We start from the raw sequence: 57553 nt of genomic DNA, 5'->3' as shown, positions 1-57553 counted from the left end.
GCAGGGGGCTACCCACTGACGACGCGATCGATGACCCTCCCCCGAACAGCGAACGCCCTGCCCTGCGCAGGGCGTTTTTTATTGTCTCCCTCTGTCAGAATAAATCTTAGTCACATCAGCACCTTGCACGACCATTAAGCGAGCATTAAGAGCTTGCTAACAAAATCTTGATCGACATCAAGCCTGGTCGCCTCCGCCGAGGGTAGCCTTCCGGTATCAGCCTTGTCCTTTCCATGCGCGGAAGATCCCGCCCCACCTAGCCACCGGAGGCGCCATGGACCCCATTCGCCGCACCCTTCTCGGCCAGCTGGCCCGCTTGAGTGCGGGGGCCGCCCTGATCCCGCTCGCAAGCGTCGCCAGCGCCGGCATCAACGACCAGCCACCGCGTCGCGAAGGCGACCCCACCAAGCGCTACGGCATGCTGATCGATCTGCGCCAGTGCATCGGCTGCCAGGCCTGTACCGTGTCGTGCCATATCGAGAATGCCGCCCCGCTGGGCAACTTCCGCACCGTGGTGTCACAGTTCGAAGTGGAAGAACAGAGCAGCGGAGAGGTGGCGACCTTCATGCTGCCCCGCCTCTGCAACCACTGCGAGAACCCGCCCTGCGTGCCGGTCTGCCCGGTGCAGGCCACCTACCAGCGCCAGGACGGCATCGTGGTGGTCGACAGCGACCGCTGCGTCGGTTGCGCCTACTGCGTCAACGCCTGCCCCTACGACGCCCGTTTCATCAACGAGAAGACCCAGACCGCCGACAAGTGCACCTTCTGCGCCCACCGCCTGGAAGCCGGCCTGCTGCCGGCCTGCGTGGAGTCCTGCGTGGGCGGCGCGCGGATCATCGGCGACATGCGAGACCCCGACAGCGAAATCAGCCGCCTGATCGACAAGCACCGCGAGGAGCTGATGGTGCTGCAACCGGAAAAGAACACCCTGCCGCAGGTCTTCTACCTGGGCATGGACGAGCGCTTCACCACTCGCCCCCAGGCCGAGGCGGGCATCTGGGATGTGCTGGGAATGGATGGCAAGGAGGTGGGCTATGAGTTTGGTCACTGAAGTCGTCGTGCCACGCTACGGCATCGCCTGGTACCCCTGGGCGGTGCAGTATTTCTTCCTGATCGCCCTCTCCTACTCGACGCTATGGCTGGCCGCCCCGGGGCTGATCCTGGGCAAGAAGGCGTGGATGACCACCGCACGCATCGCGCTGCTGGCCTGTGTCTCCACCACCCTGGTGGCCCCCGTTGCCCTGCTGGCCGATCTGCACCAGCCGCTGCGCTTCTGGCACTTCTACGGCTACCCGACACCCTGGTCGTGGATGTCGCTGGGCAGCTTTCTGCTGCCGATGTACCTGGGGGCCGTGGTGCTGCTGGCCTGGCTGGCCTGGCGCCCCGCCCTCAAGGCACGCAGTCGCCAGGACGATGGCTGGTTCTCCACCGTGGCCGGCTGGATCGCCTGGGGCGATTGGCAGGCGCCGCGTGCGGTGCTCGCACTCGTCGGCGCAGGGGCGCTGGTCGCCTCGCTGGGTATCATGCTCTACACCGGATTCGAGGTAGCCATCGTCAAGGGGCGTCCGCTGTGGAACACCAACTGGCTGCCGCCGATGTTCGTCGCCACCGGCATGATCGGTGGCTGTGGCCTGGTTCTGGTGCTCAATCGCATCTCATCCATTCGTCACCCTGACACCAACCGACAGATGCTTGCCATCCTGGTCGGCGCCTGCGTGGTCACCGGCTTCATCGCCCTGACCTGGTTCCTCGACGGCGTCAACGCCGTCTCGGGTTCGGTGGCCGCCGCGCTGGATTCGGTCAGCCACAGCGCCGCCTGGCGCAGCACCGCCATCGAAGGCGGCATCGCCGGCGTGCTGCTGGCCGTGCTGGCCTTCGTCATGCGCCGTTCACCGGCGCGCCGCAAGGCCATGGGCTGGATTCTCGGCCTGCTGGCCCTGCACGTCGCCTGGATGTTCCGCTGGGTGGTACTGATGAACGTCCAGACCGTGGCCCGCAACAGCGCCGGCTTCCACGATTATCACGTCGCCTTCGGCTCCTACGGCCTGCTCGGCATCATTGGCATCTTCGGCCTGTGGCTGACTGCCGTACTGCTGATCGACCTGTTCGTGCCCTGGCGCGAGGCCTCCAGCGACCCGCAGGCAGAGCCTGTCGCCACCGCGCCCGAGGCCACTTCCATCTCCGCATCATCCGAAGGAGCCCCCAGCCATGGATAAGTCACGTCGTCGTCTGCTCAAGGGTGCTGTCGCCGCCGGCGGCGCGGCCACCTTCGCCGCCGGCTACTCCGGCCCGCTGGTCAAGATGGCCAAGGGGGTGACCGGCAGCGCCGGCGAGAAGCCGGATCATCACATCTACGGCAACGCCCTGGCGCCGGAATACCGGGTGGACCTGGAAAGCGGTGAACTGACGCTGAACCCCGATCAGCGCACCGCCTTCACCGTCTGCTACGGCTGCACTACCAAGTGCGGCGTGCGGGTGCGTATCGACAACGAGAGCGACGAGGTGCTGCGTACCATCGGCAACCCCTATCACCCGCTCTCCTCCGACCCGCACCTGCCGATGCGCACCCCGGTGGTTGATGCGCTGAAGAGCGTCAGCGCCTATCAGGAGCAGGGCCTGGCCGGACGCTCGACCGCCTGCGCCCGGGGCAACGCCATGATTGCCCAGATGACCAGCCCCCACCGAGTCACCGACTGCCTCAAGCGGGTCGGCGGCCGTGGCGAGCGGCGTTGGGAACGTATCTCCTTCGAGCGCCTGATCGAGGAGGTCTGCGAGGGGGGTGACCTGTTCGGTGAGGGCCACGTTGACGGCCTGCGCGCCATCCACAACCATGACGAGCTGATCGACCCGGACAACCCCGAATACGGCCCCAAGGCCAATCAGCTGCTGATGATGGAGGCCACCGACTACGGCCGCTCGGCGCTGCTCAAGCGCTTCGCCTTCAACGCCTTCGGCACCCGCAACTACGGCCACCACGGCTCCTACTGCGGCCTGGCGTTTCGCATGGGCTCCGGCGCACTGATGGGCGACCTGGCCAAGAACGCGCACGTCAAGCCGGACTACACCAACGCCAGGTTTGCCCTGTTCATCGGCACCGCACCCAGCCAGGCGGGCAACCCCTTCAAGCGCCAGGGTCGGCTGCTGGCCGAAGCGCGCTCCACCGGCAGCCTGGACTATATCGTCATCGACCCGGGCCTCAACGCGGCGGCATCGCATGCCGCCGGCGAGCGCAGCCGCTGGGTGCCGATTCGCCCGGCCAGTGACACTGCCTTCGCCATGGCCATGATCCAGTGGCTGATCGAGCATGAGGCCTACGCCGCCGACTATCTGGCCATCCCCAGCCCTCAGGCCGCCGAGGCTGCCAACGAGAACGGCCATACCAACGCCACTCATCTGGTGATCGAGACCGACGGACATCCGCGCCGGGGCCACTTCCTGCGCCTTTCCGACCTGGGCCGAGCCGAGGCCGACAGCGACGCCGACGACCTGGTGGTGGTGGACGCCGACGGCGAGCTCAAGCCCAGCGCCGAGGTGCGCAGGGCGACGCTGTTCGTCGAACGTGACATCGAGGGTCCGGATGGCACTCTCCGGGTCAAGAGCAGCCTGACCAAGCTGCGCGACGCCGCCAACGAATACAGCCTGGAGGAGTACGCCGACCATTGCGGCATTGATGCCCGCCTCATTCAGCGTATCGCCGAGCGCTTCGCCGCCTACGGCCGTGACGCCGTGGTCGACACTCACGGCGGCATGATGAATGCCACCGGCTTCTACGGCGCCTACGGCATCATGATGCTCAATCTGCTGGCGGGCAGCTTCAACCGTCAGGGCGGCGCCGCCCTGGGCGGCGGCAAGTTCAACGGCACCGGCAGCGGCCCGCGCTATGACCTGTCGGATTTCCCCGGCAAGCGCGGCCCCAAGGGCGTGTTCGTGTCGCGCAGCCGCTTTGCCTACGAGAACACCTCGGAGTACAAACGCAAGGTGGCCGCCGGCGAGAACCCCTACCCGGCCAAGGCGCCGTGGCGCTCCCTGGCACCACCCATCCTCACCGAGCAGCTCTCCTCGGCGCTGGATGGCTACCCCTACAGGATCAAGGCGGTAATCGGCTGCATGGCCAACCCCCTCTACGGCCAGGCCGGTCTCGAGAGCACCATCGGCGAAAAGCTCAAGGACCCGCGCAACCTGGGGCTTTACGTGGCCATCGACGGTTTCATCAACGAGACCAGCCGCTATGCCGACTACATCGTGCCGGACTCGGTGATGTACGAGGTGTGGGGCTTTACCGGCGCCTGGAGCGGCACCCTGACCAGGATGACCACCGCCTGCTGGCCCATCGTCGAGCCGCGTCAGCAGAAGACCGCGGAGGGCGAGCCGGTCAGCATGGAGAGTTTCTTTATCGCCGCGGCAAAACGGCTGGAACTGCCCGGCTTCGGCGACGAGGCGATCCCCGACGCCGAGGGCAGGCTACATCCGCTCAACCGCGCCGAGGACTTCTTCCTGCGCGCGGCGGCCAACATCGCCTACCAGGGCGAACCGCTTCCCGCGGCGAGCGACAGCGATATCCGGCATGGCGGCATCGAGCCACTGCTCGGCAAGCTCGAGCGCACCCTGCCGGAGAACGAGCGCGGCCCGGTGGCCTATCTCTATGCCCGGGGCGGGCGTTTCGAAGAATACAGCGCCGCCTACAAGGGCGACAAGAAGCTTGGCCACGCCTGGTCGCGGCCCCTGTGTGTCTACAACCCCAAGGTGGGTACCGCCTTCAACAGCCAGACCGGCGAGCGCCTGGCCGGCACCCCCCGCTTCCAGAAGGCCGAGATGTCCGACGGGCGTCTGATGCGCGAGGTCTACCCGGAGGAGGAGTGGCCGCTGCTGGCGTTCTCCTACAAGTCCAACATCATGAACTCCTACGCCATCGGCCTGGAGCGGTTGCGCATGATCAAGCCCTACAACCCGGTGCTGCTGCATAGCGAGGACGCGGCTCGTCACGGTATCCAGCATGGCGATACGGTGCGCATCGAAAGCCCCGGCGGCGCGCTGACCGCCCTCGCGCTGGTCAGCGATGGCGTGATGAAAGGGGCCCTGGGCATCGAGCACAGCTACGGTCACACCGAGCTGGGCGCCAGCCAGCACCTCATCGACGGCGAGGCCTTCTCCGGCAATGAATGGGTCGGCGCCGGCGTCAACATCAACGACCTGGGCTTCGCCGACCCGACTCGCGAGGTCACCGGCACCTGGCTCGAGGGCGTCAGCGGCGCCTCCGTGCGTCAGGGCCTGCCGATCCGGGTCTCCCGTATCGAGGCCTGAGGAACGGCGCTTCATCCTTCTCGAGTGCGAAGCGCCGCCCCATGCACTCGACCCGATAGCCGGGCGCACCGACATCGGACGCCCGGCGTTTTTTCGGTATCATGGCGACGGACCATTTCCGACCAGGACACCCCCATGCTCCGACGCCTCGCCCGCGTGCTGCCCGTGGCTCTGCCGCTGCTGTTTGCCGCTCCTCTTGCCGCTGCCGCTCCCTTCGTGTTCACCGCCATTCCCGACGAGGACGAGACTCGCCTGCAGCAGCGCTTCCAGAAGGTCGCCGACTATCTCGCCGACGAGCTCGAGGTCGAGGTACGCTTCGTGCCGGTGAAGTCCTACGCCGCGGCGGTCACCGCCTTTCGCAACGACCAGGTGCAGCTGGCCTGGTTCGGCGGGCTCTCGGGCGTCCAGGCCCGCGAGCGCGTGCCCGGCTCCCGGGCCCTGGCCCAGGGGGTCGAGGATGCCGAGTTCCGGACCTACTTCATCGCCCACGAGAGCACCGGCCTGGAAGATGACGCGGGGCTGGTCGAGGCCATGCGCGACATGACCTTCACCTTCGGCGCCAAGGGCTCCACCTCCGGACGCCTGATGCCCGAACACTACCTGCGCGAGGCCTTCGGCGAGGCCCCGGAGGAGCTCTTCTCCCGCGTCGGCTTCAGCGGCAACCACAGCCGCACCGCCTCGTTGGTCGCCTCCGGCGCCTACCAGCTGGGGGCCCTCAACTACACCGTGTGGGAGAACGAGCTCGACGCCGGCAACATCGATACCGACAGCGTCAGGGTGGTATGGAAGACCCCGGTCTATCCCGATTACCAGTGGACGATTCGCGGTGATGTCGACGAGCGCTTCGGCGAGGGCTTCGCCGACCGTGTCCAGCAGGCGCTGCTCGGCATGGAGGATCCCGCCCTGCTGGAGAGCTTCCCGCGCTCCGGCTTTATCCCGGTGGACAATGACGACTACGAGATCATCCGGCAGGTCGGCCAGCAGCTCGACATCCTCGATTGATGACCTCGCTGGCTCTCACGGATGTAGTGGCCGATTACGGCGGGGAACGCGTGATCGGCCCGCTCGACCTGACGCTTGCCCGCGGCGAACGCGTCGCCCTGGTGGGCAGGAGCGGCGCCGGCAAGTCGACGCTGCTGGGTGTCATGCAGCAGCGCTGGCGTCATCACGGTGCCGCCCTGATGCCCCAGCAGCTGGGCCTGGTGCCCTCGCTGAGCGTGTTCCACAACGTCTATATGGGCGGACTCGCCCGGCACCCCACCTGGTACAACCTGATTACCCTGGCGCGCCCCTTCCGCCGTGATATCGACGCCATCATGCCACTGCTCGAACGCTTGGATATCGCCGACAAGTGCTGGGCCGCGGTCGGCGAGCTCTCCGGTGGCCAGGGCCAGCGCGTCGCGGCCGCCCGCGCGCTCCATCAGCGGGGCGACCTGCTGCTGGCCGACGAACCGATATCGGCGCTCGACGGCCCGCTGGCCGAGCGGGTGCTGGCCGCGCTGGGCGAGGCCTACCCCACCTCGGTGGTGGCCCTGCACGACGTGGAGCTGGCCCTGCGCTTCACCGACCGGGTCGTGGGCATCGCCGATGGCAGGATCGCCCTGGACGAGGCCAGCCACCGATTGAGCGCCCGGGATCTGCTGGTGCTCTACTGACCATGTGGCAATCGAAAAGCGTACGCACCAGCCTGGGCTTCGTTGCGCTGGCCCTCGTCTGCCTTCTTATCGCCGACCTCCAGATCAGCGCCCATGCCCCCTGGGCGGAGCTGGGCCGCCTGCTGCAGGGGCTGGCGCGACCGGATTTCACGGCGGTGGACTATCTCGGCACGGCGGTCGTGCGCACCCTCGCCTTCGCCTTCGTCGGAGTGGGGGCAGGCGCCGCGGCGGGCCTGCTGCTGGCGCTGCTGTTTCAGCATCGCGCGGTGCGCACCAGCTGCGCCTTTATCCGCGCCATTCACGAGCTGTTCTGGGCGCTGATCTTCCTGCAGTTCTTCGGTCTGCACCCGCTGACCGGGGTGCTCGCCATCGCCATTCCCTATGCCGGCATCTTCGCCAAGGTGTATGCCGAGATTCTCGACGAGAGCGACCCCCAGCCGTCGAAGGTGATCCCCCACGGCAGCGGCAGGGTCTCGGCCCTCCTCTACAGCCGTTTCAGCCAGGCCTGGCCCCACCTGGCGACCTACACCGCCTACCGGCTGGAATGCGGCCTTCGCTCCAGCGCCGTGCTCGGCTTCGTGGGCATGCCCACCCTGGGTTTCTACCTCGAGTCCTCGTTCGCCCAGGGGCACTACACCACGGTGGGTGCGCTGCTGCTGCTGTTCTATGGGCTGATCGGCACTCTCAGGCTCTGGGCCCGCCCGTGTCTGCTGCCGCTCTACCTGCTGGCCGCGCCCTTCCTGCTCGGCGACGGCCTGCCGATTCGCTGGCAGAGCGTCTCGCGGTTCTTTACCGAGGATATCGTTCCCGAGCCTCTGCGCCAGGGCGAGGGGGTCGCGGGGCTCCTCCCCTGGCTGGGCGAGCTGCTGGTCGACGAGGCATTACCAGGCATCTGGAATACCCTGCTGCTGACCCAGATCGCCCTGGTGGCGACCGGGCTGCTGGCGCTCATGCTCTATCCGCTGGTCTCGCAGCACTTCACGGGACGCCACGCCAGCGGCCGGATACGCGGTGCGCTGGGTCACGGCGTGCTGGTGGTCCTGCGCTCGACCCCGGAATACCTGCTGGCCTTTATCCTGCTGCAGCTGTGGGGCCCGTCGATGCTGCCGGCGGTGGTGGCGCTGGCGATCCACAACGGCGGCATCATCGGCCACCTGGTGGGCCAGCGCAGCAACGCGATCACGCTGCGCGCCGACGCTCCCCGCGGCATCGAGCGCTACGCCTTCGAGCTGACGCCGCGGCTCTATGGGCCCTTCCTGGCCCTGCTGTTCTACCGCTGGGAGATCATCATGCGCGAGACCGCCATCCTCGGCATCCTCGGCATCGCCACCCTGGGCTTCCATGTCGACAGCGCCATCCAGGAGATCCGCTTCGACCGGGCAATGATCCTGATCCTGATCACCGCCCTGCTCAATATCGGCGTGGACATCCTGGCGCGCCGCCTGCGCAACCGGCTACGCCTGCGGCACACCGCCAGCTGCGAACCCTGACGGCCCCCGGCGCTACTCCGGGAGGTCGGTCAGCGCCCCGGTGTTCGCCGAGCTGACCAGCCGGGCGTACTTGGCCAGCACCCCACGGGTGTAACGCGGCTCAGGCGGCTGCCAGGCAGACTTGCGGCTCTCCAGCTCCTCGACGGTGAGGGCGACGTCGATGGTGTCGGCCTCGGCATCGATGGTGATCCGGTCGCCATCTTCCACCAGGGCCAGGGGACCACCGTCGAACGCCTCGGGGGTCACGTGGCCCACCACGAAGCCGTGGCTGCCGCCGGAGAAGCGCCCGTCGGTGATCAGCGCCACCTCGCTGCCGAGCCCCCGGCCCATGATCGCCGAGGTGGGGGTGAGCATCTCGCGCATGCCGGGGCCGCCCCGGGGGCCCTCGTAGCGGATCACCACCACGTCTCCCGCCACCACGCTGCCATCGTTGATGCCTGCCTGGGCCTCCTCCTCGGAGTTGAACACACGCGCCGTGCCGGCGAAGCGCGTGCCCTCCTTGCCGGTGATCTTGGCCACCGCCCCTTCCGGCGCCAGATTGCCATGCAGGATACGCAGATGGCTCTCCGCCTTGATGGGGTTGTTCAGCGCCGCGATGATCCGCTGGTCATCAGGATAGGGGGCCACATCGGCCAGGTTCTCGGCCAGGGTCCTGCCGGTCACCGTCAGACAGTCGCCGTGCAGGAGGCCGGCATCGAGCAGCATCTTCATCAGCGGCTGGATGCCGCCGATCGCCACCAGCTCGCTCATCATGTAGTGGCCGCTGGGGCGCAGGTCGGCCACCACCGGCACGCGCTTGCCGATCTCGGTGAAGTCGGCGAGCGACAGCTCGACGCCGATGGTGCGCGCCATGGCGATCAGGTGCAGCACCGCATTGGTGGAGCCGCCCAGGGCGATCACCACGCTGATGGCGTTCTCGAAGGCCTGGCGGGTCATGATGTCCGAGGGCTTGAGGTCGCGCTCGAGCAGCTCGAGCACCGCGGCACCGGCCGCCTCGCAGTCCTCGCGCTTGTCGTTGGAGACGGCGTTCTGGGCCGAGCTGCCCGGCAGGCTCATGCCCAGTGCCTCGATGGCCGAAGCCATGGTGTTGGCGGTATACATGCCGCCGCAGGAGCCGGGGCCGGGAATCGCGGTCTCCTCGATCTGCTTGAGCTCGATCAGGTCGATATCACCACGACCATGAGCGCCCATGGCCTCGAACACCGAGACGATATCGGTGTGGTTCTTGCCGGGCTGGATGGTGCCGCCGTAGACGAACACGCTGGGACGATCGAGGCGCGCCAGGCCCATCAGACAGCCGGGCATGTTCTTGTCACAGCCCCCGATGGCCACCAGGCCATCGAAGCCCTCGCAGCCGGCCACCGTCTCGATGGAGTCGGCGATCACCTCCCGCGACACCATCGAGTACTTCATGCCCTCGGTACCGTTGGCGATGCCGTCGGAGATGGTGATGGTGTTGAAGATCACCCCCTTGCCGCCGGCACTGTCCGCCCCGTCGCTGGCGTGACGCGCCAGCTCGTCGATATGGCTGTTGCAGGGGGTGAGGTTGCTCCAGGTCGAGGCGATGCCCACCTGGGGCTTCGCGAAGTCCTCGTCCTGAAAACCCACCGCACGCAGCATGGCACGGCTGGCCGCCTTGCCGGGGCCATCCACCACCCGGGCGGAGTGGCGGCGGATAACTTTCGGGGAATCGGACATGACAGGCCTCCTGAGCATACAAGCAATGACGACCTATTAGAGTGGACTGCGAAGCCAACGGCTGTCCATGGCCACGGCTGTCCATGGTGATGCGTCTGCAGTAGCGCAACTTGACCTGCCGCCCCCTTTTGTCTGAAATAAAATTTCTAAAATATGGGGAAATAAGAAAATATCATGCCAATCGACAGCTTTGACTCCAAAATCCTTGATCAACTTCAGCGCGATGCTAGCTTATCCATTGCAAAGATCGCTGACCGCGTCGGCCTGTCGCCGACCCCCTGCTGGCGGCGAATTCAGCGCCTAGAGAAGGAAGGCTTCATCGAACGGCGTGTCGCGGTGCTCAACCCCATGAAGCTGGGCCTGGGGTTGACCGTGTTCGTGATGATCAAGACCGACAAGCACAACCAGGCCTGGCTGGACCGCTTTCAGGCGGTCACCCAGGCGCTCGATGAGATCATCGAGGTCAATCGCCTGGCCGGCGAGTACGACTATCTGCTCAAGGTGATCACCCGTGACAACCAGTCCTTCGACGCCTTCTACAAGCGACTCATTTCCAGAATCGAGCTGAGCAATGTCACATCCTGTTTCTCCATGGAGCACGTCAAGTGCACCCACGCCCTCCCCCTCTCCACGGGCCAGTGAGTGGGTCGCGCGCATCCGTCACGACATCATCGGCGAAGGCCGGGCCATTCCCGGCCCCTTCGGACCGCGCCCCCTGGTCTACACCGACTACACCGCCTCGGGCCGCGCCCTGCACATGATCGAGCGTGCCATTCAGGAGAAGGTGCTGCCCAACTACGGCAACACCCATACCGAGACCTCCTACACCGGAATGCGCACCACCCGGCTGCGCGAGGCGGCCCGTCAGGCCGTGCGCGAGGGAGTGGGGGCCGGCCCCGAGCACGCGGTCATCTTCGCCGGCGCCGGCGCCACCGCGGCCATCGACCGCTTCTCGCGCATTCTCGACCTGCCCGGCCTGCACCGGCCGGCCGAAGCGGCACGCCCGGTGATCTTCATCGGCCCCTTCGAGCACCACTCCAACGACCTGGCCTGGCGCGAGGCAGATGCCGACCTGGTACGCATCCCGCTTGACGCCGACGGCCTGCCCGACCTGGTCGAGCTGGAGCGCGCGCTGCAGGCCCATGCCGAGCGGCCCCTGAAGGTGGCGGCCTTCTCCGCGGCCTCCAACGTCACCGGCGTGCTGACCGACGTGCGCCAGCTGGCCGCGCTGGTCCACCGCCACGGCGGCATCCTGGCCTGTGACTATGCCGCCGCCGGCCCCTATGTGCCGATCGACATGGCGGAAAGCGCCCCCGGCGCCAACGATCATCTCGACGCCATCTTCCTGTCGCCGCACAAGTTCATCGGCGGGCCCGGCACCTCCGGCGTCCTGGTCATCGACCGCGCCCTGTGCCGCAACGCCGTGCCCGGTGTGGCCGGCGGCGGCACCGTCTCCTATGTGACCGAAGGCGAACACCACTACGTCACCGACCCCGAACGGCGCGAGGAGGGTGGCACCCCCGGCATCGTCGAGAACATTCGCACCGGGCTGGTCTTCACCCTCAAGCAGCAGGTAGGCGCACACCACATCGCCGAACTCGAGACGGCACTGACCCGACAAGCCATGGAGCGCTGGTCGCGGCTCGACAACCTGCACATCCTGGGGCCGCGGCACACCCCGCGCCTGGGCATCGTTTCGTTCAATATCTCCGCCGGGTCGCGCCTGCTACACCATAACCTGGTGGTGGCACTGCTCAATGACCTGTTCGGTATCCAGGCCCGGGGCGGCTGCTCCTGCGCCGGACCCTATGCTCACTCCCTGCTGGACATCAGTGAGACCCAGGCCCAACAACATGCCGAACTAGTCCATAAGGGAAAAAGCTTATTCCGTCCAGGCTGGGTAAGACTCGGTTTTAATTACTTCTTTAACAGTGAGACGGCTTGCTATATTATCGATGCCGTCGAATTTATCGCCCGTCATGCCGCCGTGCTGATGCGGCTCTATCGTGTCGACGTGCAGAGTGGTACCTGGCGTGCTCGCCAGGCTCAGGCGCCCTGCGAAACGCCCTCGCTGAGCGCTCTGCTGAGCCCCGACGCACCCCACCCCGAACCGACTCCGCCAGACTTCGAGCAGTGCTTCGCCCAGGCGCAGGCGCTGGTCGATAGCGCGCGCACGTCTGCCATCGAGCCGCCCTCGAGCAGCTGTGCAGATGAAGAGGCGCTGCGCTGGTTCTGGTGGCCACACGAATCCAGCGAGGCCGCCTCCGCCCTGGACGAGATGACGCCATGACCCAAACGCCATCCTTCGCCACCGCTTCATGAAAGCGTTTGATCATGCGAGCGCAGACGGCATCGCCGGTCGGGATATGTGGTGCCAGGCTCGGGCTGCTGTCCGGATGCGGTAACAGTATTGCGCCGGCTATTCAGGCTCCGCAGCGATCTCCTGCAGCGCGCTCACCAGTGTGTCAGGCTCCTGAGCCCCGGAAATCAGGTACTTGTCGTTGATAATGTAGGCCGGCACGGACGAGATGCCCGCTTGTTGATAGCGGGCCTCATCCTCGCGCACGGCATCGGCATACTGTGCCGACTCGAGCACTTCCCGGGCGCCTTCCGGGGACAGCCCCGCGGCCTGAACGCAGCGGACAAGCACATCGGGGTCCGAGACATCTTCCGCCCTGCCGAAATAGGCCTCGAACAGCGCCTGCTTCATGGCGGTGGCCTCGCCCTGCTCACCGGCCCACTTCACCAACCGGTGGGCATCGAAGGTGTTGCAGGTGCGCCGCTCCTGGAGCTTCGCGAAGTTGATGCCGAGCTCCTCCGCGATGGTCATCATCTGACCCTGAGACGCGCGCATCTCCTCCTCGCTGCGCCCATACTTGCGCGCCAGCGCCGGCAGGATCGGCTCCCCCTCTCCGCTCTGCTCAGGATTCAGCTCGAAGGCGTGCCAGCGAACCGTGAACGAGAACTCTGACGCCAGCCGCTGCATGGCCAGCTCCAGCCGAGCATAGCCGATGGCACACCAGGGGCAGGCAATATCCGAAACAATATCGATGGCTATCTTTTTCATAATCTAATCCTTAAAATTTATAAAAAACAGAATTAAAATATATCTAATGTTATATTACTACCAGCATGGCGCTAAATGAAGTAAAAACCATTTTCATCGCTTAGCATGAGAGTAAACTATAAGCACGAGCTGAGAGACAACCTTGCCAAACATTGACACCCGAATTCGGCATGCGGCCTTTAAAAGACTTCAAGACATTTCTCAAGAATACTCGAATGACGCCCCCTGGGAAGCCATTTCACAACCAGTCCCTCTTGACAGAGAGTCATTTCTTATCGCAAGCCGTGCGATCGGAATCTTCAAGCCAAAACAAATGCCAGATGGAATTTTGAGCATCAAAACTGTGGTGCCCAAACAAGGCCGGATCAACATTTACTCTGATGGGACAAGCGATGAGGGGGGCTTCTGGTACTCTCTTGAAGCTGGAGGATCAGAAAAGCCAGCGAACCGCCAGCTCTTAATAAGCTACGAAAGGAGGGATCCGATCATCTACCTGGTAGGCGTAGCTCCCGGACGCTACCTCCCACTATGGCCTTGCTATATAGACAACATCGATTTAACCAAAGAGTTATGCCATGTCAGTATGCACCAAAGTGCTAGCCAGATTAGCCATGTCTCAGAAAGCAGTAGTACCTACACGGCTGACGAGCTCGAGAAGCGCTATGTTATCCGAGAGGCCAAAACCCGAGTTCACCAGGCAGAGTTCCGAGCACGAGTCATGAGGGCTTATTCAAATCGCTGTGCCATGACAGGACTCCCTGTACCACAGCTTTTGGATGCAGCTCATATCATTCCCGACTCTGATCAGGCCAGTACCGCCGAGGTGAGCAACGGCATATCTCTTAGCCGTCTTCACCACAGAGCTTATGATGCCGACCTGATTGGCATAGACCCCAACTTTCGGATTCACCTAAATTCCGATCTCCTCTCAACACAAGACGGGCCCCTTCTCGAAAGTATGAAACAGCTCAATGGCCAAATGATTTCTATGCCAAAGCACTGCAAGGATCGGCCAAGCCAAGAGGCCCTTGAGCTGCGTTTTCAGCGCTTCCTATCTCGATAGAGGCTACTTCTTCTCCCGCGGTACCCGCCCCATCAGATAGAACTCCTCGTTGGGTGGCGTGCCGGTCATGGTGACCAGGCGGTTGGAGAGGCCGAAGAAGGCGGCGACGGCGCCGATATCCCAGATATCGTCGCGAGTGAAGCCCGCCGACTCCAGGCGAGTCTCCCACTCCTCGGTAAGCTCGCCCACCTCCAGGCTGCAGTACATCGCGAAGTCGAGCATGGTGCGATGCCGCTCGCTGATCGGCGCGGTGCGATGGTTGATCGCCACCTGGTCGGCCAGCAACGGATCCTTGCTGTAGATCCGCACCAGGGCACCGTGGGCCACCACACAGTAGAGGCAGCGATTGTGAGCGCTGGTGGCCACCACGATCATCTCCTTCTCCGCCTTGGTCAGCGTATCGGACTCACGCTCCATCAGGGCGTCATGGTAGGCGAAGAAGGCGCGGAACTCGGCCGGGCGATGCGCCAGCATCAGGAAGACATTGGGCACGAAGCCGGCCTTCTCCTGCACCGCCAGGATGGCGTCGCGGATGTCGTCGGGCAGGTCGTGGATCGATTCCGGTACGGGGAAGCGGCTGATTGAATTGGTCATGAATACTCTCGAGTTGTGCTTGTTGTGAGACCTTACAGTTAACGTCAACGTTACCATGTTGTCCATACGCTTTCCGTCAGAGCCTGGAGTGCTCCATGCACAGCAACCCTGTCCCCTGTGGAAGGCTACTAGCCTCCGCCCAAAAGGCAGAGCATGTTTTCTGCTGGTAGCGTGACGCCTTTCCCGAAACGGCCATACGCAAGCGGCCCCGCCTCTTTCGAGACGGGGCCGCCGTTCACTGGGCCGAAAGGTTTAACCCAGAGAGATGGTGCTGTTGATGCCGCTGGAGACGTTCTCGGGCTCGAACCAGCGAGCGGTGACGGTCTTGGTCTGGGTCCAGAAGGCGATGGCCTGCTTGCCGTTGGGGCCCAAGTCGCCGAGCTTGGAGGCACGCGAACCGGTGAAGCTGAAGTAGGCGACCGGCACCGGGATCGGCACGTTGATACCGATTTGGCCGACATCGATATCGGTCTCGAAGCGACGCGCCACCCAGCCGGAGTTGGTGAAGATCGAGGTGCCGTTGCCGTTGGGGTTGGCGTTGATGAACTCGATCGCCTCGTCCAGGGTCTCGACACTTACCACGCAGAGCACGGGGCCAAAGACCTCTTCACGGTAGATGGTCATCTCCGGAGTCACGTCGGCGAACAGGGTCGGGCCGACGAAGTTGCCGTTCGGGTAGCCTTCCACCTCGTAGCCGCGGCCGTCGACCAGCAGCTTGGCCCCCTCCTTCTCGCCGGCGGTGATCAGGCGCTCTACGCGCTCCTTGGCCTGGGGCGAGACCAGCGGACCGAGGTCGGCGTCGGTCTGGGTGCCGGGGCCTACCTTCATGTTGCGGGCGCCCTCGACGATATCGTCCAGCCACTCGCGCGCCTCGCCCACCAGCACCACCACGGAGTTGGCCATGCAGCGCTGGCCGGCGGCACCGAAGGCGGAGCCCAGCAGGTTGTTGATCGCCTGGCTGCGGTTGGCATCCGGCATCACGACACAGTGGTTCTTGGCGCCCATCATCGACTGCATGCGCTTGCCGGCGGCCGCGGCGCGGTTGTAGAGCAGCGAGCCAACGTGAGTGGAACCGATGAAGGAGAGCGCCTTGATGTCCTGGTGGTCGGCGATCTGGTTGGCCACGTCCGGGCCACCGTGAACCACGTTGAGCACGCCGGCCGGAACGCCCGCTTCGTGGGCCAGCTCGACGAGACGCATGGAGGAGCTGGGATCCTGCTCGGAGGGCTTGAGCACGAAGGTGTTGCCGGTGGCGATGGCCAGCGGGAACATGAAGCAGGGCAGCATGATCGGGAAGTTGAAGGCGGTGATGCCGGCGCCCACGCCCAGCGGCTGGTGCATGGTGTAGACATCCACCTCGTTGGCGGCATTCTCGGCCAGCTCGCCCAGCTGCAGGGAGGTGATCGAGCAGGCGTGCTCCACCACTTCCAGGCCGCGACCCACTTCACCGGCAGCATCGGGCAGGGTCTTGCCGTGCTCCTCGGTGATCAGCGCGGCCAGCTCATCGGTATGCTCGCGGATCAGCGCCTGCAGCTTGAGCATGATGCGCATGCGCTTGCCGAGCGGCACCTTGCGCCAGGTCTTGAAGGCCTCCTTGGCGCTGGCCACGGCACGCTCCACCTCCTCGGCGGTACAGAACGGCACCCGAGCCACCACTTCCTGGGTCGCGGGATTGACCACGTCGCGCCACTCCTGGCTGGCGGACTGGATGGGCTGGCCGTCGATGTACATGGGGATTTCGCGGACTGACATGGGCGTGCTCCTCTGGATTGTCGCTACCGGCATCGAGTCGTGCCGGTGTCATGCTGTGGCTGGCGGAGGACTGGCTTGTCGTTGTGGGCCGTATCAGCGGCCGTTGCCATCATCCGTCATTAGACTTTGTGTGTAGAAATACACGCAAGAGAGTGAAGATGAGTCTATCCAGAGGTCGCATGGCATGACAACGGGTACTCGGGCACATTGCTTGTGCATTTATGCACAAGAAAACCACCCAGTGGAGAGCCATCATGCTGGACTGGCACGATATCCAGATCTTCCTCGAGGTCGCCCGCAGTCAGCGGCTTACCGATGCCGCCCGACGCCTGGGGCTGGACCACTCCACCCTGTCGCGGCGCACCCGGCGCTTCGAGCAGAGGCTCAACACCCAGCTCTTCGAGCGCAGCACCCATGGCTATCATCTCACCGAGGCCGGCCAGCAGCTGCTCGCCCACGCCGAGGAGATGGCCCGTCACGCCTTCGAGGCCGGCGAGAGCCTGACCGACAAGAACCACCAGATCAGTGGCCAGATCCGCCTCGGCGTGACCGAGGGCTTCAGCACCTGGGTGATCGCCCCCCTGCTCTCGGCCTTCTGCGAGCGCCATCCGGGGATCACCCTGGATCTGCTCGCCCTGCCCCGGGTGGTCAACCTGAGCCGCCACGAGGCGGACCTGGCGATCACCGTGGAGCGCCCGGTCAGCCCGGGCCTGGTGATCTCGCGACTGTGTGACTATCGCCTGCGGCTCTATGGCAGCGAAGGCTATCTGGCCCGCCACGGCACGCCGCAGCATCTCTCCGAGCTTGGCGACCATCGCCTGGTGGGCTATGTCGACGACCTGATCTTCAGCGAACAGCTCAGCTATCTGGAGCCGCTGCTCGAGCCGTCGACCATCGGCAAGCCGCCCCACTTCACCATGCGTAGCACCAGCGTGACCACGCAGCACGCCGCCTGCGTCCACGGCGCGGGGCTCGCCATTCTCCCCTGCTTCATGGCCAGCACCTCGCCGATCCTGCGCAACGTGCTGGAGCAGGAGATCGCGGTGGACCGCCAGTTCTGGATCACCGCCCGGCAGGAACAGCGCCGGCTGGCCAGGGTGCGCCTGCTGTGGGACTACCTGCGCGAGGCGCTGGAGGCCAACCGCGCCTTTCTGATGGGGGCGACGAAGGAGATGGTGATCCCGGCGACCGGCGCCGGCTGATGCCTGAAACGGAAGCAGAAACGAAATGGCCTGGCCCCGAGAGATACGGGACCCAGACCATGACCGCCGATTGAAACTTGAGATCGCCGGGCCGGCCGTTCAATCATTGAGGGTCAGTTGGCGATCCGTGCACCCAGCTTCGGCTTGAGACAGCAGCCGGTCAGGTCCCGCAGAAGGTACGAAAGACCCGCTCGGTGGATGGGGCAGGCTGCGCATACTCCTCCCGGCCGGGCTGCTCGGCAAAGGGTTCTGCCAGCACCTCACCGAGGGCCTCGAAGGGACCGAAGTCGTCGTGTTCGACGGCGGCGGCAATCACTCTTTCCACCTGGTGGTTACGCGGGATATAGAGCGGGTTGACGCCGTTCATGCGGGCGGCGATCGCACCGGCATCGGCCGTCTCCCGAGCCAGACGCTCGCGCCAGCGCGGCAGCCAGGCGGCCAGGCCGTCGCCGGTCTCGAGCAGTTCGAACAGCGCGGGGGCGTCCTGCTCCAGCGCCTCGCTCAGGCGGCGAAAGGTCAGGGTGAAGTCGGCGCGTCCGGCCTGCATCGCCTCGAGCAGGGCCTCGACCAGCTCACGGTCGCCCTCCTCCTCCCGCTCCAGCCCCAGCTTGGCACGCATCACCGCCAGCCACTCGGCCTCGTACCGCGGCTCATAGCGCTTGATCACCTCGGTGGCCTTCGCGACCGCCGTCTCCTGGTCATCGTCGATCAGCGGAATCAGGGTCTCGGCGAAACGCGCCAGATTCCACTGGGCGATCCAGGGCTGATTGCGATAGGCGTAGCGCCCCTGCTCATCGATGGAGCTGAACACCATGGTCGGCGAGTAGGCCTCCATGAAGGCACAGGGGCCATAATCGATGGTCTCGCCCGAGATGGTGCAGTTGTCGGTATTCATCACCCCGTGGACAAAGCCTAACCCCATCCACTTCGCCACCAGTGACGCCTGACGGTCGGCCACTGCCTCGAGCAGGCCCAGGTAGCGCTCGCCCTCACCCTGCTCGGCGGTCAGCAGGCCTGGATAGTGCCGCTCGATGGCCATATCGGCCAGCATGCGCACCGCCTCACCATCATCACGCGCGGCGAAGTACTGGAAGGTGCCTACCCGCAGATGGCTCGCCGCCACCCGGGTCAGCACGGCCCCCGGCTCCGGCACCCGCCGGAATATCCGCTCGCCGCTGGTCACCGCGGCAAGCGCTCGGGTGGTGGGCACGCCGAGCCGGTGCATCGCCTCGCTGATCAGGTACTCGCGCAGCACCGGGCCCAGCGGCGCACGCCCGTCGGCCCCCCGGGAGAAGGGGGTCATGCCGGCGCCCTTGAGCTGAATATCCCGCAGGTGACCCTGGCGATCGGTCACCTCGCCGAGCAGCACCGCCCGGCCGTCGCCGAGACGCGGATTGAAGTGCCCGAACTGGTGGCCCGCATAGGCCTGGGCGAGGGGCTCGGCGCCCTGTGGTACACGATTGCCGGAGAACCACCGGGCGGCGCCTTGCGCTTCGAAGGCGTCGAGATCGAAGCCCAGCGCCTCCGCCAGCGGCCGATTGAAGGCGACCAGTCGAGGCTCGGGCACCGGCACGGGATCGAAGCGCAGATAGAAACGTTCGGGCAGGCGCGCGAAGCGCAGTGTGAACTCGGGAAACATGGCGGCTCCAGTCGCGGGCCAGCGTGGCCGGGGGAAAGAGAGGAGTAAATACCCGAGTATAACGCTCGGACATCTCCCTATCGACCCAACTCCTGTCGACCCCTGGACCATTGCAGATGGCAGCATCGCTCAAGACTGTTCCGGCGACAGGTCTACAAGGGGGCGCTACAAGTACTTCCTTGTAGGCTACCTCGGCCATCCCTGGTCCTCGGCCCCCCCCCTCTTCGACCTGTCCCCGGCGTCTTTCACTATCACCCTGTCGGAAACCGCGACAACCCTGCTATCGACCTAACTCGTCCCGGCTGACCCAGCTCATTCTGGCCGGCGCCAGCTCTTCACGGATCAGCTCGGCCAGGCGCCGGGCGGGCTCGGTCGGGCGGCGGGCGGCACGGTGCAGGGCCAGCTCCACGGCCGGCAGCGGCGGCATACCACTGGATTCGTCCAGGGCACGCAGCTGGGGCCCGAGCATGCTGCGGGTGACCACCACGATGGCCAGACCCGCCTGCACCACCGGTGCAAGCCCGGCCATGGATTGGCTGGTATAGGCCACCCGCCAGTCGCGACCCGCGGCGGCCAGGGCATCCTCCGCCGACTCACGAAAGAGGTCCGCGCCGGGCGAATAGAGTGCCAGCGGCAGGGGGTCGGAGAGGGGTGGCTGACGCTCCAGCCCCACCGCCCAGGTCAGCGGTTCGCGGCGGATCATCTCGCCGCCCGGCGAACGGCGTTGACGAGTGACCAGCGCCAGGTCGAGTTCATCGGCACGCACGCGCTCCACCAGCTCGGCACTGACGCCGCAGGTGACCTGCAGACCGACATCCGGATAGAGCTGATGAAACCAGGAGAACACCGCCGTCAGCAGCGGGGCATAGTCCTCGGGAATCCCCAGGTTGAGCTCTCCGGTGACACGCCGTGTACGCATGTCGGCCAGCACCTCGTCGTTGAGCGCCAGCAGCCGTCGGGCATGCTCCAGCAGGCGCTCCCCCTCGGCGGTGAAGCGGATGCGCCGCCCCTGCCGCTCATGGAGCGACACCTCGAGCACCGCCTCCAGGCGCGAGAGCTGCATGCTCACGGTCGATTGGGTAAAGGCCAGGCGCCGTGCGGCGGCGGTGACGCTTCCGGTATCGGCCACCGCCACCAGGGTGCGCAGCAGGGCTAGGTCGAGGGTCGGGGCACGCATTATTCATCAATCCTCTTGATGAGAATGATCAATTAAGATCGATATTGTGATGAGTATGGCACGGCTAGCATGGGGACAACATCCAGCCTGACTCCATCCACGCTTCACGGGAGGCCTCGACCATGCAACTTCAGCGTCCACACCTCACACACTCTCCCTGGCTCGGCGGCGGCGCCGCGGCGCTGGCGGTATTGCTGTGGGCGCTGGTACCGCTGCTGGCCAATCAGGCGGGCGACCTGCCGCCGTTGCGCCTCTCGGCGCTGGCACTGCTGGCCGGTGCGCTGGGCACCCTGCCCATGGCACGTCGTCGCCGTCACCGGGATGTCCCGCTGCGTCCGGTGGAAGGGGTGGTCGTCTACCTGGGCGTGCCACTGTTGACCGCCGGTGCGGTAGGCGCCTGCTTCGCCGCATTCAACCGGGCGCCGGCCGAGCAGGTCGCGCTGATTCTCTACACCTGGCCGGTGCTGTTTCTGCTGGCCAGCCAGTGGCGAGCCCTGGGCCGCCTGCCGGGGAACTGCCTGCTCGGTACCAGCCTGGCCTTCTCTGGCGCCGCGCTGCTGGTGGGGCCCCAAGCGCTGAGCGGCGGTGCCTCCGGCTCCTGGGTGGGCTATCTGCTGGCTGCGCTGGGCGCGCTGTGCTGGGCGCTCTACTCCCTGGCGGGACAGGTCGCGGCCTGGCGCCTGGGAGACCGCATGCCACACCTGCTGCTGATCGCCAGCCTGCTGACCGGCGGCGCCAGCCTGGCCCTGGAGGGCACCATCGCCCTTCCAGCCAGGGACACCCTGGTGATCGTCGTCGCCCTGGGGCTGGGCCCCTACGGACTGGCCATGCTGGCCTGGGACCGCGCCATGCGCGATCCCCTGGCCCACCGCGTCGGCAACCTGGCCCACGGCGTGCCGGTGGTGGCCACCCTCTTCCTGGTGCTGGCGGGCGTCAGCGTGCCGGACTGGCGACTGCCGCTGGCGGCCGTGCTGGTGGTCGCGGGAAGCGTGGTCGCCGCCGCGGAGCCGAAGCGCGTGGCCCCCTCCTTCTCGAGGCGAGCTTTTCGGCGTAGCTGAGCACAATTGCCTTCTGATTCGAGACCGATTGGACATATCCCCCCTGTGTGGGTAGGGTAAGTGGGCCCTGGATCAGGCCACTGTGCCTCCAGCGGCTCTCTGACGGGCGATGGCCCCTGCGCCCCGCCCACCTGGTCTTGCCTCATCGCAGACTGGATCGCCGTTACCTCGGCCGATCGTCGATGACGTTATCGAAAGAGAAGGAATCCATGTCGCTACACTTTGCCAACAAGGGCAGGCGTATGCCGTCACGCCCTCCACCTGCTCCCCCCGCGCTGGGGTAATACCGTATTGTCGCGGCACTCGCCTGCCGCCATAGAGCCGACCACCCGCTACAGCGCCGCTGCCGCCGCCCAGGACCTCCTGTGCGCGCTAGCCCCTGTCTATCGTTCGGATTTTGCCCGGCTCGGCCCATTGCGTCCTGCTTACAGCACCGACAAGAAGTGCCCAGGACGTGTTCTATCCACCTACCGAGGGACTGCCCTTGAACAGCGAATCTCTATACCAATTCTCCACCCTGACCGTGATCCTGCTGCTGCTGGCCTTCTACGGCGGCACCTACCTGCTCACGCTCGGCATCCGCAAGAAGAAGGAGTGTGCCGACGAGTTCATGGTCTCCAACCACCGCATCGGGTTCGGCATCGGCGCCGCCAGCATGACCGCCACCTGGATCTGGGCCGCCTCCTTCTACGCCGCCGCCACCTCGGGCTACACCTATGGCGTCTCGGGCCCCATCCACTATGGCCTGTGGGGTGCGCTGATGATCCTGTTCATCTACCCGTTCGGCCGGCGCTTCAGGAAGCTCGCCCCCAACGCCGCCACCCTTGGCGAGCTGATTCACGCCCGTCACGGCAGCTCCAGCCAGCTGATCCTGGCATTTTCCAACGTGCTGGGCAGCATCATCAGCCTGATGGTCAACTTCACCGCCGCCGGTGCGCTGGTTTCGGTGCTTTCGCCGCTCTCCTTCCAGGCCGGCGTCATCATCTCCGGTGTCGGCGTGCTGATGTATACCCTGTGGTCGGGCTTTCGTGCCTCGGTACTCACCGACTTCGCCCAGCTGGTGGCGCTCATGGCCATTGCCATCGTGATCATTCCCGCGGTGTTCTTCGCCATGGGCGGCCCCTCCGAGCTGGTCGCCGGTCTCGACAATCTGACCGTGGAGCAGACCAACTTCTTCTCCAGCGATGCCATCCTCAACCAGGGCGCTCCCTTCTTCGTCGCCGTGCTGGCCTATGCCATCGGTAACCAGACCATCTCTCAGCGCCTGTTCGCGGTGAACGAGAATCACATCAAGCCGACCTTCCTGACCGCCACCGTGGGCTACGGCGCCATCGTCATCGGCCTGGGCATGATCGGCCTGATGGCGCTGACGCTGGGCATGGAGCCGCTGAACGGCAACATGAACAACCTGATTCCGCAGATGGTTTCCGGCTACCTGCCGCCGATCTTCATCGCACTGTTCTTTATCCTGGTGATCGGCTCGCTCTCCTCCACCGCCGATTCCGACCTCTCGGCACTGTCGGCGATCATGATGGCCGACGTCTACGGCAAGAATATCGCCCGCGACAATGTCGACCCCAAGCGCATGCTGCTGGTGGGCCGCCTGACCATGATCACCGCCACGGTCGTCGGCATCGTCTTCGCCAGCTTCTCGCTGGATATCCTGGTGATGCTGGTCTTCGTGGGTGCCCTGTGGGGAGCCATCGTCTTCCCGGTGATCGCCAGCTGCTTCTGGAACCGCATTACCAACCAGGCCTTTACCGTCTCGGTACTGGTCGCCATGGTGCTGTTCTGTGTGGCGCGCTTCGAGCTGGTCGACCTGGCCGGCCCCGGCGGCCTGTTCTTCGAACTGCTGGCCAGCATCGGCGGCGGCGTGATCATCGGCCTGATGGCATTCGGCTTCTTCGGCCGTACCGTCGGCTTTATCGCCGGGGCTCTGGCAATGATCGCCATGCTGATCTTCGCCACCGGCTTCCTGCGCGACTACACCGTGCTGCTGGCCTCGCTGACCGCCTACGGCACCAGCACCCTGGTCTGCGTGGTGATGAGCCTGAACAGCCGCGAGCGCTTCGACTTCGACACCATCGCCGAACGCGTGGGCAACTACAGCGACTCGGCGCAGGACGCCAAGCCGACCACGCGGCCGGAAGAGGCTCCGGTGACCGCAGGCCTCGCCACCCAGCGCTGATATTCGCCCATCAACCATATGGGTAGCGCCGGCCACCCCGGCGCCACCCGGAGGAGATCGACCATGACCACGCTGTTTACCTTTTACGTACTGATCTGGCCCGCCCTGACCCTGGGCGTGCTGACACTGATCTGCCGCGCCGTGATCCGCGATCGTCGCAAGGCGCAGGAAGAGAATCGCGAACTGGTGTGACGCTCTGGAGTGATGTTCAGGCGTCACCCGCAACGGCCCCGCGCGCACGAGCTGCCCGCGGGGCCGTTTCACTCTGTGGCACCACCCATCAAAGCGGGTAGACTCCGGGAAGGCCTTCGCACAGCCAGGAGCACGCCATGAGCATGAGCCGCGACACCATCGACTACTACCGGCCACCGGCGGCCGACGCCCTCGGCCTGATTCGCCTTCGCGCCAATGCGACCGGCATCACCGAGATCGACTTCGTCGATACCGAGACCGACCCACCCCACCCCGGCCCGCTGACCGACCAGGCCCGCGAGCAGCTGGCCGAGTACTTTGCCGGCACCCGCCGCGACTTCGACCTGCCGTTATCTCCCTCCGGCACCGACTTCCAGCGCCGGGTGTGGTCCGCACTCGAGAGGATCCCCTATGGCGAGACCCGCAACTACGGCGAACTCGCCGAGCAGCTGGGCAGCAAGGGCGGCCAGCGCGCGGTAGGCGCCGCCAACGGCAGAAATCCCATCTCCATCGTGGTGCCCTGCCACCGGGTGATCGGCAGTGACGGTCGCATGACCGGCTACGCCGGCGGCATAGGCCGCAAGCGCTGGCTGCTCGCCTTCGAGGCGGGCGAGGTGCCGATGCTGCTGGAATAACCCTGTGGGAGACTAGCGAGAGGCCTCACCACCGTCCATTGCCTCCCGACCGAGGCCGAAGCGTCGCACGCTGGAAACGAAGTCGCTGAACCGCTCCCCCTGGATCAACACATGCTCGCGCAGGGCTTGTTCGGCACCTGCGGCATCACCGGACTCGATCGCCGCGACAATGTCGCGATGCTCCTCCAACGATGACATGAGCCGCTGGCGTACCTGCAGCTGCAGCCGTCGGTAGGGCTTCAGGCGTTGTTTCAGCTGCCTCGCCTCACCGGCCAGAAAGCCGTTGTGGCTGGCAAGGTATATGCAGTCATGAAAGGCCTCGTTCTCATAGTAGTAGTCGTCCGAGTCCCCAGCCCTGGCGGCGACCTCGCAACGTTCATGGGCCTGGCGCAGCGCTTCCAGCTCAGCCTGATCGATGCGACGAGCAGCCAGGCGGCCACACATACCCTCCAGCTCGGCCATTACCTCAAACATCTCGATAAGCTCATCGATGCCAATTCTGGCCACGAAGGTGCCTTTCTTGGGCGAGACCGTTACCAGACCACTGGCCACCAGCTGCTGCACTGCCTCCCGCACCGGTGTACGCGACACACCGAACTCATGACACAACGCATCGGCATCCAGACGCTCCCCCGGGGCTCGTCGACCATTGATGATGTCATCCTCGAGAGCGTCCCTGAGGCGCTGTGCATTGGAGCGTTTCATGGCACGATTTCCTCCATTCCCGTAGAAGACCCACCTTGGTCTAACACCGCAAAATTGACACTGGCATACCAATAGGTCTATTGAAGTATACATCAGCCTTGCTGATAAACACTTCATACAAGAACAACCTTAGCTGGAGATGCCATGAAACGCTCAATCAGCCCACTATTGGCGGGCCTGGCCCTCGCCACCCTGGCCGTCAGCACCACCGCCTCCGCCCAGACTGTCCTGCGGGCCTCCCACCAGTTCCCCGGCGGCCAGGGAGATGTGCGTGACGAGATGGTCCAGATGATCGCCGACAAGGTCGCCGAAGCCGACGTCGGCCTGGAAATTGAAGTGTATCCGGGTCAGTCGCTGTTCAAGGCGCGCGAGCAGTGGGCCGCCATTTCGCGTGGCCGCCTGGACATCACTGCCTTGCCCCTCGACTACGCCAGTGGCCGTCATCCCGAGTTCTCCGCGACCTTGATGCCCGGCCTGGTACGTAATCACGAGCACGCCCAGCGTCTGAATGACTCCGAGTTCATGGATATGATCAAGGAGGTCATCAACGAAGGTGGAGCCCGCGTGCTGGCCGACGCCTGGCTGGCCGGAGGCTTCGCTTCAAGCCAGAACTGCATCACGTCCCCCGAGACAGTCGACGGCCAGACCTTCCGCGCAGCCGGCCCCGCCTTCGAGCAGATGCTGGAAGGCGCCGGAGCCTCGATCGCCTCCATGCCCTCTTCTGAGATCTATACCGCACTGCAGACCGGAGTCCTGGACGCTGCCAACACCTCCTCGATGTCCTTCGTCTCCTACCGTATCTACGAGCAGGTAGATTGCCTCACCGAGCCCGGCGAGCATGCACTGTGGTTCATGTACGAGCCGGTCCTGATCTCAAACCAGAGCTGGGAGAAGCTCAACGACGAGCAGCAACAGGCATTGACCACTGCTGCCGAGGAAGCCGAGGCCTTCTTCGCCGCCGAGGCTGCTGGCCTGGACCAGAAGATGGTCGAAGCCTACGAGGAGAATGGCGTAGAGGTGGTCAGCATGAGCGAGGAGGACTACAACGCCTGGCTGAAGATTGCCAAGGAGACCTCCTACAAAAACTTCGCCGACAACGTCCCCAACGGCCAGGCTCTGATCGACGCCGCTCTGGCCGTCGAGTAAGGCGGTTCGTTTTTCAGCCATCGGCGCCGGCCCAGGTGGCCGGCGCCCCTGACTCATGAGGGACGACATGACCATGGCCATTTCCTCGCCACATTCCCGACGCCTGCCGCTTGTTCACGTCTATATCCGCCTGATGGATACCATTTCCCGCGCCTCGGCCTATCTCGCCGCCGCGATGTTCATTGCCGGTGTGCTGGCCATCTGCCACATGGTCTTCGTGCGCTACGTGCTGGGCCAGAGCACCAGCTGGCAGACCGAGTTCACCATCTTCTCGGTCACCGGCGCCATGCTGATGGGTAGCGCCTATGTGCTGATGACCGGTGGCCACGTGGCCATCACCCTGCTGCCCGACGCCCTGGGCGGAATCGCCAAGAAGGTCATGTGGTGGATCGCCTCGCTCTTCGGCCTGGCCTTCTGTGCCGCCCTGGCCTACGGCAGCTGGGTCTACGTCGTCGAGGCCTTCCACGGCCAGTGGACCACCGGCACCGTGTGGAACCCTCCACTGTGGCCGGCTCTGCTGCCAGTCTCTGTTGGCGCCACCCTGCTGACGCTGCAGTACGTCGCCGAAATGCTGCGAGGGGAGGACTGACATGGACCCTATTACCCTTGGCATCATCGTCGCCGTCGCACTCATGGTACTGATGGCCATTGGCACCCCCATCGCCTTCGCGCTGGGCGGTGTCTCGCTGATGGCGCTGCTCTATGACCGCGGCTTGCCCGAGCTCACCTACTTCGGCGAGACCTTCTTCGAACGTCTCGCCGAGTTCGGCTTCGTGGCCATCCCCATGTTTATCCTGATGGGCGCAGCGGTAGCGTCTTCCCCTACCGGCCGTGACCTTTATCGCTCGCTGGACCTGTGGATGGGCCGACTGCCCGCCGGCCTGGCCGTCTCCAATATCGGCGCCTGCTCGATCTTCGCCGCCCTCTCCGGTTCCTCCCCCGCCACCTGCGCGGCCATCGGCAAGATGGGCATTCCCGAGATGCGCAGCCGCGGCTACCCGGATGGCGTCGCCGCCGGCTGCATCGCCGCCGGCGGCACCCTGGGCATCCTGATCCCGCCTTCGGTGACCATGATCATCTACGGTATCGCCAGCGAGACCTCCATCGGTCGCCTGTTCATCGCCGGGGTGGTGCCGGGCTTCATGCTGGCCGGTCTGTTCATGATCTGGACGGTGATCGCCTGCAAGATGGCCGGCGGCTACAACAATCCCCTGGGACAGGCCGCCGGGCAGATGAAGGAGACCATCAAGGCCAACGTCGACACCAATCTCAAGGCGCTGGTTCGTGTGCTGCCCTTCCTGGCGGTGGTGGTAGGCATCCTCTTCGCACTCTACGGTGGCGTGGCAACCCCCTCCGAGGCGGCCGGCGTCGGTGCCTTCCTGTGCCTGGCCCTGGCGATCATCATCTATCGCATGTGGCAGCTCGGACCGATCAAGCTGATCATGCGCGACTCGCTGCGCGAGAGTGTGATGATCATGCTGGTGATTGCCTGTGCGGAGGTGTTTGCCTATGCGCTCTCGTCACTGTTCATCACCCAGACCGTGGCCGGCGCCATCGCCGACCTGGAGGTCAATCGCTGGGTATTGATGGCGGTGATCAACCTCTTCCTGCTGGTCGCCGGCTTCTTCCTGCCACCGGTAGCGGTGATTGTGATGACAGCCCCCATCCTGCTGCCGATCATTCTCGCCGCCGACTTCGATCCCTACTGGTTTGCGGTTGTGCTGACCATCAACCTGGAGATCGGACTGATCACTCCGCCGGTCGGACTCAACCTGTTTATCATCAAGGGCATCGCGCCGGATATATCGCTGCGCAACATTCTGATGGGCAGCCTGCCCTACGCCCTGTGCATGGTGCTGGCGATCATTCTGCTTTGCTTCTTCCCGGGTATCGCCCTGTGGCTGCCCAACCTGCTGATGGGCTGATGGAGTCGACACCATGAACATGACTTTCCTGCAGGAGCTGTTCAACAACATTACCCAGCGCGACGCCCTGCTGAGGCGAAGGCGAGGGTCTGGCGAGTCGCCGAATCACGGTGACCTGGTGGCGGCTTGCCATGCACTACTCGAGAGCGACGGCGAAGCCTCCAGCATCGCCCTGGCCAGCCGCGCTCTGGAAATGTACGAGTGCCTAACCGCAGATGAGCGTCTGGCCTTCTTCACCCGACTGAGTGAAGAGTTTGCCGCCGAGCCGTCGACCATCGATGCCGCCTACGCGGCATACCGCGAGAGCCGCGACAACGCCACCCTGGAGGCCCTGTTCGAGGCCTGCGAACCACGTCGTCAGGAGCTGTTCCGGCGTCTCAACCTGGCTCGCGACGGCACCTACTCGCTGGTTCGTATACGCGAGGACCTTCTCGGCATGCTCCGCAAGCACCCAAACCTCGCGGCCATAGATGCCGATTTTGCACACTTGTTCGGCTCCTGGTTCAACCGTGGTTTCCTGATGCTCAAACGCATGGACTGGAACACTCCGGCCTCGATCCTGGAGAAGATCATCCGCTACGAGGCGGTCCATGAGATCCGTGACTGGGACGACCTGCGTCGACGCCTCGATGCCCGGGACCGACGCTGCTTCGCCTTCTTCCACCCGGCGATCGGCGACGAGCCATTGATCTTCGTGGAGGTAGCGCTGTGCAAGGGCTTACCGGCGCGTATCCAACCAATCCTGGCCGGCGAGGACGGTGGCGTAGAAGAGCCCGAGGAAGCAGACTCGGCCGCCTTCTTCGGCATCAGCAACTGCCAGACTGGCCTGCGTGGCATTTCCTTCGGCAACTTCTTGATCAAGCAGGTGGTGCAGGAACTCAAGCAGGAACTGCCACAGCTCAAGAACTTCGTCACCCTCTCGCCAGTTCCGGGCTTTGCCCAGTGGCTGGCCGAACGTGGCCACGACGAGAACCTACCTACCGAACTCCGCGACGCTATCGGCGACATGCAGAATGCCGGCTGGCACCGGAACGATGAACTCACCAAGACGTTTGGCTCCCGGCTCCGGCCACTAGCCGCACGCTATCTTGCCGAAGAGAAGAACACCCGTGGCCTGCCGCTCAATCCGGTGGCCCGCTTTCACCTGGGAAACGGCGCCGAGCTGCACCGCATCAACTGGCTAGGTGACATTTCGACCAAGGGGATCGAGCAAGGCGCCGGCCTGATGGTCAACTACCTCTACGTGCTCAACGATATCGAGCGAAACCACGAGAACTACACGGCCCATGGAACCGTGGCCTGCTCGAGCGAGGTCAAGGACCTCGTTCGCAAGGCCAGGAAGCAGGCCAAGGGAGAAGCGACAAAATGAGCCACAACCTGTTCGAGACCTTTGCCCGCCGCATGCACGAGCGTGGCGACGCCGACTTCATCACCACCCGCGAGGGGCGCGACTATTCATATGCCGATGCGCTGGCCATGAGTGCACGCCTGGCCGGCGCCCTGATCGAGCTGGGCGTGGCGCCCGGCGACCGGGTAGCGGTGCAGGTCGACAAGAGTCCCGAGGCAATCCTGCTTTACCTGGCCACCCTGCGCATCGGTGCCGTCTATCTGCCACTCAACACCGGCTACACCGGCGACGAGATCCGCTACTTCCTCGGTGACGCCGAGCCGGCGCTGTTCGTCTGTCGCCCCGCCGCCGTGGAGGAGGCGCGCGCACTCGCCGCCGAGACCGGCTGCCCTGCGGTACAGACCCTGGGCACCGCCGCCGACGGCAGCCTGGTGGAAGCGGCCGCCGCGGCGACCCCGCACGAGGCGGTGGAGCCCCGCGACGAAGACGACCTGGCCGCCATCCTCTACACCTCCGGCACCACCGGGCGCTCCAAGGGGGCCATGCTCACCCACCGCAACCTCGGCTCGAATGCCGCCACCCTGGCCGAGGCATGGCACTTCAGCGAAACGGACCGGCTGATCCACGCCCTGCCGATCTTCCACACCCACGGCCTCTTCGTGGCCTGCAACGTCACCCTGATGGCCGGCGCCAGCATGCTCTTCCTGGCCAAGTTCGATGCCGACGTGATCATCGAGGCGATGGCCCACGGCACGGTGCTGATGGGGGTACCCACCTTCTATACCCGCCTGGTGGCAGACCCGCGCCTGACTCCCGAGGTTACCGCCAGGATGCGACTGTTCGTCTCCGGTTCGGCACCGCTGACCGCCGAGACTCACCAGGCCTTCGAGGAGAAGACCGGTCACGCCATCCTCGAGCGCTACGGCATGACCGAGACCAACATGAATATCTCCAACCCCTACGACGGGACGCGCCGTGCCGGCACCGTGGGTCGGCCGCTACCGGGGGTGGAGATCCGCATCATCGATCGCGAGACCGGCCGGGAAGTGGCCGATGGCGAGATCGGCATCCTTCAGGTGCGCGGCCCCAACGTCTTCATCGGCTACTGGCGCATGCCCGAGAAGACGCGTGAGGAGCTGCTGGATGACGGCTTCTTCATTACCGGCGACCTGGCCATGATCGACGGCCATGGCTACGTGCAGATCGTTGGCCGTGACAAGGACCTGGTAATTTCCGGTGGCTTCAATGTCTACCCCAGGGAGGTAGAGGAGGTAATCGATGAGCATGCAGGCGTGGTGGAGTCGGCGGTGATCGGCCTGCCCCACCCCGACCTTGGCGAGGGCGTTACCGCCGTGGTGGTACTACAGCCTGGGGACAGGCTCGACGAGGCTGAAGTGCTCGGTCATCTCGAGGGACGGCTGGCCCGTTACAAGCAACCCAGGCGGGTGTTCTTCATCGATAGCCTGCCCCGCAACACCATGGGCAAGGTGCAGAAGAACCAGCTGCGCCAGCAGTTTGAGGACACCTACCGCTGAGGGGCGCCCTTGCCAGCCTCAGGCTTGAGCCAAACGGGGGCATCCTTATCTAGCCCCCAAGCCAGCGAACCAGTCCGCATAGGGAGTGTTCTCGACCTTGCGCCGCGTATAGTCCGGCGCATTGTCCTCCCACCACACCGGGCCGCGCTCGCCCAGCGCCCGCTTTGCAGCATCGACCCGTTCACGTGCCTCGCGCTCGGCACGGGTGTCACCGGTGCGGCGGGCCTGGCCGACATCGCGACGGGCCTTCATCAGCCGCTGTACCTCCTCCCTGCGCTGGGAGTCCGGCAGGGAGGGGTCACTGCAGCGCCATAGCCGGCCACGAACGACGATATAGCGACCGTCAGGCGTTGTGAGTGGCGTCGAGCTCACCATCCGGCTCAACCGCCGCGCTGCTGGGCGCTCATGGCGCTCCCCGAGGCCGGGCGCTCCACCTCGAAGAGATCGCTGCAGCGGGCGTAGTCATTGCCGGCCATTCGCCCGAGTGGGCGCAGCCCCTCGACGCTGACGTGCCGGCCATCCCACACGGCATCGTCGACATGGATCGACACCACCTCGGCGAGCACCAGGTTGCCGGCCAGTGGTTGATCACCGAAGCGGATGATCTCACGCAGCCGACAGCCGAAGGCCACCGGTGCCCCGGCCACTCTGGGTACCGAAACGCCAGCCATGGCGACCTTCTCTAGCCCGGCATGGATGAATTCGTCATCACCGTGTTCGAGCCCGGCACTGGTGGCATTCATCTCCTGAACCAACCCCTCACCGCTGATATGCACCACGCACTCGCCCACCTGCTCCAGGTTGCGAATGGTGCCCTTTGGATTGGCGTCACCATCGAGCAGGGGGGAAAAGCCCAGCACCGGCGGGTTGACGCTGACGACATTGAAGAACGAGAAGGGTGCCAGGTTGGCATTGCCACGGTCGTCCAAGGTCGAGACCCAGGCGATCGGTCGCGGACAGATGCTGCCCGAGAACAGCCGATAGATCTTTCCGGCGCTTAGCTCCTGCTCGCCCAGCAGATAGTCGCTCATGACTGTGCCTCCATTATCGAATCCTTCCTCGATGGTACCCCATTCTCGAGTGCGCCCAGCCCCCCGGCAGCGCACGTGATGGTTTCGCTCACCGGCACGCTCCGCTCAAAACATTTCTAAAATATCGAACATAAAGTGCAAAAACAGCCGCTTTTCATCGATACAAGTGAACGCCTACCATGCACACATCGCTTCGGAGGGCTTAGCCACCAACGACGCTCTCCACCCGGCTTATCCCATACTCCAGGAGGTACGACATGACTACGGCACTCGTTCAAAAGGCACTCGCGACCCCGGCAAGCCTGGCTCCCCTCGCCCTGCGCATTCCCGCCGGCATCATCTTCATGGCTCACGGCGCCCAGAAACTGTTCGGCTGGTTCGGCGGTTTCGGCCTGGAAGGAACCGGGCAGTGGCTGGCCTCCATTGGCCTGGAGCCCGGTTACCTGATGGCCCTCGCCTCCGGGAGTGCCGAGTTCTTCGGCGGCCTCGCGCTGTTGATCGGCCTGCTGACGCGCCCCGCGGCACTGGTCCTGACCGTCACCATGCTGGTCGCGATCTTCACTGTCCATATCGGCAACGGCATGTTCATGAGCAACAACGGCTATGAATTTGCCCTCGCCATGGCCGCCATCTCGGCATCACTGGCGATCAGCGGTGGCGGACGGTTCTCGCTGGATCAGCATCTGGCCAGGAAGGTGCAATAAGCCTTTCAAGGGCAGAAGAAAGACCTCAACCGTCGATGATGGAGACCGAGGCTCGTCGGTCCGCACTCGAGACCAGGCCGTGATCGGCGTCACGGCCTCGATAAGGCGCCATCGTGTGACGGTGTCATTTCCCCAGACATCAACTCCCCGAGACATCCAGGAGGCAACATGATACTGCGACGCGCCAATGAACGCGGTCATGCCGATCACGGCTGGTTACGCTCCCGACACACCTTCTCGTTCGCCGACTACTTCGACCCCGCCCATATGGGGTTCAGGAAGCTGCGTGTCATCAACGAAGACCGAGTCCAGGGCGGGGCCGGCTTCGGTGCCCACCCGCACCGGAACATGGAGATCATCTCCTACGTGCTGTCGGGCACCATGGCCCACAAGGACAGCATGGGCAATGGGGCGGTCATGCAACCCGGTGATGTACAGCGCATGTCGGCGGGCACCGGTGTGGTGCACAGTGAGTTCAACAACTCCTCGAGTGAGGAGCTTCACTTCCTGCAGATCTGGATCGAGCCGAAGCTGCAGGGTATCGCTCCCAGCTACGAGCAGAAGAGCTTTCCGGAAGAACAGCGACAGGGTGAGTGGCGACTGGTCGTTTCCGAAGCGGGCCGCGATGGTTCGGTCAGCATCAACCAGGACGTCAACCTCCATGCCGGACTGTTCGATGCCGGCGAACAGGCAGCGACACCGACGGTACGCCATGCCTGGCTGCATGTGGTCCGCGGCGAAGCCGAGGTCAACGGCCAGCGGCTCTCGGCCGGCGACGCCGCCGCCTTCGAGCCCGGCGAGTCCATCGACGTGACCGGCGGCGAGGCCTCGGAAATTCTACTGTTTGATCTGGCATAACGCCTCGGGATAGTGTCGACCGGCGGTGTCACCGACCTCCGCTGGTTCGACCCCAACTGCAATCACATCGTCCAGGGAGACGTCATGACTGACACACTCAAGGTTCTCGCCATTTCCGGCAGCCTGCGAAAGGATTCCTACAATACCGCGGCACTTCATGCGGCCCGAGACGCGGCCCCTGCCGACATCAGCATCGAGTTCGCCGATCTGTCACGGATTCCCCTCTACGACCAGGACCAGCGTGACGAGAACGTACCGGCTGCCGTGACCAGGCTCGTGGAGCAGGTCAAGGAAGCCGACGCGCTGCTGTTCGCCACACCGGAATACAACTACTCGATGTCGGGCGTGCTGAAAAATGCCATCGACTGGGTCTCCCGCGAGCAGCCTCAGCCATTCGCCGGCAAGCCCGCCGCGATCATGAGCGCCAGCATGAGTCTGCTGGGCGGCGTGCGAGCGCAATACGACCTGCGGCGCTCCATGGTCTTCCTGGACATGCACTGCGTGAACAAGCCGGAAGTGATGATTGCCTCTGCCCATGAACGCTTCGATGCCGAAGGCCGTCTTACCGATGAGACCACCCGCGAGTTCATCGCCAAGCTGGTAACGGCCCTGGGCGACTGGACCCGGCAACTGCAGGCAGGAGAACAGCGATGAGCACACTGACACGGCAACCCGATGAAGCCCTTGACCAGGACTGCACAAGTCCGGTCGGCTGCCAGGCGATCGACCTGTTGATCGAGCCGCGTGACAAGGACCTGGGCGGTTTCTCGGTACGTCGCCTGCTGCCCGTCCAGAAGCGCCGCATGGTCGGCCCCTGGATCTTCTTCGATCATATGGGTCCTGCCGACTTCCCCGCCGGGGAAGGCATCAACGTGCGGCCCCACCCGCATATCAACCTGGCCACGGTCACCTACCTGTTCGAGGGCGAGATACTGCACCGGGATTCGGTCGGCAGTTACCAGCCCATCCGCCCCGGTGACGTCAATCTCATGGTCGCGGGCAGGGGGATCAACCACTCCGAGCGTGAGCGCCCGGAGGTCACCGAGAGGGCCCATCGCCTCAACGGCCTTCAGCTCTGGCTGGCGCTGCCCGAAGCCGACGAGGAGACCGATCCGGCGTTTTACCACTACCCCGACGCCGATATCCCCCGTGTCGAGGTCGCGGGCGTGCCGATCCGCGTGATCATGGGCAGCGCCTACGGCGCTACCTCGCCCGTCAAGGTGTTTGCGGACACGCTGTATGTCGAGGCGCACCTGCGCGCCGGGCAGAGCATCAAGGTACCGGCGGCGGAGGAGCGCGCCGTCTATGTGGCCGAGGGTGAGCTGAACACCGATGACACCCGCATCCCCGAGCACGCGATGGCCGTGTTGACTGATGCCCCCGACATCGAGCTGACGGCAACACGCGACTCGCGCATCGCCATCGTCGGTGGGCAGCACCTGGGCCATCGCCATATCGAATGGAACTTCGTCTCCAGCCGTCGCGAGCGCATCAGGCAAGCCAAGGCGGACTGGAAGGCCCAGAACTTCCCCAGGGTGGCGGGGGACGAGGAGGAGTTTATCCCCTTCCCTGAATGACTCGGCCCTAAACCATAGGCAGGGGCCAGGGCTATCGCAGATGGCAGTACCGCTCAAGACCGTTCCGGCGCCTTTCGCTATCACCCTGTCGGTCACGGCGATAGCCCCGAGGCAGGGGCATGCCCCGCTTCATGCCCCTGCCGATTTACGGCACCATGAGGGTCCGCCTATCGTTGCGAAGGACTCGCCATGCCCTCATGCCTCTCCCAGGAAACCGAGCTTACTCCCGGGTTCATGGTGATCCATGGCAACCGCCTGGAGGCCCTGCGGGGCCTGGCGGTCGAATGGATGCGCCGCCACCCGCTCGCGCCACTGGAGAACGAGACGATCCTGGTGCAGAGCAACGGCATCAGCCAGTGGCTGAAGCTGGCGCTCGCCGAGGACCGCGACCAGGGTGGCGCCGGGATCGCCGCGGCCCTGGACGTGACCCTGCCCGCGCGCTTCCTGTGGCAGGCCTACCGGGCCGTGCTCTCCCAACGAGAAGGCGAAGACGCCGTGCCCCCGGTCTCCCCCTTCGACAAGCCGCGCCTGGCGTGGCGGCTGATGCGGCTGCTGCCGACCCTGCTCGACTCCTCCACCTTCGCTCCCCTGGCACGCTTCCTGGAAGGCGACGATGACCTGCGCAAGCGCCATCAGCTCGCCGAGCGCCTGGCGGACCTCTTCGACCAGTACCAGGTCTATCGCGCCGACTGGCTCGCCGCCTGGGCGAAGGGGGAGGATGTGCTGATCTCCGCCCGGGGCGAGGCGCGCCCCCTCGCCGAGGAGCAGTGCTGGCAGGCCGAGCTGTGGCGGGTGCTGCGCGACGATATCGCCAGGGCCCATGGTGAGGCGGGCCTCGCCTCGAGCCGCGCGGCGGTGCACGAACGCTTTCTGGCGGCATGCCGGGAGCTCGACACAACGCATCGTCCTCACGGCCTGCCCCGCCGGGTCATCGTCTTCGGCATCTCCTCGCTGCCCGCCCAGACCCTAGAGGCGCTGGCCGCCATGGCGCGGGTCAGCCAGGTGCTGCTCTGCGTGCACAACCCCTGCCGCCACTACTGGGCGGATATCATCGAGCACAAGGACCTCCTTCGGGCGGAGCGCCGGCGCCAGCAGCGGCGCCCCGGCATGCCGGCGGACCTGGCCGAGACCGAGCTGCATCTGCATGCCCAGCCTCTGCTGGCCGCCTGGGGCAAGCAGGGCCGCGACTACCTGCGCCTGCTGGATGAGTTCGACGAGGCCCAGGCCTATCGTCGTCTGTTCGAGGGCGAGTCGCTGCGCATCGACCTGTTCGAATCCCCCCTGGGCGAGAGCGAGGCAGCGGCGGCCTCCCCGGAGATGAACCCCGGCCTGCTTCGCCAGCTGCAGGACGATATCCTCGAGCTGCGCCCCCTCCAGGAGACCCGCGACACCTGGCCGGCGGTGGACCCGGCCCACGACCGTTCGCTGCGCTTTCAGGTGGCCCACAGCGCCCTGCGTGAGGTGGAGATCCTTCACGACCAGCTGCTCGCCGCCTTCAGCGAGGACCCGACCCTCAAGCCCCGCGACATCCTGGTGATGGTGCCCGACGTGGACCAGTACGCCGCCGCGGTGCAGGCGGTATTCGGCCGCCTCGACGCCGACGATCCGCGCCATATCCCCTTCACCCTATCCGACCAGGCCAGCCGCCACCGCCTGCCGCTGCTGATCGCCCTGGAATCGCTGCTGCGCCTGCCGGAGCTGCGACTCTCGGTAAGCGACCTGCTCGACCTGCTGGAGGTGCCGGCGCTGCGTGCGCGTTTCGGCATTCCGGAGAGTGGCCTGCCCACCCTGCGCCGCTGGATCGAGGGTGCCGGCATTCGCTGGGGGCTCGACGCCCATCAGCGCCAGAGCCTCGACCTGCCGGAGGGCCTCACCGCCAACACCTGGTCCTTCGGCCTGCGCCGGCTGCTGCTCGGCTATGCGGTAGGCGCCGCCGCCGAGGGGCCCTGGCAGGACGTGGAACCCTATGACGATATCGGCGGCCTGGAGGCGGCTCTGGCCGGCCCGCTGATTGACCTTGTCGATACCCTGGAAACCCAGTGGCGCACCCTGGCCGAGCCCTGTGATGTGGCCACCTGGGGCGAGCGGCTGCGCGGCCTGCTGGAGGCCTGTTTCCTGGCCGACTCGGACCAGGACCTGATGGCGCTGACCCGGCTCGAGCAGGCACTGGAAAGCTGGCAAGAGAGCGCCGAGGAGGCCGAGCTCAGCGAACCCCTGCCGCTCTCGGTGGTGCGCGAGCACTGGCTTGCCCAGATCGACGAGGCGAGCCTCTCGCAGCGCTTCCTGGCCGGGGCGGTGAACATCGCCACCCTGATGCCGATGCGCGCCATCCCCTTCCGCCACGTCTGCCTGCTGGGCATGAACGATGCCGACTACCCGCGGGTGCAGCGCCCGCTGGATATCGACCTGATGGCTCAGGACTACCGTCCCGGCGACCGCTCGCGCCGCGAGGACGACCGCTACCTGTTCCTCGAGGCGCTGCTCTCGGCCCGCGATCGGCTGAGCATCAGCTGGGTGGGACGCAGCATCATCGACAACACGGAGCAGCCCCCCTCGGTGCTGCTCGGTCAGCTGCGCGATCACCTCGCCCGGGGCTGGCGCCTGGCCGGAAGCGAGGACGAGGCCAACGGCAACGCCCTGCTGGCCGCGCTGACCACCGAACACCCGCTGCAACCCTTCAGCATCGACTATTTCCGGGGTGCGGCACCGGGCACCGGTGGAGAGGGCTCGGGTCTTGCCACCTACGCCCACGAGTGGCGCGAGCTGCATCGCCCCGACGCCGAGTCCGAGGCCGACTCGACCATGGCGACACCGCTGGCGCCATTCCGCCAGGAGAACCCGCTGACCCTGGCCCAGCTGGGCAACTTCCTCAAGGCGCCGGTGGAGGCCTTCTACAACACTCGCCTCAAGGTCCATCTCGACACCGAGGCCACCGAGTCCCTCGACAGCGAACCCTTCACCCTGGACGGCCTCGATCGCTGGCAGCTGCAGAATGCCCTGATCGAGGCGAGCCGCGCGGCGGTGGAGGCCGGCGAGCCCCATGAACCCGCCATGCTGGCCACCCTGGAGCGTCTGGAGCGCGAGGGGCGCCTGGCCATGGGCGGCTTCGCCGAGCGCATGCGTGACGAGCTCGTCGAGCCCATGGAGAGTCTCTTCTCCGAATATCGTCAGGTGCTCGAGGAGTGGCCCCACGCCATGCAGGAGCCGCTGGACATCTCCCTCGACCTCCGGGAGACACCGGGCGACACGCCGGTACTGGAGGACTGGCTGGGCGAGCTGCGGGTCAACGATGCCATGGAGCGCTGCCGTGTGCTGCTTACCACCAGCAGCCTTGTCAACAAGGGCAGGTACCACTGGAAGCACTGGCTCACCCCCTGGGTCGCCCATCTCGCCGGCCAGCTGGAAGGGCCCATGACCACCCGGCTGCTCTCCCGCGCCGGTGGTGGCACCCTCGCTCCGCTGCCCGCCGAGGAGGCCCGCGCGCACCTGGCGATCATCGTCGCCGCCTGGCAGCACGGCATGGCCACGCCCCTGCCGCTGGCCCGGGATGCCGCCTTCGCCTGGCTCGAGAAGGGCGGCACGCCCCAGGCCATGCAACACTGCCTCGCCGGCGAGGCAGGCGCGGAGGATGACAAGGCCTGGAGAGCCCTCGTCACCGCCTACTACGGCAGTGGCTTCAACAATGACCATGGCGAGCGCGGCCGCGACGCCTACCTGATGCGCCAGTGGCCACAGCTGGAGATCATGCTGCACTCGACGGAGGCCGGCGGCTTCGCCGAGCTGGCCGAGGCGCTCTACGCCCCGTTGCTACATGCGGTGAAGAAGCCGAAAGGGAAGAGCACCAGGGGAAGCACCGGAAAGGGCAAGGGAGACAGGACATGACCCCACAGGACCAGACGCCCCCGACCCTGGACCCGATCCACCTGCCGCTCACCGGCAGCCGGCTGATCGAGGCCAGCGCCGGCACCGGCAAGACCTTCACCATCGCCCTGCTCTACGTGCGCCTGGTACTGGGCCCGCGGGACGAGACCGACACCCTTAGCTTCCCCCGCGCCCTTACCCCGCCGGAGATTCTGGTGGTCACCTTTACCAACGCCGCCACCCGGGAGCTGCGCGACCGCATCCGTGCTCGGCTGGTGGAAGCCGCCGAGGTGTTTCAATCGGAAGCTCCGTCCAATTTCAGTAAGGCAGTAGAAGAAGCCACCGAAGGGGCGCCTGGGGCAGGTCGTCGCGGAGGTCCTATGCCAGGGACGGCATCGGTAGCGCCCAGGGAGGGGTTCACAGCGCCTCCGCAGAGGCCTGCCTCAGGGAAAGCCCCGTCCATGGCAAGGGACCTTTTCGACGAACCGGCAGTGGATAATTCCCCCGCTGACTCCGGTCCCTCGAGCGACCCGCTGCTGGCCCTGCGCGACAGCTACCCCCGGGAGCGCTGGCCCGCCTGCGCTCGGCGCCTGCAGCTGGCCGCCGAGTGGATGGACGAAGCCGCCGTCTCCACCATCCACTCCTGGTGCCACCGCATGCTGCGCGAGCACGCCTTCGAGAGCGGCAGTCTCTTCTCCCTGGAGATGAACCTCGACCAGTCGGAACTCGAGCTCGAGGTTGCCCGGGACTACTGGCGCAGCTTCTACTACGCCCTGGATGCCGAGGCCCTGGCGGTCGTCAGCCGCTACTGGGAGAGCCCCGACGCCCTGGCCGAGGACGTACGCCGCCTGCAGGGCGACGCCGACCTGCTCCACGATGCCCCGTCCCCCGCCGGGGCGCTGGCCAGCATGCAGGCAGAACGCAGGCGAGTGCTGGGCGAGCTCAAGGCGCCCTGGCCCGCCTGGCTCGATGAGCTCGACGAGGCCCTGGAGACAGCCGCCGCCGGCAAGGCCTTCGATCAGCGCAAGCTCAACAGCAAAAGCCGCGCCAACTGGCTGGGCGCCCTGCGCGACTGGGTCAACGACCCCGAACTCGACACCCCGGCACTGACCGACGCCGCCTGGAAGCGCCTGACCCCGGAGGGCATCGCCGAGATCTGGAAGGACGGCGCGCCCCTGGACCACCCCGCCCTGCAGGCCATCGCCGAACTGCCCGACCGGCTCCAGGCCCTGCCCGATGCCCATGCCGACCTGCTGGCCCACGCCGTACGCTGGATGAACGAGCGTCGCCGGCGGGTACAGCAGCGTCGCGCCGAACTCGGCCCCGATGACCTGCTCGAGCGTCTCGATGTCGCCTTTGCCGGCCCCTCCGGCGAGGCCCTGGCCACCCATGTGCGGCGCCAGTTCCCGGTGGCGCTGGTGGACGAGTTCCAGGACACCGACCCGGTGCAGTACCGGCTGTTCGACCATGTCTATCGGCTCGCGGCGGAGCCGGACCCCGATACCCCCAGCGGCATCCTGCTGATCGGCGATCCCAAGCAGGCGATCTACGCCTTCCGCGGCGCCGATATCCACACCTACCTGCAGGCCCGCCGCGACACCGCCGGCCGCCATGTCACCCTGGGCACCAACTTCCGATCGGCCGAGGCGATGGTGGCGGCCGTCAACCGGGTGTTTCGGTTCGCCGAGTCGCACCCGGCCGGGCGCGGCGCCTTCCTGTTTCGCTCGACCGAAGGCGACAACCCCGTGCCGTTCCTGCCGGTCGCCGCCAAGGGCAGGAAGGATGTGCTGACCCGCGAGGGGGCCCCGGTGCCCGCGATGACGCTCTGGCATCTACCCACCGAGGACGGTGCCGCCGAAGAGGGTATCGCCAAGGGTGCCTACTTCGAGGAGATGGCGGCGCGCTGTGCCACCCATATGGCCGAACTGCTGCGCGAGGGACAGGCCGGGCGCACCGGTTTCAGCGAGCCCGGCGAGCCATTCAGAGCGCTGGCGCCCTCGGATCTGGCGGTGCTGGTCAACAACGCCGGCGAGGCCAGGGCGATCCGCGATGCCTTGCTCGAGCGCGGCATCAAGAGCGTCTATCTCTCCGACAAGGAGGGCGTGTTCGAGACGCCCGCGGCCCTGGAGCTGGAGATATGGCTGGCCGCCTGCGCCGAGCCCGACAGCGAGCGCCGCCTGCATGCGGCGCTCGCCATGCCCAGCCTGGGCATGAGCCTCGCCGCACTCGATGCCCTGCAGCACGACGAGCTGGTCTGGGAGGAGCGCGTCCTGCAGTTCCGGGCCTATCAACGCCAGTGGCAGCGCCAGGGGGTGCTGCCCATGCTGCATCGGCTGCTGGCCGACTTCGGCGTGCCCACCCGGCTGCTGAAGAGTACCAGCGGCGAACGCCACCTCACCGACCTTCTCCACCTGGGCGAACTGCTCCAGCAGGCCAGTGCCGAACTGGACGGCGAGCACGCCCTGCTCCGCCACCTCGGCGAGGCCCGTGCCCAGCCGCCGGCCCAGGCGGATAGCCACCGGCTGCGCCTGGAGAGTGACGCCGACCTGGTCCAGGTGATCACCATCCACAAGTCCAAGGGGCTGGAGTACCCGCTGGTCTTCCTGCCCTTTATCTGCGCCTTCCGGGCGAAGAAGGCCAGCGACCTGCCGCTGACCTGGCATGACGAGGCGGGGCGCCCCCGGCTCTCCCTGGAGCCCGACGAAACCGTGCTGGCACGCGCCGACGACGAGCGTCTGGGCGAGGACCTGCGCAAGCTCTATGTGGCCCTGACCCGTGCGCGGCATGCCACCTGGCTGGGCCTCGCGCCGCTCAAGGAGCTGGAGCGCAGCGCCATCGGCCAGGTACTGACCGCCGGGGCGCCGCTCTCGCCACCCGCGACGGATGGACTGCTCGAGGCCCTCTTCCCCCTTGCCCAGGGGGCGAAGGAGACGGAGCTACAGGTGCTGCCGGCCCCCGAGGCCGACAACCGGGTGGTGGCTCTCGAGACCAGCGATGCGCCCCTGCGCGAGGCCCTGAGCCCCGTTCGTCGAGCCCGGGAGCACTGGTGGATCGCCAGCTATTCCGCATTACAGATGGGCAGCGGACGCATCGGCGGTGGGGAGGAGGAGTCCGCTCTTCTGGAAGAACCCGAAACGGCACTGTTGATAGAGCCCGAAACCGCTCTGGAGGCCACCGCCCGGGAGTTGCGCGACGAGCCCAGCGACAGGGTGGCGCCAGACATGGAACGCCATCGAGCGAAGGCCAGACAAGGCGATATCTTGCGAGAAGGCGGAGTTCACACGCCGTTAAATGAGCATTTCGAGCAAGATATCAACGCCGTATGGCCAAGCGCAGATCGTTCCATTCACCGTTTCCCGCGGGGCCCGGCGGCGGGGACCTTCCTGCACGGCCTGCTGGAGTGGGCCGGCCAGGAGGGCTTCTCGCGACTGGCCGCCGAGCCCGTGCGGCTGGACGACACCCTGGCGCGGCGCGCCAACCTGCGTGGCTGGCGCGATCGCATCCCGGCGCTGCAGGCCTGGCTGCGCGGCCTGCTGGCAAGCGAGCTGCCGGTGCCGAACGCCCCCGAAGGCCCGGTGGCGCCACTGCGCCTCGACCGGCTGGAGAGCACTCGCTACCAGGTGGAGCTGGAGTTCTGGTTCGCCGCGCACAGGGTCGATACCACGCGTCTGGACGCGCTGGTCAGCACTCACACCCTGGGCGGCGCGGCACGCCCGGCACTGGAGCGCGACCGTCTCAATGGCATGCTCAAGGGCTTTATCGACCTGGTGGTGGAACACGAGGGGCGTTTCTACGTGCTGGACTGGAAGTCCAACCACCTGGGCCGTGACGACGAGGCCTACTCCGAGGCGGCCATGCGCGATGCGGTGCTCGAGCGGCGCTACGACCTGCAGTACTGCCTCTACCTGCTGGCCCTGCATCGACTGCTCAGGGCACGCCTGCCGAACTACGATATCGACCGTCATCTGGGCGGGGCGCTCTACGTATTCCTGCGCGGCCAGCATGCCCCCTCCCGCGGCGTGCATCGCGAACGTCCGCCACGCCAGCTGATCGAGGCGCTCGATGCCCTGTTTCGTGACGCCGACGCTACCACCCCGGAGGCACAGCCATGAGGTCCAGGGAGTCCACCGTGAGCGATTTCTCACCCACCGCCGAGGCCCTGCACGACACCGCAGCACTGTTCGCCCTGCTCGACCGCTGGGTGGATCGCGGCTGGCTGCGCGCCCTGGACCGCGCCTTCGCCGCCTTCCTGGCCCGGGAGGTGGCCGACACCCCCACCCCGCTGCTGCTGGCCGCGGCACTCGCCAGCCACCAGCTCGGCCGCGGCCATGTCTGCCTGGACCTGACCCAGACCCTGGCCGAGCCCGACCTGGCACTCTCGCTGCCGCCGGAGGGCGACAGCCTGGAGGACCCACCGCCTCGACCCAGCCAGCTGCTCACCGAGCTCAGCCTCGCCGACTGGCTGACGGCGCTCGCTCACCCGACGATCATCGGCGACGGCCCCGGCAGTACCCCGCTGGTGCTCGAGGGCACTCGGCTCTACCTGCGCCGCTATTGGCATCATGAGCGCTCGATCCAGCAGCATATCGCCGCCCGCCTGGAGGGCGACGCCGGTGGGGGCACCGATCATGCTCACCATGCGGCAGAGACCAGCACGCTCTCCCAGGCGCTTGCCGCCCTCTTCCCGTCATCCGACACCCTGGACTGGCAGAAGGCCGCCTGTGCCCTGGCCATCCGCTCGCCCTTCGCGGTGATCACCGGCGGGCCCGGCACCGGCAAGACCACCACCGTGGTCAAGCTGCTGACCCTGCTGCAGGCCCTGGCCCTGAGCGAAGGCCAGCGCCCGCTGCGCATTCGCCTGGCCGCCCCCACCGGCAAGGCCGCCGCGCGACTCAACGAGTCCATCGCCGGGCAGGTCAGCTCCCTGGGACTGGACGGCCTGGCCACCCTGTGGGAGCCCAATTTATCGGCGACTCATCAGTCCTCCCAGGACAACAGCGAGCGACTTCGCCAAGCGGTCCCCACCGAGGTCACCACCCTGCACCGCCTGCTGGGTTCGCGCCCCGATACCCGCCACTTCCGCCACAACGCGCGTAATCCATTGCCGCTGGATGTGCTGGTGGTGGACGAGGCCTCCATGGTCGATGTGGAGATGATGGCCGCGCTGCTCGACGCCCTGCCGCGCCGTGCCCGCCTGGTGCTGCTGGGTGACAAGGACCAGCTCGCCTCGGTCGAGGCCGGCTCGGTGCTGGGCGATCTGTGTGCCCGGGCCGAGGGTGGCCACTACACGCCGGCTACCGCCGACTGGCTCAGCGAGGCCACCGGCCAGGTGCTGCCCACGGAGATGCTCGACCCCGCTGGGGCGCCGCTGGACCAGGCCATCGCCATGCTGCGGGTCAGTCACCGCTTCGATGCCGAGAGCGGCATCGGCCAGCTCGCCGGTGCGGTCAATCGCGACCCGGTCAAGCGTGCCCCGGTCAGGCGTGACCCGGTCAATCGAGATGTACCGGGCAGGCAGAAGCGCGCCGACATTCGCCGCGTGCTCGAACACGGCTACGCCGATCTCTCGCACCTCAAGCTCGACACCGACCACGACCGCCGCCTGGAACGGTTGGTGGTCTCGGGTCACGCCGAAGGCTTCCCCGGCGCCGGCGAGGGTCGCCGGCTGCGCGGCCAGCCGCTGCCGCCACCGGTGGGGTATCGCCACTATCTGGAGACGATGAAAGACACCGCGCCACCGGCGGAAACGAACGGTGAAATCGACCGGGAGACCCTGGATGACTGGGCCCGCGCGGTGCTGGCCGCCCACGGCCAGTTTCAGCTGCTCTGCGCCCTGCGCCGCGGCCCCTGGGGCGTGGAGGGGCTCAACGAGCGCATCCGCACCGCGCTGGAGAAGGAGGGGTTGATCGACACCGGCAACGGCCGGCGGCTCTGGTACCCCGGCCGGCCGGTGCTGGTGACCCGCAACGACTACGGCCTGGGGCTGATGAACGGCGATATCGGCATCACCCTGGCGCTGCCGCGGCCGCGAGCTCCATCCGAGGGGCCTGTTCGCGGCGTTCAGGCACTGCGCGTCGCCTTCCCGGCCGGGGACGGCAGTGGCCGGATCAAGTGGGTGCTGCCCAGCCGCCTGCAGGCGGTGGAGACGGTCTACGCCATGACGGTGCACAAGTCCCAGGGCTCGGAATTTACCCACACCGCCCTGCTCCTCCCCGATGCCCCCAATCCGATCCTGACCCGGGAGCTGGTCTACACCGGCATCACCCGCGCCAGACACTGGCTCAGCCTGGTCGAAACCGGCCGCGGCCAGCTGCTGGACGCGGTGGAGAGACGGGTGATGCGGGTGAGTGGGCTGGGAGCCCCCGGGAAGACCTGAACACCCGGAAAACTGGCTGAATGACGACATTGACCCTCGAGGGGCAGGCTTCTGCTCCTACGGGGGTTCACCGGATGCTGTCAGTCGCGCGGCAGGCTGTCGCTGTCAGCGGCTGTTAGCCCCCGCCCCAAAATCATTCAATTTTATTGAATGAAAAGTGCGATATAAGCACTTTTTATTCTACATAGTGGTTGAATTATCATTCTAACTATCGGCGAGAGAGGTTGCCTCTACGTCGCCCTGCCAAGTACAGGCCACTTATCACCCTATAGACACGAGGTATTGCCATGAAAACTCGAAACGTCGCACTGGCCATGATGACACTGATGCTGAGCACAGGCCCCCTGATGGCAATGGATTCCCAGTATCAGGAAAGTCAGCGTAAGGCGTTGCAGGAAGAAAGCACAGGCGTGGCCATGCAGGCGGATTCTTCCAACGACCAGCAGCGCGAGGACGGCCAGCACCTAAGGGAAGATGGCGCAGAATCACTGACACAGGAAGCCCTGCGCTTCTGGTGGCTGTAACGCTTCACTGAAGCAGGAGACCCGACTCCAGAGACCCACACGATGTGCCCCGCCAGGTTGGCGGGGCACATCTCTATCTGCACGAAAAATTCTTTTGGCTCATCGAATCAATCGATGAATCTATTCGGCCGGAATGACAAAGAAAGACGCCCCGACACGATAATGGCCCGCTCGATGAGCGGGCCATTATCGTGTCGGCTGGATCGTGCTAACCGGCAGAGGAAGGCACTGCTGTATCGACGACACATTTCGTGCCTTTCCTCTCAGTAGCCTCGTTCGGCTACACCCTTTCATTTGGTCGCATTCAGGCTCAACTGCAGAGCATCGCTGGACGCTTCCACACGTGGAACGTCCTGGTGTTGCGCGCTCAGGTTTGCTCGGGCCTTGGCCATCGCAGTGCTCTGGTCGGCATGCTCGAAGGTCTGGGCAATCGTCATCATCGCAACGGGCTCCGGAGAATCCTGGATAGTGGCCTGTTCGGGAGTGGACAGCGGTTCGTGCAACTGAATGCTGCGCTCGGAGGCCTGGCCGGCCTGAGCGACCATCGGAAGAGCGGCGATGAACAGAGCGAAAAGGGTCGGTTTGAACTTCATGAGGTGCCTCCTTTGTTTCGGCTTTGAGATTCATGCCCTAACGGCTTGTGAGCATACTAGCGGAACGACAAAGTCGAACAAAAGCGGCTTAAATTGGAATTTAAATTCTAAAAAATAGAAAAATTTGCGTAGCCTAAGCTGCGGCCCGCTCGGCTACCGCTGCTGCTCAAGAGTGCCGACGAGGCGCTCTACCGCGCCAGGCGCGGCGGCCGCGATCGCGTCTGTCTGGCATCACCGGCCTCGCTGCCCCAGCACGACTCCGCGCCAGCGAATACCACGTAGGCCGATTCAACGTCAGGCAACGCCCGGTTCCGATACCCTGACCCGGGATCCAGGCACCTTCAGGGCCACCATGCCCAGCGAGAGGCGCCATGCCCTTCAACCCAAACTGGACGGGGAGGACCTGGCCTTGCCGGCACCAGGCACCACACATCACTTGCACCGGCTGACCGGTCAGTTCCACGAGCAGAGCAGGGAAGCGCTGTATCGCCGGAGCATCGAGCCACGAGTCCGAACGGAAACCGGCCTGGCGCTAAGCGTGGCGTCCCTGATCTACGCCATGTTTGCCATCTCGGACTACTTTTATACCGGCTTGACCCCGGAGTTCTTCCTGTTGACCACCATGCGCACCCTGGTGGTCGTCTCATGCCTGACCCTGGCCGTCGTGATCGGACGGCGGGGCAACGACACCCCCCATGTCTGGCTGCACGCCCTGCCACTCTGGATACTGGCGACCGGTATCATCCTGATCGTTCCCTTGCGCCCCGAGACCCTTTCGACCCAGGTGCCGGCGGTGGTGGTCGCCACCATGGCCTTCTACCTGCTCATCCCCAATCTGCTGCCCGTCGCGGCAGTCGCCAGCCTCTATCTGGGCATCGGCTTTCTGGTTGCGTCCGTGATGGCGGCGGACGCCCCTGCCGTGGTCGTGATGCGCACCACCCTGCTGCTTATCATGACCAATGGCGTAGGCTTCTTCACCCTGCTGCGCCTGGAGAAGCTGCAGCGCAAGCAGTTCGCGCTTCTGCAGGAGGAGCGCGTGCAGAACCGCCAGCTGGTCGAGGAGATCACGCACCGCAGGTCACTCGAGGCTCAGCTGCGCAGGCTCGCCGAGCAGGATGCACTGACCGGCCTGGACTCTCGCCGCCACTTCATGACCCGCGCCGAGGCGATGCTACGGCGCTCGCGGCACGCCCAGGCGCCCTTCTGCCTGTTCATGATCGACGTGGATCACTTCAAGGCCATCAACGATACCTGGGGACATGATCAGGGGGATCGTGTACTGACCGCGATCGCCGAAGCCTGTCAGCGATCCCTCCGGCCCCAGGATGTGATCGGACGCTTCGGAGGCGAGGAGTTCATCGTGGCCCTGCCGGAGACCCATCTGAAGGACGCACGGATGGTGGCGGAGCGCCTGCGGAGGCAGGTCAGCGAGCTGACGGTGATGGAAGCGGTGCCCGCCCACCGCCTGACCGTCACCATCGGCATCGCAGGAGTTCGCGACGAGGAAGCCGACCTGGACGACCTGATCCAGCGGGCCGACCGCGCCCTCTACGCCGGCAAGCACGGCGGCAGGAATCGGGTGGTCAGTCACGAAGGGAGCGAAGAGGCCCCCTCAACCCAACCCTGAGACCAAAGCTGGTCTACACCGGCATCACCCGCGCCAGACACTGGCTCAGCCTGGTGGAAACCGGACGCGGCCAACTGTTGGACGCGGTGGAGAGACGGGTAATGCGGGTGAGTGGGTTGGGAATATCCAGGCGGACATCACCATCAGCTGAGCTGCCGTCATCTGGATGATAGGCGCGACCTGAGTCAAGACAATCATGTGAGCTGAGTTAACTCTCGCCGTATCGACAGCAAGTGCCATACACCCGAGGTGGCCACGATTCGGCGTCCAGGTGACTACCCCGCTGCGCCAACCTCAAGCACGATTTTTCCGACATGACGCTTTTCCTGGAACAGCGCCTGTGCCTCACCAATCTGCTCGAGGGGAAAAGTCGCCGCCACCAGGGGGGCAATGCGCCCCTTCTCGATGTGTGCGACCAGATTGCCGAAGACCTCCGGCTCCAGCACCGTGCAGCCCAACAGGCTCAGGTCCTTGAGGTAGAGCGTTCGAACATCCAGTTCGACGATGGGGCCGGCGATGGCGCCCGAGACGGCATAGCGTCCCTGACGGCGCAGCACCTCCAGGTATTGCGGCCACTGCTCGCCGGCGACCAGATCTGCCACGACATCGACGCTGCCGGCTTCGAGGGCATCGCGCAGCGCCTGGTCTCGCAATACCACCTCGTCGGCGCCCAGTTCCCGCAGCATCTCGGCCTTCTCCGCGCTGGTGATAGCGATGACATAGGCCCCACGCGCCTTGGCCAGCTGGACGGCGGCCGAGCCGACCCCGCCGGAGGCCCCCGTGACCAGCACGCGTTCCCCCGATGCGACCCGGGCCCGCGTCAACAGATTCTCGGCAGTGGAGTAGGAGCAGGGAAAGGAGGCGAGCTCGACGTCGCTCAGCTCACTGTCGACGCGATAGGCATGCCGCGCGGCTACGGTGGTGTATTCCGCGAAGCCGCCGTCGCACTCGGAGCCGAAGTACCAGGGCGAATCCAGCGGCACGCCGCGATGCTCCCTGAGGGCTGGCTCGACCAGCACCCGTTCGCCGATCCGCTCGGCGCTCACGCCCTCCCCGACGGCGGCGATCCGGCCGCAGACATCGGCCCCCTGAATACGCGGGAACTGAAGCGGGTTGCCGGACCAGCTGGCATCCTCACTGTCAGCGTCGCCCTTCGAGTACCAGGCGAGTCGAGTATTGACGTCGGTGTTGTTGACGCCGGCAGCAGCCACCCGAATCAGCACATCCCCCGGCCCCGGGGTCGGCACGGGGATATCGTGGCGGGCGTGAAGGACATCCGGTCCGCCATGTCCGGTAAGCTGGATGCCGAGCATCGTGTCAGGCAGCTTCATGATCGGTTTTCCTCATCAGTTGTTGGGCCCCGCCGTCCAGGCCGAGCGAATGGCTTCCTCTCCCGGCGTGGGCCAGGCCGCCGAGGCCCCCTCGTGGAGCAAAAAGAGTTCTCCGCCAGCTCCTCTCGACCGCTCAGGTTCGCCAGTAATCGGCGCATGTCTTGCTTGTGCTACTCGACATCGCCGCGATAGACGATATGGACCTTATTCCCATCTAAATCTCGAAAATACGCGCCATAGTAACCGGGGCCATAGTGAGGCCTTTCACCTGGCGCACCTTCGTCTACGGCCCCATTCTCTACAGCCTTCTTGTACGCAGCTTCGACATTCTCGACAGACGATGCTGCGAAGGCGACCATGCTGCCATTACCGGCGCTGGCTGCCTTACCATTGAACGGCTGATATACATAAAAACACGGCAAAGAATTTCCGGCGAGTCCCCAGCACGCTGACTCCGGGGCGCCGTCTGGAGTTACTGGTCGCCGATGAATCCCCAACACCTCAAGAACGGCATCGTAAAAGCTGGCAGCTCGACTCAGATCCGAGCATCCGAATGTTACGTGGCTAAACATATGCCCTCGCTTATACCCAACAGGCACTATACCGCAAGACTGATACTGCACTTCAACGTGTACGCGTGTTCAATAATCGCCCGATTAACCGGGCTCCCACGATAACCATGCGATGACCCGCTCGAGTCGAAAATGTTCATTTATCTTCCTCATCACCATAGAATGCCAACCGCCCCTCAATCTCCTCCACTCCCTCCTTTGGCCGCTCATAACTCCACGCCACATACTTGTGCTCGCCGAAGGAGTAATAAATAGCATCGCCCTTGAAGGGGCAATGAGTCACGGTGTGGGAGGAGGTCAGCAGATCCATCCGTACATCGTCGCGGGAGAGGTACTGCCGCGGCGGGTAGTCGCGCTCGCGCAGCTCGATGGCGCGGGTGGTGTCGGCCAGCAGGGTGCCGTCGATGACGATACGCACCCGACGCGAGTGCGGGTGCAGGGTGATGCAGGGCTCGGGGGCATCGTCCATGATCGTTCCCTGTGTGGTTTTTCTAATATGCCCCACAGGGTAGCAGCCCGGGCATCGCCCTGCCCTTCGCCATTGGTGGCTGGGTGATCACCCGGCCACCGGGGCCGTTCACGACATGGAGGCGGGTGCCTCGTCTTCCCCCTCGACGGGCTCCTCCAGCGGCTCGCCCTCCTCATTCTTGAGTTGGTGATCATAGGCCGCCTGAAGGCCGCTCTCCTCCTCGGTGGCCTCCTCTTCCGCCAGGGCGATGGCGCCCGGGTAGAAGGGCGAGAGCATGGCCACCAGGATGCCGAGGGCCGCGAACATGGCGAAGGCGTCGGCATGGCCGAAGCCCTCCACCAGCGCCCCCACTGCCGGCGAGCCGGTGGCCTGGCCCAGCGATACCGCCATGAAGGGCAGCACCGGCCCCATCGAGAGCCGGCCCGGCAGCAACCGGATGCCGGTCATCAGATAGAGACCGGTCAGGCTCATGTAGGCCAGGCCGAAGACCAGCGCGGAAAAGGCCGCCAGCACCGCGTTGGCGGGGCTGGCAGCCAGTAGCGCCAGGCTCGCCGCCAGCATCATCAGCATCAGGGCCTGGGTAATCGGCGGGTTGTTGCGATCGGCCAGATCGGCCACCACGGCACCGCCAAGCCCCGCGATGCCCACCGCCAGCCATAACCACCCGGTAACGCCCGGGGGAAGGCCACCCAGGGTGACCACCAGGTCAGGCGCGAAGATCCAGTAGGCAGAGGAGACGAAACCCATCACGTAGGCGAAGAGCGATAGCCGGATCAGACGCGACCATGGCAGTTCATTGAGTGGCGGCGGTTCCGCCGCGTCGGCCGGCACGACCCGCGAGACCGAGGGTAGCAGAAGCCAGGCGGCGATCACACCGAGAACGGCAAGAACGGCGAAGGAGAGATAGGCGTGGCGCCAGGCGCCAGCCAGGAACAGCACCGTCGGGACGGCCACGATCACGCCGATGCTGGTCCCCGCGTTCATCACCGAGCTGACGCGGCCATGCAACGACCGTCTGACTGTCGCCTGCATGGCCGCGGTCAGCGCAGGCATCATCAAGCCGGTGCAGATGCCACATGCGAATACCCCCGAGCCCAGCATCAGCGCCCCACTGGCCCGACTGATCAGCGTAAGCCCCACAGCACCGAAGAGTCCCGAGAGTACCGCCGTATAGCGGGCGCCGAGATGGTCGGTGATCACGGGGGCCACCGCGGTGGCCAGCAGGAAGCTGATCAGCGGCAGTGAGCCGATGATGCCGATCACATAGGAGGAGAGGCCCAACTCGTCGCGTATCGGGGGCACGAAGAGCCCGAAGGCGAAGCGCGCCAGTCCATAGCTGATGGCAATCAGCGCGGCCCCGAAGATCGCGAATCCCGTTCCCGAAAGTGCTTTCATGGCGGCTCCTCCTGTCGGATTTCGAGGGTGCGCTCCCGCGGTGTGGCCGAAATGGCGACGCGGACATGCCTGACTCGACCTTGCCACCGACCCGGGTCGCCATGCCACCGAAGCAAGGGTGTCTTGTCTGTTGCCTCTCGAAATGGCCGCCCCCGGGCGATACGATGACCATCGATGCCATCACCACACAGGGAGCACTCCATGGCGGCCGCGTATCGCGCACCGGGCCAGATCATCACCTCACTGCTCGATACCGACTGGTACAAGCTGACCATGATGCAGGGGGTGCACCACAAGTACCCCAACGCCAACGTGGCCTGGGAGTTTCGCTGCCGCAACGCCGAGAACCTGGCGCCCTACCTGGGCGAGATTCGCGACCAGATCGATCGGCTGGCCAGCCTGGCCCTGAGCCGTGACGAGTCGACCTACCTGAGCGGCTTTCCCTACCTGTCCCCCGACTTCATTCGCTTCCTGGAGCTGTACCGCTTCCGCCCGGAGTACGTGTCCACCTATATGGAAGGCAGCGAGCTGTGCATCGTCATCGACGGTCCCTGGTCGCACAGCATCCTGTTCGAGATCGTGATCCTGGCGATCATCAGCGAGGTGCGCAATCGGGTGCTGCATCCCGGTGCCCGCATCGATGAGGCGGTGGACCGACTGCGCGACAAGCTGGCGGCGCTGCGCCGCGACTACACGCCGGCCCAGTTGGCCGACTTCCGCCTGGCCGACTTCGGCACCCGACGGCGGCTGTCGCAGCCGGTGCAGGAGGCGATTATCGGCGTACTGGCCGAGGAGTTTCCGGGCCAGTTCGTCGGCACCAGCAACGTCGATATCGCCCGCCGCCACGGCCTGGCGCCCATGGGTACCATGGCCCACGAGTGGGTGATGGCCCATCAGCAGCTGGGCAGCCGACTGGTGGATAGCCAGCGCGCCGCCCTGGAGGCCTGGGTCCAGGAGTATCGCGGCCACCTCGGCGTGGCGCTGACCGATACCATCACCCTAGATGCCTTCCTGGCCGATTTCGATCTCTACTTCGCCAAGCTGTTCGATGGCCTGCGCCACGACAGCGGCGATCCACTGGTGTTCGCCGAGAAGTGCATCCGCCACTATGAGCGGCTGGGCATCGACCCCAGGGGCAAGACGCTGATCTTCAGCGATGCGTTGACCTTCGACTCGGCCATGGCCATCAAGCAGGCGCTGAAGGGGCGCATTCGCACCAGCTTCGGCATCGGCACCAGCCTGACCTGCGACCTGCCCGGAGTGACGCCGATGAACATCGTCATCAAGATGGTCTCGTGCAACGGTCAGCCGGTAGCCAAGATCTCCGATGCCCCGGGCAAGGCCTCCACCCGCGACCCGGAATATGTCCACTACCTGCGAAGCGTGTTCAACGTCGAAGAGCCAGAAGAGTCTGGGCGATGAACTCTGCCAGGAAGCCCATGACCCAGGCGGTCAGGAATTGACTATTCTCGATGGATCCAAGGCCAACCGCGGGGCTGGCCCGGCGCGCCCTTGTCCCACCGACGTAGAGATGTCATCTTCAAAGGAGCATGTCATCAATAGTGCCACCCCTGCCGCGCAGGGGCTCTTCCTGGGCCCACCGCGCTTCGAGGGGTTCGAGGTTATCCAGACCGTCGACAACGAGGAGAGCGACAGATGAGCACGCGAGACGCCTACGAGCAGAAGCTGCGCGCCAAGCTGGACGAATGGCAGGCCGAGATCGACAAGCTGAAGGCACAGGCGCAAAGCTCCGAGGCCGATGCAAGGCTCAAGGAGGAACGCAAGCAGGAGGCCGAGCAGCTGGAGCAGAAGCGTGAAGAACTGCGCCAGAAGCTGGAGGAGATGCGTGCCTCCGGCGATGACGCCTGGGATGACCTCAAGCAGGGTGCCGAGCGCGCCTGGAAGTCGATGAGCGACTCCTTCGAGAAGGCTCGCTCACGCTTCAAGTAACCGCCCCGAACGACGATGCCGCCGCCAGGAGGCGCCATGTCAGATGCCCGCAACACGTCTCTCGGCCCATTAGGGGAGCGCGTTCATCTGGCCTGGGACCTGCTGATCATTGCGCTGGTCATCGCCAACCTGGCCCTGCTGCTGTTCGACAGCCTGTTTCTGCTGCCGCCGCTGAACGGCGCCTTCGAGGCCGTGACGCCAGGCCTTCACGGCGCCTACGAGCGCCATATCCATGCCAACTTTCTCACCATCGACCTGGCGTTCGTGGCGGTATTTATTCTCGATGTGCTGCTGGGCTGGGCGGTGGCCATCGCCGAGCGGCGCTATCACCGCTGGTTTTTCTACCCCTTCGTGCACTGGTACGACGTGCTCGGCTGCATCCCGCTGGGTGGCTTCCGGCTGCTGCGTGTCCTGCGGGTCATCTCGCTGCTGCACCGTCTGCAGCGGCTGGACATGATCGATGTACGCCGCTGGTACCTCTATGCCGTTCTCGCCAAGTACTACGACATCCTGATGGAGGAGCTCACCGACCGCATCGCCATCCGCATGCTGGACAACGTCCAGGCCCAGGTGCGTTCTCGCGACTCCCTCACCAATAGCGTGGTGGAGCGGGTGGTGCGGCCTCGCCAGCAGGCACTGATCCAGGAGATCAGCCAGCGCCTGGAGGCCATGGCGGGCAGTGCCTACACCCACAATCGCCCGGATATCCTGCGCTACGTGCGCGGCCTGGTGGGCCGCACCCTGACGGAGAGCCCGGAGATCCAGCGGCTCTCGCGCCTGCCGATGGGCGGCCAGTTGACCCGGGGACTCGAGGCCTCGCTCTCCGACCTGGCCTGTCGTCTGGTCAACGAGGCCCTGGCAGGGCTGCAGTCGCCAGAGTTCTCCACCCTGGTGGAGCATCTGGCCGAAAGCGGCCTCGATGCCTGGCTGCGCACCGACCCGCACTCCGAACAGGTCACCGAGCAGGTGCTGGTCGACATGCTGGAGCTGCTCAAGGAGCAGGTCGCGGTCAAGGAGTGGCGACAGCGCTACGAATGAGGGCCCTGTTTCAGATCACCGGCGCCACCATGGGCCTGCTCGCTGTTGCACAACTGGTGATCGCTCAGCACCTCGATGATGCGACAGCTCTCGACCTTGCCGCCGGCACACTGTCCCACCATCCGGCGCAGCTCGTCGCGCAGTGCCTCGAGGCGCTGCAGCCGTGACTCCACCTCCTCGAGGTGGTGCTTGGCGATGACATCCACCTCATGACAGGACATGTCGGGCCGATCCGACATCGTCAGCAGTTCACGCACCGCGTCCACCGAGAACCCGAAGTCCCGGGCATGACGAATGAAGGTCAGCCGTCTCACGGCCTCCTCACCATAGCGGCGCTGGCCCCCCTCGGTACGCATCGCACCACTCATCAAGCCGACACGTTCGTAATAGCGCACCGTTTCAGGCTTGCAGCCGGCACGACGCGCCAGCTCCCCGATGCCGATGGCGGCGTTGGTCTCCGACATGCTGACGAACCTCCCGTAACGACTTGAACCTATTCCTTGAACCTATCCCTTGAATCTATTCCTTGAATCTATAGTTGCTACAAGGTTTATGCTGTAGACAGTAACCTACCAGCAGGAGTGCCACCATGGAAACTTCCCCCACTATGCAAGCCTCCTCGGCGCTGACCCTCCGGGTCGAAGGCATGGACTGCGGCGGCTGCGAGCGCAAGGTCGAGTCCGCCCTGGGGCGCCTGGAGGGCATCGAACAGGTACAGGCAAGCTCGGTCACCGGCTCGGTGAAAATTGTTCCGGCATCGCAGGGCTCTCCGAACCACGAGACAATCGAGCGTACCCTCGACGAGCTGGGCTATCGGGTCGTCACCGGTGATCAGCGAAACCAGGCGAGCGACTCGCCAACCCCCTGGTGGCAAACCGCCAAGGGACGGCTGGTACTGGTCACGGGCGGCCTGCTGGCGCTGGCCTTTATCCTGCGCCTGACCTTTCCGGCCCTTGGCAACTGGCCCTTTGTGGCGGCCACCGTGGTGGGCCTGGTGCCCATCATCCAGGGGGCCTGGGGGGCGCTGAAGATGCGCAACCCCTTCACCATCGAGATGCTGATGAGCATTGCCGCCCTGGGCGCGCTGGCGATCGACGCCGCCGCCGAGGCCGCCGTGGTGGTATTCCTGTTTGCCGTGGGTGAGCTCCTGGAGGGGGTGGCCGCCTCTCGGGCGCGACGCAGCATCTCGGCCCTGGCGAACCTGGCGCCGTCGACGGCGAGGCTGATCGATGAGCAGGGGACCCGCGAGGTGTCGGCCTCCTCCCTCACCCCTGGCCAGCGCGTCATGATTCGGCCGGGTGACCGCGTTCCCTGCGATGGTCGCATCCTGGCGGGAACCTCCGAGCTCGACGAGTCACCGGTCAATGGCGAGTCCGTGCCCCGCTCGCGCTCGGTCGACGATGAGGTACTTGCCGGCACGGTGAACCTGAATGCCGCCCTCGAGGTGGAGGTGACCCGCGGTGCCGAGGACAACACCATCGCGCGGGTCATTCGCCTGGTCGAGGAGGCCCAGGCCGCCAAGGCACCGGTGGCACGCTTCATCGACCGCTTCGCCTACTACTACATGCCGGCGGTGGTCGGGCTGGCCCTGCTGATGGCGGTGGTGCCGCCACTGGTCTCGAGCATGGCCTGGTCGGAGTCGATCTATCGCGCCCTGGCACTGCTGCTGATCGCCTGCCCCTGTGCCCTGGTGATCTCGACTCCGGCGGCGATCGCGGCCGGCCTCTCGACGGGGGCGCGTCGTGGGCTGCTGATCAAGGGCGGCGCCGTGCTCGAACAGCTGGGCAAGCTACGCCTGGTGGCGCTGGACAAGACCGGCACGCTTACCGTCGGTGCGCCGCAGGTCACCGATGTGGCTGACTGGACCGGCGACCAGGGCGAACACGAGGTGCTGCGCCTGGCGGCGGCGATGGAGCAGGACTCCAGCCACCCGATCGCTCAGGCCATCCTGGGCCATGCCCAGCAGCAGGGTCTGACGCTGCCCCGGGCCAGCGAGAGCCGTGCCGTGGCGGGTCGGGGGATCGACGCCTGGGTCGAGGGGCGTGAGCTTGGCCTGGTGCCACCCCATCACCTCCTCGACCGGGGGCTCCTCGACGACAGGCAGAGCGCACAGGTCAGCGCCCTGGAGGAGGCCGGCAAGAGCCTCGCCGTGCTGGTGGAGGGCGAGCGCCCGCTCGGCCTGATCGCCGTACGCGATGAACCCCGCGACGATGCCCGCGAGGGCCTCGCGGCCCTCTCGCGCCTCGGCGTACAGGCGGTGATGCTCAGCGGTGACAA

49 protein-coding genes and 1 pseudogene (2 of these 50 cut by a window edge) are annotated in these 57553 nt (G+C 65.5%); 35 read left to right on the top strand and 15 right to left on the bottom strand.

What is annotated here, in order from left to right:
• From RM463_RS13615 to RM463_RS13585, 7 genes are all read left to right on the top strand, one after another.
• A protein-coding gene (locus RM463_RS13615) for an XRE family transcriptional regulator (RefSeq protein WP_195689932.1) crosses the window boundary here: on the top strand, window positions 1-19 show its final stretch. 260 nt of this gene lie to the left of the window's left edge; the window shows 19 of its 279 coding nt (coding positions 261-279); its start codon lies off the left edge, out of view; its stop codon occupies window positions 17-19.
• Between the two features lie 255 nt (window positions 20-274).
• Window positions 275-1051 carry a sulfate reduction electron transfer complex DsrMKJOP subunit DsrO gene (gene dsrO / locus RM463_RS13610; RefSeq protein ID WP_311430289.1) on the top strand — a complete coding sequence of 259 codons (777 nt, stop codon included), beginning with the start codon at window positions 275-277 and terminating at the stop codon, window positions 1049-1051.
• On the top strand, window positions 1035-2216 hold the full coding sequence (nrfD, locus tag RM463_RS13605) for an NrfD/PsrC family molybdoenzyme membrane anchor subunit (RefSeq protein WP_311430288.1): 1182 nt from the start codon (window positions 1035-1037) through the stop codon (window positions 2214-2216). Before dsrO ends, nrfD begins: the two co-directional genes overlap by 17 nt.
• A complete protein-coding gene (locus tag RM463_RS13600; RefSeq protein ID WP_311430287.1) occupies window positions 2209-5301 on the top strand; it encodes a molybdopterin dinucleotide binding domain-containing protein in 3093 nt (1030 codons plus the stop codon). Before nrfD ends, RM463_RS13600 begins: the two co-directional genes overlap by 8 nt.
• Window positions 5302-5436: 135 nt before the next feature.
• Entirely contained in the window at window positions 5437-6303 is an 867-nt protein-coding gene (locus RM463_RS13595; protein ID WP_311430286.1) for a putative selenate ABC transporter substrate-binding protein, read from the top strand.
• Complete coding sequence (locus tag RM463_RS13590; protein ID WP_311430285.1) at window positions 6303-6956, top strand: ATP-binding cassette domain-containing protein; 654 nt, start codon at window positions 6303-6305, stop codon at window positions 6954-6956. The genes RM463_RS13595 and RM463_RS13590 overlap by 1 nt, the downstream gene beginning before the upstream one ends.
• 2 nt (window positions 6957-6958) lie before the next feature.
• Window positions 6959-8446 carry an ABC transporter permease gene (locus tag RM463_RS13585; protein WP_311430284.1) on the top strand — a complete coding sequence of 496 codons (1488 nt, stop codon included), beginning with the start codon at window positions 6959-6961 and terminating at the stop codon, window positions 8444-8446.
• A 12-nt stretch (window positions 8447-8458) separates the two neighbouring features.
• Here the strand turns inward: RM463_RS13585 and ilvD are convergent, their stop codons facing one another.
• On the bottom strand, window positions 8459-10144 hold the full coding sequence (ilvD, locus tag RM463_RS13580; protein WP_311430283.1) for a dihydroxy-acid dehydratase: 1686 nt from the start codon (window positions 10142-10144) through the stop codon (window positions 8459-8461).
• A gap of 174 nt (window positions 10145-10318) precedes the next feature.
• Between ilvD and RM463_RS13575 the strand changes: the two genes are divergently transcribed.
• The gene (locus RM463_RS13575) at window positions 10319-10786 is read left to right on the top strand and encodes an Lrp/AsnC family transcriptional regulator (protein WP_311430282.1); all 468 of its coding nucleotides are present in this window, start codon (window positions 10319-10321) and stop codon (window positions 10784-10786) included.
• Window positions 10716-12434, top strand: a complete 1719-nt coding sequence (locus RM463_RS13570; protein WP_311430281.1) for an aminotransferase class V-fold PLP-dependent enzyme — start codon at window positions 10716-10718, stop codon at window positions 12432-12434. Before RM463_RS13575 ends, RM463_RS13570 begins: the two co-directional genes overlap by 71 nt.
• A 129-nt stretch (window positions 12435-12563) precedes the next feature.
• Here RM463_RS13570 and RM463_RS13565 read toward each other — a convergent pair whose 3' ends face one another.
• Window positions 12564-13211 carry a DsbA family oxidoreductase gene (locus RM463_RS13565; RefSeq protein WP_311430280.1) on the bottom strand — a complete coding sequence of 216 codons (648 nt, stop codon included), beginning with the start codon at window positions 13209-13211 and terminating at the stop codon, window positions 12564-12566.
• Window positions 13212-13353: 142 nt separating this feature from the next.
• Here RM463_RS13565 and RM463_RS13560 point away from each other — a divergent pair, with 142 nt between their 5' ends.
• On the top strand, window positions 13354-14274 hold the full coding sequence (locus RM463_RS13560; protein ID WP_311430279.1) for an HNH endonuclease signature motif containing protein: 921 nt from the start codon (window positions 13354-13356) through the stop codon (window positions 14272-14274).
• 3 nt (window positions 14275-14277) lie between these two features.
• On the opposite strand, the gene RM463_RS13555 is transcribed toward RM463_RS13560, so the two are convergent.
• Together RM463_RS13555 and RM463_RS13550 are read right to left on the bottom strand one after the other, a co-directional pair.
• Window positions 14278-14868 carry a peroxidase-related enzyme gene (locus RM463_RS13555; protein ID WP_311430278.1) on the bottom strand — a complete coding sequence of 197 codons (591 nt, stop codon included), beginning with the start codon at window positions 14866-14868 and terminating at the stop codon, window positions 14278-14280.
• A 252-nt stretch (window positions 14869-15120) separates the two neighbouring features.
• Window positions 15121-16620 carry a CoA-acylating methylmalonate-semialdehyde dehydrogenase gene (locus RM463_RS13550; RefSeq protein ID WP_195689914.1) on the bottom strand — a complete coding sequence of 500 codons (1500 nt, stop codon included), beginning with the start codon at window positions 16618-16620 and terminating at the stop codon, window positions 15121-15123.
• Between the two features lie 254 nt (window positions 16621-16874).
• Between RM463_RS13550 and RM463_RS13545 the strand changes: the two genes are divergently transcribed.
• On the top strand, window positions 16875-17822 hold the full coding sequence (locus RM463_RS13545; protein WP_311430277.1) for a LysR family transcriptional regulator: 948 nt from the start codon (window positions 16875-16877) through the stop codon (window positions 17820-17822).
• Between the two features lie 160 nt (window positions 17823-17982).
• Here RM463_RS13545 and RM463_RS13540 read toward each other — a convergent pair whose 3' ends face one another.
• Together RM463_RS13540 and RM463_RS13535 are read right to left on the bottom strand one after the other, a co-directional pair.
• On the bottom strand, window positions 17983-19461 hold the full coding sequence (locus RM463_RS13540) for a protein adenylyltransferase SelO family protein (RefSeq protein ID WP_311430276.1): 1479 nt from the start codon (window positions 19459-19461) through the stop codon (window positions 17983-17985).
• Between the two features lie 280 nt (window positions 19462-19741).
• Entirely contained in the window at window positions 19742-20638 is an 897-nt protein-coding gene (locus tag RM463_RS13535) for a LysR substrate-binding domain-containing protein (protein WP_195689911.1), read from the bottom strand.
• A 122-nt stretch (window positions 20639-20760) separates the two neighbouring features.
• Between RM463_RS13535 and RM463_RS13530 the strand changes: the two genes are divergently transcribed.
• The 4 genes from RM463_RS13530 (at window position 20761) to RM463_RS13515 (ending at window position 24711) form a co-directional block, all read left to right on the top strand.
• On the top strand, window positions 20761-21696 hold the full coding sequence (locus RM463_RS13530; RefSeq protein WP_311430275.1) for a DMT family transporter: 936 nt from the start codon (window positions 20761-20763) through the stop codon (window positions 21694-21696).
• Between the two features lie 484 nt (window positions 21697-22180).
• Window positions 22181-23884: a sodium:solute symporter family protein gene (locus tag RM463_RS13525; protein ID WP_311430274.1), complete on the top strand. Its 1704-nt coding sequence runs from the start codon at window positions 22181-22183 to the stop codon at window positions 23882-23884.
• A 63-nt stretch (window positions 23885-23947) separates the two neighbouring features.
• Entirely contained in the window at window positions 23948-24076 is a 129-nt protein-coding gene (locus RM463_RS13520) for a putative transporter small subunit (protein WP_229333213.1), read from the top strand.
• Window positions 24077-24213: 137 nt separating this feature from the next.
• Entirely contained in the window at window positions 24214-24711 is a 498-nt protein-coding gene (locus RM463_RS13515) for a methylated-DNA--[protein]-cysteine S-methyltransferase (protein WP_409228684.1), read from the top strand.
• Between the two features lie 12 nt (window positions 24712-24723).
• Here RM463_RS13515 and RM463_RS13510 read toward each other — a convergent pair whose 3' ends face one another.
• Window positions 24724-25416 carry a GntR family transcriptional regulator gene (locus RM463_RS13510; RefSeq protein WP_311430273.1) on the bottom strand — a complete coding sequence of 231 codons (693 nt, stop codon included), beginning with the start codon at window positions 25414-25416 and terminating at the stop codon, window positions 24724-24726.
• A gap of 144 nt (window positions 25417-25560) precedes the next feature.
• Here RM463_RS13510 and dctP point away from each other — a divergent pair, with 144 nt between their 5' ends.
• The 5 genes from dctP to RM463_RS13485 all read left to right on the top strand — a co-directional run bounded on the left by dctP (window position 25561) and on the right by RM463_RS13485 (window position 31370).
• Window positions 25561-26562 carry a TRAP transporter substrate-binding protein DctP gene (dctP, locus tag RM463_RS13505; protein ID WP_195689907.1) on the top strand — a complete coding sequence of 334 codons (1002 nt, stop codon included), beginning with the start codon at window positions 25561-25563 and terminating at the stop codon, window positions 26560-26562.
• Window positions 26563-26629: 67 nt separating this feature from the next.
• Window positions 26630-27151 (top strand): TRAP transporter small permease subunit, encoded by a 522-nt coding sequence (locus tag RM463_RS13500; RefSeq protein ID WP_195689906.1) that lies wholly within the window; start codon window positions 26630-26632, stop codon window positions 27149-27151.
• 1 nt (window position 27152) lies between these two features.
• Complete coding sequence (locus tag RM463_RS13495; protein ID WP_195689905.1) at window positions 27153-28487, top strand: TRAP transporter large permease; 1335 nt, start codon at window positions 27153-27155, stop codon at window positions 28485-28487.
• Window positions 28488-28500: 13 nt separating this feature from the next.
• A complete protein-coding gene (locus RM463_RS13490; RefSeq protein WP_311430272.1) occupies window positions 28501-29856 on the top strand; it encodes a malonyl-CoA decarboxylase in 1356 nt (451 codons plus the stop codon).
• Window positions 29853-31370, top strand: a complete 1518-nt coding sequence (locus RM463_RS13485; RefSeq protein WP_311430271.1) for a malonyl-CoA synthase — start codon at window positions 29853-29855, stop codon at window positions 31368-31370. Before RM463_RS13490 ends, RM463_RS13485 begins: the two co-directional genes overlap by 4 nt.
• A gap of 45 nt (window positions 31371-31415) precedes the next feature.
• Here RM463_RS13485 and RM463_RS13480 read toward each other — a convergent pair whose 3' ends face one another.
• Window positions 31416-31745, bottom strand: a complete 330-nt coding sequence (locus RM463_RS13480) for a hypothetical protein (protein WP_195689902.1) — start codon at window positions 31743-31745, stop codon at window positions 31416-31418.
• 5 nt (window positions 31746-31750) lie between these two features.
• On the bottom strand, window positions 31751-32401 hold the full coding sequence (locus RM463_RS13475) for a flavin reductase family protein (RefSeq protein ID WP_195689901.1): 651 nt from the start codon (window positions 32399-32401) through the stop codon (window positions 31751-31753).
• 257 nt (window positions 32402-32658) lie between these two features.
• Between RM463_RS13475 and RM463_RS13470 the strand changes: the two genes are divergently transcribed.
• The 8 genes from RM463_RS13470 to RM463_RS13435 all read left to right on the top strand — a co-directional run bounded on the left by RM463_RS13470 (window position 32659) and on the right by RM463_RS13435 (window position 46301).
• Window positions 32659-33105, top strand: coding sequence for a DoxX family protein (locus RM463_RS13470; RefSeq protein ID WP_195689900.1), 447 nt, complete (start codon window positions 32659-32661; stop codon window positions 33103-33105).
• Between the two features lie 168 nt (window positions 33106-33273).
• Window positions 33274-33963 (top strand): pirin family protein, encoded by a 690-nt coding sequence (locus RM463_RS13465; protein ID WP_311430270.1) that lies wholly within the window; start codon window positions 33274-33276, stop codon window positions 33961-33963.
• Window positions 33964-34047: 84 nt separating this feature from the next.
• Window positions 34048-34617, top strand: a complete 570-nt coding sequence (locus tag RM463_RS13460; RefSeq protein ID WP_195689898.1) for an NADPH-dependent FMN reductase — start codon at window positions 34048-34050, stop codon at window positions 34615-34617.
• A complete protein-coding gene (locus RM463_RS13455; RefSeq protein WP_195689897.1) occupies window positions 34614-35540 on the top strand; it encodes a pirin family protein in 927 nt (308 codons plus the stop codon). Before RM463_RS13460 ends, RM463_RS13455 begins: the two co-directional genes overlap by 4 nt.
• A gap of 189 nt (window positions 35541-35729) precedes the next feature.
• Window positions 35730-39422: an exodeoxyribonuclease V subunit gamma gene (recC, locus tag RM463_RS13450; RefSeq protein WP_195689896.1), complete on the top strand. Its 3693-nt coding sequence runs from the start codon at window positions 35730-35732 to the stop codon at window positions 39420-39422.
• Window positions 39419-43513, top strand: a complete 4095-nt coding sequence (recB, locus tag RM463_RS13445) for an exodeoxyribonuclease V subunit beta (protein WP_195689895.1) — start codon at window positions 39419-39421, stop codon at window positions 43511-43513. The genes recC and recB overlap by 4 nt, the downstream gene beginning before the upstream one ends.
• A complete protein-coding gene (gene recD, locus RM463_RS13440; protein WP_195689894.1) occupies window positions 43510-45777 on the top strand; it encodes an exodeoxyribonuclease V subunit alpha in 2268 nt (755 codons plus the stop codon). Before recB ends, recD begins: the two co-directional genes overlap by 4 nt.
• Window positions 45778-46064: 287 nt before the next feature.
• Complete coding sequence (locus tag RM463_RS13435; protein ID WP_195689893.1) at window positions 46065-46301, top strand: hypothetical protein; 237 nt, start codon at window positions 46065-46067, stop codon at window positions 46299-46301.
• Between the two features lie 290 nt (window positions 46302-46591).
• On the opposite strand, the gene RM463_RS13430 is transcribed toward RM463_RS13435, so the two are convergent.
• Window positions 46592-46894 carry a hypothetical protein gene (locus RM463_RS13430; protein WP_195689892.1) on the bottom strand — a complete coding sequence of 101 codons (303 nt, stop codon included), beginning with the start codon at window positions 46892-46894 and terminating at the stop codon, window positions 46592-46594.
• 352 nt (window positions 46895-47246) lie between these two features.
• Between RM463_RS13430 and RM463_RS13425 the strand changes: the two genes are divergently transcribed.
• Together RM463_RS13425 and RM463_RS17535 are read left to right on the top strand one after the other, a co-directional pair.
• The gene (locus RM463_RS13425; protein WP_195689891.1) at window positions 47247-48521 is read left to right on the top strand and encodes a GGDEF domain-containing protein; all 1275 of its coding nucleotides are present in this window, start codon (window positions 47247-47249) and stop codon (window positions 48519-48521) included.
• Window positions 48509-48691 (top strand): annotated as a pseudogene (locus RM463_RS17535) (hypothetical protein); the annotation flags it as partial. The gene RM463_RS13425 and the pseudogene RM463_RS17535, both read left to right, overlap by 13 nt.
• Before the next feature lie 105 nt (window positions 48692-48796).
• On the opposite strand, the gene RM463_RS13420 reads toward RM463_RS17535, so the two are convergent.
• The 4 genes from RM463_RS13420 to RM463_RS13410 all read right to left on the bottom strand — a co-directional run bounded on the left by RM463_RS13420 (window position 48797) and on the right by RM463_RS13410 (window position 52288).
• A complete protein-coding gene (locus RM463_RS13420; RefSeq protein ID WP_229333212.1) occupies window positions 48797-49852 on the bottom strand; it encodes an alcohol dehydrogenase family protein in 1056 nt (351 codons plus the stop codon).
• 170 nt (window positions 49853-50022) lie between these two features.
• On the bottom strand, window positions 50023-50424 hold the full coding sequence (locus tag RM463_RS17530; protein ID WP_195689890.1) for a VOC family protein: 402 nt from the start codon (window positions 50422-50424) through the stop codon (window positions 50023-50025).
• A gap of 136 nt (window positions 50425-50560) precedes the next feature.
• Window positions 50561-50893, bottom strand: a complete 333-nt coding sequence (locus RM463_RS13415) for a DUF427 domain-containing protein (protein ID WP_195689889.1) — start codon at window positions 50891-50893, stop codon at window positions 50561-50563.
• Window positions 50894-51001: 108 nt separating this feature from the next.
• The gene (locus RM463_RS13410; protein ID WP_195689888.1) at window positions 51002-52288 is read right to left on the bottom strand and encodes an MFS transporter; all 1287 of its coding nucleotides are present in this window, start codon (window positions 52286-52288) and stop codon (window positions 51002-51004) included.
• Between the two features lie 201 nt (window positions 52289-52489).
• Here RM463_RS13410 and pncB point away from each other — a divergent pair, with 201 nt between their 5' ends.
• The 4 genes from pncB to RM463_RS13390 all read left to right on the top strand — a co-directional run bounded on the left by pncB (window position 52490) and on the right by RM463_RS13390 (window position 55276).
• The gene (pncB, locus tag RM463_RS13405; protein ID WP_195689887.1) at window positions 52490-53710 is read left to right on the top strand and encodes a nicotinate phosphoribosyltransferase; all 1221 of its coding nucleotides are present in this window, start codon (window positions 52490-52492) and stop codon (window positions 53708-53710) included.
• A gap of 109 nt (window positions 53711-53819) precedes the next feature.
• Window positions 53820-53948 (top strand): hypothetical protein, encoded by a 129-nt coding sequence (locus RM463_RS13400; protein ID WP_267491324.1) that lies wholly within the window; start codon window positions 53820-53822, stop codon window positions 53946-53948.
• Window positions 53945-54238, top strand: a complete 294-nt coding sequence (locus RM463_RS13395; RefSeq protein ID WP_195689886.1) for a coiled coil domain-containing protein — start codon at window positions 53945-53947, stop codon at window positions 54236-54238. Before RM463_RS13400 ends, RM463_RS13395 begins: the two co-directional genes overlap by 4 nt.
• A 36-nt stretch (window positions 54239-54274) precedes the next feature.
• Window positions 54275-55276 (top strand): ion transporter, encoded by a 1002-nt coding sequence (locus tag RM463_RS13390; protein WP_195689885.1) that lies wholly within the window; start codon window positions 54275-54277, stop codon window positions 55274-55276.
• On the opposite strand, the gene RM463_RS13385 is transcribed toward RM463_RS13390, so the two are convergent.
• Complete coding sequence (locus RM463_RS13385; RefSeq protein WP_195689884.1) at window positions 55267-55740, bottom strand: helix-turn-helix domain-containing protein; 474 nt, start codon at window positions 55738-55740, stop codon at window positions 55267-55269. The genes RM463_RS13390 and RM463_RS13385 overlap by 10 nt on opposite strands.
• A gap of 125 nt (window positions 55741-55865) precedes the next feature.
• Between RM463_RS13385 and RM463_RS13380 the strand changes: the two genes are divergently transcribed.
• Window positions 55866-57553, top strand: partial view of a heavy metal translocating P-type ATPase gene (locus RM463_RS13380; RefSeq protein ID WP_195689883.1) — the 5' portion only. The gene runs 496 nt beyond the window's last position; 1688 of the gene's 2184 nt are visible here — the first part of the coding sequence; its start codon is at window positions 55866-55868; its stop codon lies beyond the right edge, outside the window.

It is taken from the genome of Halomonas sp. LES1, from assembly GCF_031846005.1.
Classification (GTDB): domain Bacteria; phylum Pseudomonadota; class Gammaproteobacteria; order Pseudomonadales; family Halomonadaceae; genus Halomonas.
This window is presented reverse-complemented; position numbering and strand designations above follow the sequence as displayed.

Excerpts from the sequence above, each read along its gene's own strand:
- dsrO (WP_311430289.1), top strand. The coding sequence starts at position 275 with ATGGACCCCATTCGCCGCACCCTTCTCGGCCAGCTGGCCCGCTTGAGT.
- nrfD (WP_311430288.1), top strand. The coding sequence starts at position 1,035 with ATGAGTTTGGTCACTGAAGTCGTCGTGCCACGCTACGGCATCGCCTGG.
- RM463_RS13600 (WP_311430287.1), top strand. The coding sequence starts at position 2,209 with ATGGATAAGTCACGTCGTCGTCTGCTCAAGGGTGCTGTCGCCGCCGGC.
- RM463_RS13595 (WP_311430286.1), top strand. The coding sequence starts at position 5,437 with ATGCTCCGACGCCTCGCCCGCGTGCTGCCCGTGGCTCTGCCGCTGCTG.
- RM463_RS13590 (WP_311430285.1), top strand. The coding sequence starts at position 6,303 with ATGACCTCGCTGGCTCTCACGGATGTAGTGGCCGATTACGGCGGGGAA.
- RM463_RS13585 (WP_311430284.1), top strand. The coding sequence starts at position 6,959 with ATGTGGCAATCGAAAAGCGTACGCACCAGCCTGGGCTTCGTTGCGCTG.
- ilvD (WP_311430283.1), bottom strand. The coding sequence starts at position 10,144 with ATGTCCGATTCCCCGAAAGTTATCCGCCGCCACTCCGCCCGGGTGGTG.
- RM463_RS13575 (WP_311430282.1), top strand. The coding sequence starts at position 10,319 with ATGCCAATCGACAGCTTTGACTCCAAAATCCTTGATCAACTTCAGCGC.
- RM463_RS13570 (WP_311430281.1), top strand. The coding sequence starts at position 10,716 with ATGTCACATCCTGTTTCTCCATGGAGCACGTCAAGTGCACCCACGCCC.
- RM463_RS13565 (WP_311430280.1), bottom strand. The coding sequence starts at position 13,211 with ATGAAAAAGATAGCCATCGATATTGTTTCGGATATTGCCTGCCCCTGG.
- RM463_RS13555 (WP_311430278.1), bottom strand. The coding sequence starts at position 14,868 with ATGACCAATTCAATCAGCCGCTTCCCCGTACCGGAATCGATCCACGAC.
- RM463_RS13550 (WP_195689914.1), bottom strand. The coding sequence starts at position 16,620 with ATGTCAGTCCGCGAAATCCCCATGTACATCGACGGCCAGCCCATCCAG.
- RM463_RS13545 (WP_311430277.1), top strand. The coding sequence starts at position 16,875 with ATGCTGGACTGGCACGATATCCAGATCTTCCTCGAGGTCGCCCGCAGT.
- RM463_RS13540 (WP_311430276.1), bottom strand. The coding sequence starts at position 19,461 with ATGTTTCCCGAGTTCACACTGCGCTTCGCGCGCCTGCCCGAACGTTTC.
- RM463_RS13535 (WP_195689911.1), bottom strand. The coding sequence starts at position 20,638 with ATGCGTGCCCCGACCCTCGACCTAGCCCTGCTGCGCACCCTGGTGGCG.
- RM463_RS13530 (WP_311430275.1), top strand. The coding sequence starts at position 20,761 with ATGCAACTTCAGCGTCCACACCTCACACACTCTCCCTGGCTCGGCGGC.
- RM463_RS13520 (WP_229333213.1), top strand. The coding sequence starts at position 23,948 with ATGACCACGCTGTTTACCTTTTACGTACTGATCTGGCCCGCCCTGACC.
- RM463_RS13515 (WP_409228684.1), top strand. The coding sequence starts at position 24,214 with ATGAGCATGAGCCGCGACACCATCGACTACTACCGGCCACCGGCGGCC.
- RM463_RS13510 (WP_311430273.1), bottom strand. The coding sequence starts at position 25,416 with ATGAAACGCTCCAATGCACAGCGCCTCAGGGACGCTCTCGAGGATGAC.
- dctP (WP_195689907.1), top strand. The coding sequence starts at position 25,561 with ATGAAACGCTCAATCAGCCCACTATTGGCGGGCCTGGCCCTCGCCACC.
- RM463_RS13500 (WP_195689906.1), top strand. The coding sequence starts at position 26,630 with ATGACCATGGCCATTTCCTCGCCACATTCCCGACGCCTGCCGCTTGTT.
- RM463_RS13495 (WP_195689905.1), top strand. The coding sequence starts at position 27,153 with ATGGACCCTATTACCCTTGGCATCATCGTCGCCGTCGCACTCATGGTA.
- RM463_RS13490 (WP_311430272.1), top strand. The coding sequence starts at position 28,501 with ATGAACATGACTTTCCTGCAGGAGCTGTTCAACAACATTACCCAGCGC.
- RM463_RS13485 (WP_311430271.1), top strand. The coding sequence starts at position 29,853 with ATGAGCCACAACCTGTTCGAGACCTTTGCCCGCCGCATGCACGAGCGT.
- RM463_RS13480 (WP_195689902.1), bottom strand. The coding sequence starts at position 31,745 with ATGGTGAGCTCGACGCCACTCACAACGCCTGACGGTCGCTATATCGTC.
- RM463_RS13475 (WP_195689901.1), bottom strand. The coding sequence starts at position 32,401 with ATGAGCGACTATCTGCTGGGCGAGCAGGAGCTAAGCGCCGGAAAGATC.
- RM463_RS13470 (WP_195689900.1), top strand. The coding sequence starts at position 32,659 with ATGACTACGGCACTCGTTCAAAAGGCACTCGCGACCCCGGCAAGCCTG.
- RM463_RS13465 (WP_311430270.1), top strand. The coding sequence starts at position 33,274 with ATGATACTGCGACGCGCCAATGAACGCGGTCATGCCGATCACGGCTGG.
- RM463_RS13460 (WP_195689898.1), top strand. The coding sequence starts at position 34,048 with ATGACTGACACACTCAAGGTTCTCGCCATTTCCGGCAGCCTGCGAAAG.
- RM463_RS13455 (WP_195689897.1), top strand. The coding sequence starts at position 34,614 with ATGAGCACACTGACACGGCAACCCGATGAAGCCCTTGACCAGGACTGC.
- recC (WP_195689896.1), top strand. The coding sequence starts at position 35,730 with ATGCCCTCATGCCTCTCCCAGGAAACCGAGCTTACTCCCGGGTTCATG.
- recB (WP_195689895.1), top strand. The coding sequence starts at position 39,419 with ATGACCCCACAGGACCAGACGCCCCCGACCCTGGACCCGATCCACCTG.
- recD (WP_195689894.1), top strand. The coding sequence starts at position 43,510 with ATGAGGTCCAGGGAGTCCACCGTGAGCGATTTCTCACCCACCGCCGAG.
- RM463_RS13435 (WP_195689893.1), top strand. The coding sequence starts at position 46,065 with ATGAAAACTCGAAACGTCGCACTGGCCATGATGACACTGATGCTGAGC.
- RM463_RS13430 (WP_195689892.1), bottom strand. The coding sequence starts at position 46,894 with ATGAAGTTCAAACCGACCCTTTTCGCTCTGTTCATCGCCGCTCTTCCG.
- RM463_RS13425 (WP_195689891.1), top strand. The coding sequence starts at position 47,247 with ATGCCCAGCGAGAGGCGCCATGCCCTTCAACCCAAACTGGACGGGGAG.
- RM463_RS13420 (WP_229333212.1), bottom strand. The coding sequence starts at position 49,852 with ATGAAGCTGCCTGACACGATGCTCGGCATCCAGCTTACCGGACATGGC.
- RM463_RS17530 (WP_195689890.1), bottom strand. The coding sequence starts at position 50,424 with ATGTTTAGCCACGTAACATTCGGATGCTCGGATCTGAGTCGAGCTGCC.
- RM463_RS13415 (WP_195689889.1), bottom strand. The coding sequence starts at position 50,893 with ATGGACGATGCCCCCGAGCCCTGCATCACCCTGCACCCGCACTCGCGT.
- RM463_RS13410 (WP_195689888.1), bottom strand. The coding sequence starts at position 52,288 with ATGAAAGCACTTTCGGGAACGGGATTCGCGATCTTCGGGGCCGCGCTG.
- pncB (WP_195689887.1), top strand. The coding sequence starts at position 52,490 with ATGGCGGCCGCGTATCGCGCACCGGGCCAGATCATCACCTCACTGCTC.
- RM463_RS13400 (WP_267491324.1), top strand. The coding sequence starts at position 53,820 with ATGTCATCTTCAAAGGAGCATGTCATCAATAGTGCCACCCCTGCCGCG.
- RM463_RS13395 (WP_195689886.1), top strand. The coding sequence starts at position 53,945 with ATGAGCACGCGAGACGCCTACGAGCAGAAGCTGCGCGCCAAGCTGGAC.
- RM463_RS13390 (WP_195689885.1), top strand. The coding sequence starts at position 54,275 with ATGTCAGATGCCCGCAACACGTCTCTCGGCCCATTAGGGGAGCGCGTT.
- RM463_RS13385 (WP_195689884.1), bottom strand. The coding sequence starts at position 55,740 with ATGTCGGAGACCAACGCCGCCATCGGCATCGGGGAGCTGGCGCGTCGT.